Here is a 55,527-nt window from a genome sequence, read left to right on the forward strand (position 1 = left end):
CCAGAACTCAAAAAAATTACAACAGTAAGAGTGGAGCACTATGACTAAGGCTACTAAGCAGATTTCCAAACTGTTTGCCGCTATGGTTCTGGCCGGGGTTGCCAGCCATTCGTTCGCCGCTGACACCATCAAGATCGGTATCGCCGGCCCTAAAACCGGTCCTGTAGCCCAATACGGCGACATGCAGTTCAGTGGCGCGAAAATGGCCATCGAGCAGATCAACGCCAAGGGCGGCGTCGACGGCAAGAAACTCGAAGCCGTTGAATACGATGACGCGTGCGATCCGAAACAAGCGGTAGCGGTCGCGAACAAGGTCGTCAACGACGGCGTCAAGTTCGTGGTCGGTCACCTGTGCTCCAGCTCCACTCAGCCTGCTTCGGACATCTACGAAGACGAAGGCGTCGTGATGATCACCCCGGCTGCCACCAGCCCGGACATCACCGCCCGTGGTTACAAAATGGTCTTCCGCACCATCGGTCTGGACAGCGCCCAGGGCCCTGCCGCCGGTAACTACATCGCCGACCACGTGAAGCCGAAAATTGTCGCCGTACTGCACGACAAGCAGCAATACGGTGAAGGCATCGCCACCGCAGTCAAAGCGACCCTGGAGAAGAAAGGCGTGAAAGTCGCCGTGTTCGAAGGCGTCAACGCCGGCGACAAGGACTTCTCTTCGATGATCGCCAAGCTCAAGCAAGCCAACGTCGACTTCGTCTACTACGGCGGCTACCACCCGGAGCTGGGTCTGATCCTGCGTCAATCCCAGGAAAAAGGCCTGAAAGCCAAGTTCATGGGTCCGGAAGGCGTGGGTAACGACTCCATTTCGCAGATCGCCAAAGAGTCCTCCGAAGGCCTGCTGGTGACCCTGCCGAAATCCTTCGACCAGGATCCGGCCAACGTTGCCCTGGCTGATGCCTTCAAGGCGAAGAAAGAAGACCCGAGCGGCCCGTTCGTGTTCCCTTCCTACTCGGCGGTTGAAGTGATTGCCGGCGGTATCACCGCAGCCAAATCCGAAGACCCTGCCAAAGTGGCCGAAGCCATCCACGCCGGCACCTTCAAGACCCCTACCGGCGACCTGAGCTTCGACGCCAAGGGCGACCTGAAGGACTTCAAATTTGTGGTTTACGAGTGGCACTTCGGCAAACCGAAAACTGAAGTTTCGCCTCAGTAAGGCGCGCCCTGACTGACTGCCAATAAAGCCCACGGCGTGCCGTGGGCTTTGTTTTACGAATGTATGGGCCGCGCTGGCGTGATCCGCCAGTCTCCCCACCTGAAAATCTCAAAACCGTCATCAGCGGTTCGCTGGCAAAACCCGGATTCGAAGTGGATAAAGATCCACGGGGCCGGGCGGGAAAATGACTCCACCAGTGAAATGCGTATCAGGTTTTTAGGAGCGTTGTAATGCCTGACATCTATCACTTCTTCCAACAGCTGGTTAATGGCCTGACCATTGGCAGCACGTATGCCCTGATCGCCATCGGCTATACGATGGTTTACGGCATCATTGGAATGATCAACTTCGCCCACGGCGAGGTGTACATGATCGGTTCCTACGTGGCGTTCATCGCTATCGCCGGGCTGGCCATGATGGGAATCGACAACGTCCCGCTGTTGATGACCGCCGCGTTCATCGCGAGCATCGTCGTCACCAGTTCCTACGGTTACAGCATCGAACGGATCGCCTACCGCCCCCTGCGCGGCAGCAACCGTCTGATTCCGCTGATTTCCGCAATCGGTATGTCGATCTTCCTGCAGAACACAGTTCTGCTCGCGCAAGACTCCAAGGACAAATCCATCCCCAACCTGATCCCCGGCAACTTCTCCATCGGGCCAGGTGGTGCACATGAAGTGCTGATTTCCTACATGCAAATCGTGGTGTTCGTGGTGACCCTGATCGCCATGCTCGGCCTCACGCTGTTCATCTCCCGCTCTCGCCTGGGTCGCGCCTGCCGCGCCTGCGCCGAAGACATCAAGATGGCCAACCTGCTGGGCATCAACACCAACAACATCATCGCCCTGACCTTCGTCATCGGTGCCGCGCTGGCAGCCGTCGCCGCTGTGCTGCTGAGCATGCAGTACGGCGTGATCAACCCCAACGCCGGTTTCCTCGTCGGCCTCAAGGCCTTCACCGCTGCGGTACTCGGCGGGATCGGCAGCATCCCCGGCGCCATGCTCGGCGGGCTGGTGCTTGGGGTGGCGGAAGCCTTTGGCGCCGATATCTTTGGCGACCAGTACAAGGACGTCGTGGCTTTCGGCTTGTTGGTTCTGGTGCTGTTGTTCCGTCCGACCGGCATTCTGGGCCGTCCGGAGGTTGAGAAGGTATGACTAAAAATCTTAAGCAAGCACTCTTCAGTGCGCTCTTGGTTTGGGCGGTTGCGTATCCGGTACTCGGTCTGAAACTGACCATCGTCGGCATCAACCTCGAAGTGCACGGCACCAGCCCGGCCATTCTGGCGACCATCGCCGTGTGCTCGGTGCTGATGTTCCTGCGCGTGCTGTTCAACCAGCAGATCAGCAAGGCGTGGAAATCCTCGCCGGGCCTGCCGTTGATCCCGGCCAAGGCCAGCAACTTCCTGACCCTGCCGACCACGCAACGCTACATCATCATTGCGCTGATCCTCGGTGCACTGGTGTGGCCGTTCTTCGGCTCCCGCGGAGCGGTGGACATCGCCACGCTGATCCTGATCTACGTGATGCTCGGCCTTGGCCTGAACATCGTCGTCGGTCTGGCCGGTCTGCTTGACCTGGGTTACGTCGGCTTCTACGCCGTCGGCGCCTACAGCTACGCGCTGCTGTCGCACTACTACGGCCTGAGCTTCTGGATCTGCCTGCCGATTGCCGGCCTGATGGCGGCGACGTTCGGCTTCCTGCTGGGCTTCCCGGTGTTGCGTCTGCGCGGTGACTATCTGGCGATCGTGACCCTGGGTTTCGGTGAGATCATTCGTCTGTTCCTGCGTAACCTGACCGACATCACTGGTGGCCCGAACGGCATCAGCAACATCGAGAAACCGACGTTCTTCGGCCTGACCTTCGAACGTAAAGCGGCGGAAGGCATGCAAACCTTCCACGAATATTTCGGCCTCGAATACAACTCGATCAACAAGGTGATCTTCCTCTACCTGGTTGCCCTGTTGCTGGCGCTGGCAGCGCTGTTCATCATCAACCGCCTGCTGCGCATGCCGATCGGCCGTGCGTGGGAAGCGCTGCGTGAAGATGAAATCGCCTGCCGTGCACTGGGTCTGAATCCGACGATCATCAAGCTGTCGGCGTTCACCCTGGGTGCGAGCTTCGCCGGTTTCGCCGGTAGCTTCTTCGCTGCCCGTCAGGGTCTGGTGACGCCGGAATCGTTCACCTTCATCGAGTCGGCGATCATCCTCGCCATCGTCGTGCTGGGTGGCATGGGCTCGCAACTGGGCGTGATTCTCGCGGCCGTGGTGATGATCCTGTTGCCGGAAATGATGCGTGAGTTCAGCGAATACCGGATGTTGATGTTCGGTGCGCTGATGGTGTTGATGATGATCTGGCGTCCACAAGGTCTGCTGCCGATGCAACGCCCACACATGGAGTTGCGAAAATGAGCCGCGAGATCCTTAAAGTCGAAAACTTGAGCATGCGCTTCGGCGGCTTGCTGGCGGTCAATGGCGTGGCCCTGACCGTCAAGGAAAAACAAGTGGTGGCGCTGATCGGGCCGAACGGCGCGGGCAAGACCACCGTGTTCAACTGCCTGACCGGTTTCTACCAGCCATCGGGCGGCAGCATCCTGCTGGACGGCGAGCCGATCCAGGGCCTGCCGGGGCACAAGATTGCCCTCAAGGGCGTGGTGCGCACCTTCCAGAACGTGCGGTTGTTCAAAGACATGACGGCGGTCGAGAACCTGTTGATCGCCCAGCACCGTCATCTGAACACCAACTTCCTGTCCGGCCTGTTCAAGACCCCGGCGTTCCGCAAGAGCGAACGCGAGGCCATGGAATACGCCGAATACTGGCTGGAAAAGGTCAACCTGAAAGAGTTCGCCAACCGTACCGCCGGCACCCTGGCCTACGGTCAGCAACGACGTCTGGAAATCGCCCGCTGCATGATGACCCGTCCGCGGATCCTCATGCTCGACGAACCGGCCGCCGGTCTGAACCCGAAGGAAACCGAAGACCTCAAGGCGCTGATCAGCGTACTGCGTGAAGAGCACAACGTCACCGTGCTGCTGATCGAACACGACATGAAACTGGTCATGAGCATTTCCGACCACATCGTCGTGATCAACCAGGGCACACCTCTGGCTGACGGTACGCCGGAACAGATCCGCGACAATCCTGAAGTGATCAAAGCCTACCTGGGGGAAGCGTAAATGCTGCAGTTCGAAAACGTTTCCACCTTCTACGGCAAGATCCAGGCCCTGCACAGCGTCAACGTCGAAGTCCGCCAGGGCGAGATCGTGACCCTGATCGGTGCCAACGGTGCCGGCAAGTCCACGCTGCTGATGACGCTCTGCGGTTCGCCGCAGGCGCACAGCGGCAGCATCCGCTACATGGGTGAGGAGCTGGTCGGCCAGGACTCGTCGCAGATCATGCGCAAGAGCATCGCCGTGGTGCCGGAAGGTCGTCGGGTGTTCGCCCGACTGACCGTCGAAGAGAACCTGTCCATGGGCGGCTTCTTCACCGACAAGGGCGACTATCAGGAGCAGATGGACAAGGTCCTCGGCCTGTTCCCGCGCCTGAAAGAACGCTTCAACCAGCGCGGCGGCACCATGTCCGGCGGCGAACAGCAGATGCTCGCCATCGGCCGGGCGCTGATGAGCAAGCCGAAACTGCTGCTGCTCGACGAGCCGTCGCTGGGCCTGGCACCGATCATCATCCAGCAGATCTTCGACATCATCGAACAGCTGCGCAAGGACGGTGTAACGGTGTTCCTGGTCGAGCAGAACGCCAACCAGGCGCTGAAAATCGCTGACCGTGCGTACGTTCTGGAGAACGGTCGCGTGGTCATGCAAGGCACCGGTGAAGCGCTGCTGACCGACCCGAAAGTGCGCGAGGCGTACCTCGGCGGTTGATCCTTTTCGCTGAACAAAAAACGGCCTTCGGGCCGTTTTTTTTGTGCCTGGCAGATAGATTGAATCCAACACAGATCCCCTGTGGGAGCGGGCTTGCTCGCGAAAGCGGTGCGTCATTCAGCAAATGGGCTGACTGAAACTCCCTCTTCGCGAGCAGGCTCGCTCCCACAGGGAAGATTTGTAGCAACCGCTTAGTACGGGTTGCAGTGTTGGGCTACAGCGGTGGCCTGATCGACATAAGGCCGTGCCGGCTCAAGGTTCCACTCAGGCTTGTTCCTCACAGGCTTGCCGTCGTAGACCGCCGCCAGATGGCAAACCATCTGCCGCCGCAATGACCCGCCATTGACGCTGTACTCACGCCATTGCGCATCGTCCTTGTGCTTGTTGTACAGCTCGGCAAACATCCGGTCGGTCTGGTCGTCCTTGATCGCCCGACCACACGCAGTCGGTACTACCGAGAGCGACCAGGTCTTCGGCCCCAGTTTCGGATCGGGACGTTGTACCCAGGTGCTGGACTCGATGTACTTGTCGCAGAATTTCGGTTCTGTCGGCGTCGAGGTCTGGATGCACGAGAATGTGGCCTTGGCCACCGGCGTTCTCGGGAAGTCGATCTTGATGATGTTGCGATCCTTGCCGGTCTTGGCCTTGTAATCCTTCTGATTGGCCAAGGCATCATTCAAGCCGCGCTGATCGCTGTAGAAAAACGCCAGAATCGGCAGTTCATCGGTTTTCGGATTGCCCAGGCGCAGCTCCGTCTGAGTCTGAAACTCGCGACTGTTGATGACTTTGCGCGCGCCCATGAAGTTACGAAAGGCGTCGACCCGCTCCTTGCTGCTCATCGGATTGCGCATGTTGAAACCGCACTGCAACTGGTCCTGCTGGCGATTGTTGTTGTACTGGGTGAAGTGCGCCACCCAGGCATTCGGACTCGTGATAGGTGGCTTCATGGCCTGGCATACTGCCTCGGTCGGGGCGGTGTTCTTGTTGTCGCCACAGCCACGATCGTTGCGAAAGTCGGTCCAGGCATCGTTGGGAAACGCGCAATAGACATGCACCGGCGTCTCGGGGTCTTTCACCAGATCCCGGGGCGTAATCAGGTAGCCGTTCTGCGTGCTCATGCCAGGGTCTTCATAACTGATGCCGTCGGCGCGCATGAACGAGGCGGCAAATGTGCCCAGCTCCACGGCTTTCGGGCTGGGGTTCCAGACGTCCCACTTTTGCCCCTTGGCCGGATCGGCCCGGTGCGTGCCGCGCACCAGCAGCCCCGAGCAGTCCGATGCGGGGTCCTGCCCGCAACTGTCGACGGTATTGTTATAGAGCTTTTCCACCTTCCTCAGCGTCTCGTCGCATGACTCGGCACTGGCCCATGCCGCATGCACCAACAGCGGCAACACGAGCAACGGGGCGATCCTGTTCAGACGTTTCTTCATGGCTTGCATCTCCTTGATTAGCCAACACACTCAACGCGGGACCGGGTTGCAACCCGCGGCGCGAGTCTCGCTGTCCGACAACGCCGGCCGGAACGGCTCCAGGTTCCATGGCGTCTTGTTGCGGTAATTGACCAGCACGCAGCGCAGTTGCTGACGCATGCTGCCAGCGGACTTTTCGTTGTCGCGCCAGTTGCTGTCCGGCCCCTTGAGGGCGAACAACTGATCGTAAAGAGCGTCGACCTGCTCACCGGGCAAGGCGCGCCCCGCTGCCGTGGGCACAACGCTCAGGCTCCATTCATCCTTGCGGGTGCCGGGGTCATAACGTTTGACCCAGTTGGCGGAGGCGATGTATTGCGGCGCCGGGGCGCCACCCACCACCATCTCGGCGATCGCCTGATCGGCGGCGACATAGCTGAAACGCCGCTCCGCAGGCTGGGTGAAATCCAGGCGCAGGATCGGCACGCTGTAGCCCTGGGCCTGAAGTTTTTTCTGGAAATTGCGCGCGCTGTTCAAGCCGTTCTCCGGTTTCGGTGGCGCCTGATCTCCGCGAGTGGCGAAGTTCTGCGTGCTGTTGACGTTGTAGATAAAGGCATCGATGTACTTCATGTTTTCGCTGCCGTCGTTGCTCGCGGTGGCGTTCTTCAACATGAACTCGTTGACCTGGGCACTGAAGGCAAAGGGGTCCCTGTTGGTGGTGTTCGGGCGCGACTCATGCACGCGGATCATCGCGTGCCAGTCGCTGGGTTTTTCCGCGTTCCACGAACATTGGCTGTACTGGATCGGCCCCTTCATCAGCCCGGTGTATTTCTGCGTCCACTGCTCGGCGGTGGTGACACCCGCCTCGGCACAAGTGCCGTAGGCCAGTGCGGCATTGCGGTTGTTCAGCGTGCCTTGCGCCGCACGCGGCGGTTCGCGGCTGTCGAAGAAGCCGCAGCCATACCACTTGCGCTCCGGCCCGGTACCGCCATCAAACGCATAGATGCAGGTGAAGCCTTGCTCCTTGACCGGCAGCTTCAGCGCCGCTGCATCGGTGGGTGTGCGCAGGATGAAACCGGCCGGGTGAATGAGAATGCGCGTGCTCAGATCCTTGCGAATCCACGAGTAGGACGTCGCGCCGATCTTGATTGCATAAGGGCTGTAATCCCACGGATTGAAGGGCCCGTCATTGACCATGCGCAGGGTCACGCCGCTGCAGTAATACAGCCCGCGCGCGGCGCCGGTATCCGGTTCCTGACAGCTGTCCTTGAGGGTGTTGTAGTTGTGGTTGATGCGCTTGAGCGTGTCCAGCGGATCAATCTGCGTCTGCGCGCAAACCGTGCCAGACAGCAGGGGCAGCGTGCAGGCGAGCGTAAAAGATGAAGCCGTGCGCAATAGCACAGCGCGGGCTGAGCGATCCTTCGTCATGAGATACCGTCCTGGTAAATCGGCCTGTGACAGGGGCCGTTGCTATGACTATAGACGCGCAACCACAGAAATCCCCTGCGGCAGCTCCTACAGGGTTTTGCATTTTTTTCTGAAAAATTTCGGTGGCGCTGTAACGCATCGCCATGGGCGTTCTCTAGTGGGGTAAGCAAGCGCACTTCGCTTGTAAAACCCAAGCTCAAATCTGGAGAAACATCATGACTGCTACCACTCGCACCCTGTCCGCCGCGGCACTGGTTCTGGCTCTTGGTTCCGCCCTGAGCATGACCGCCGTTTCCAGCGCCAATGCCGCCGACAACAGCAACATGGAAAAATGCTTCGGTGTGGCCATGAAGGGTCACAACGATTGCGCCGCGGGCGCGGGCACTACCTGTGCCGGCACAGCGAAGATGGACTACCAGGCCAACTCCTGGAAGTTCGTGCCAAAAGGCACCTGCACCACCACCGAGAGCAAAACCTCGCCGACCGGTTTCGGTCAGATGGAAGCCTTCAAAGCCAAGTCCTGATCCACAGCCTGCCCGAGTGACGCTCATGTTCTCAACCAACGAACCTGTCCCACCGCGCACTCGGGCAGCCCTCTGCGGGCTCCCGCCCCGCGCGGGGCTGGGGCTCAAGACCGGGCACTTTGTTGAAGTGCTCGGCACCCAACCGGACATCGGTTTCTTCGAAGTCCACGCCGAAAACTACATGGTCGACGGCGGTCCGTTTCATCATTTTCTCGGCTTGATCCGCGAGCAGTATCCGCTGTCGCTGCACGGTGTCGGGCTGTCCATCGGGGCCGAAGGGCCATTGGACATTCAGCACCTGCAACGCCTGCAAACACTGATCGAGCGTTATCAACCGCAAGCCTTTTCCGAACATCTGGCCTGGTCGAGCCACGGCCCGGTGTTCCTCAATGACCTGCTGCCGCTGGCGTATGACACGTCGACGCTGAACCGCGTCTGCGAACACATCGATCAAGTGCAGAACAACCTCAAGCGGCCGATGCTGCTGGAGAATCCAGCGACCTATCTCGGCTTCGAGCGCTCGACCATCGACGAGCCGGCGTTCATCACCGAGGTGATCCGTCGCAGCGGCTGCGGTCTGCTGCTCGACGTCAACAACGTCTACGTCTCGTGCATCAATCATCAACGCGATCCACTGGCGTACCTTGACGCACTGCCCTTGCACGCGGTTGGCGAAATTCATCTGGCCGGGTTCGCCGAAGATGCCGACCGCCTCGGCGACCGTTTGCTGATCGACGATCACGGCGCGCCGATTGATGACGCGGTCTGGGCGTTGTACCGACAGGCGCTCGAACGAGTCGGCCCGGTGGCAACCTTGATCGAGCGGGACAATCAGGTTCCGGCGTTCAATGTGCTGCTGGCCGAGGCGCAGCAGGCCGAAGCGTTGTTGCTGCACGCTGGGAGTCGGCCATGAGCACGCAAGCCGACTTCAGCGCCGCCCTGCTCGACACTCGCCTGCCCTGCCCCGCTGGCCTGTGCAGCGCCAACGGTGCTGATCCTGCCAGCCGATTCCTGGTGTATCGCAATAACGTGCAAGGCTCGTTGATCAACGCGCTGGCCGACAGTTATCCGGTGGTGCAGCAATTGGTCGGCGAGGAATTCTTCCGTGGCATGGCCGGCATATTCATCCAGCAGCAGCCGCCGCACAGTCCGTTGATGAGCCGTTACGGCGACGGTCTGGCGGACTTCATTGACGCATTCGAACCGACGGCCGAGGTGCCGTATCTGGCCGATGTCGCACGGCTCGAACGCTTGCGCACCCGCGCTTATCACGCCGCCGATGCCGCGACGGTCAGTGCGCAACAGATCAGCGCTGCACTGGCCGATCCGCAAACACTCGCCGAACTGAACATCACCCTGCATCCCTCGCTGCACCTGCTCGATTCGGCTTACGCGGTGGTTTCGATCTGGGCGACGCATCAAGGAGAAGCGACGCTGGCAGGCATCGACATCCATCAAGGGCAACACGCACTGGTGCTGCGCAACGGTCTGGAGGTCGAGGTCTTTGCTCTCGATCACGGCGCCAGCGTGTTCATCCGCCATCTGCTCAATCATCGAGCGCTGCTGGACGCGGCGCAAGACAGTCCGCCCTTCGATCTGCCGCAGACCCTCGCCCTGCTGATCGGCCACAACGCCATCACCGACCTGAACACCAAGGTATCGCCATGAACAACCTCATCATTCGCGCCATCGGACTCATGGAAAAAATCCCCCACAGCCTGATCGCCTTCATCGCGCGATTCTCGATTGCCGCGGTGTTCTGGAAGTCCGGGCAGACCAAGGTCGAGGGGCTGGCCATCGATTTGATCGACGGCACCTTGCAACTCGGCTGGCCACATTTGGCGGACTCGACGATTCCGTTGTTCCAGAGCGAATACCACGTACCGCTGCTGTCACCGGAAATCGCCGCGCACATGGCGGCGTTTGCCGAACACTTCTTTCCGGTGCTGATATTGATCGGCTTCGCCACGAGGTTTTCGGCGTTGGCGCTGCTGGGCATGACGCTGGTCATCGAGGTGTTCGTCTACCCCGATGCCTACCCGACCCATGGCACCTGGGCGGCGGTGCTGCTGTACCTGATGGCGACCGGGCCGGGGAAATTGTCGATTGATCACCTGATCGCTCACCGCTTCGTTAAATAAAAAATCCATGTGGGAGCGAGCCTGCTCGCGAATGCGGTTTCACAGTCACTCCATGTGCTGACTGAACCAACGCATTCGCGAGCAGGCTCGCTCCCACAGGGAAATTGGAGTTAGCGCTGAAGGCGATCCAGCGCCTCGCCACTGCGTTTGAACCAGCCAATCAGATAATCCGCCAGCACATGCGTGCGTTTGGGCAAGCCGCCCTGGTATGGGTGCACCAGATACATCGGCATCCGCCGCGTCTGAAAATCGCGCAGCAGCCAGCGCAACCGGCCATCAGCCAACTCCGTTTGCAGCAGGTACGACGGCAACCGAGCGATACCGGCGCCGGCCAGTGCGGCTTTCTTCAGCAGGTTGTAATGGTTGCTGGCGAACGGCCCCGACACCCGCACCCGCAGCAATTCGTGCTGTTGGTGATACAGCCATTCCTCGCGGCCACTGTAGTGGCTGTTGAGCAGGCAACGGTGTTCGGCCAGCTCCTGCGGGGTCAGCGGTTCGCCGAACTGTTCTAGATAGGCCGGGCTGGCGCAGGTCATTTCCTGCCAAGCCAGCAGCGGCTTGGCCACCAGCCGCTCGTCATTGGCCACCTCGGAGCGAATCGCCAGATCGAAGCCATCCCGGGACAGGTCGCGATAGTGGTTGTTCAGCTCCAGCTCGATCAGCACCTCGGGGTATTGCTGCGAGAACTCCAGCAGCAAGCCATCGAAAAACGTTTCCCCCAGCGACACTGGCACCGTCATCCGCACCGGCCCGGCCATGTCGTCTTTCAAACGCGCCAGCGCCTGACGTGCCCGCTCCACCTGAACGACCAGCGCTTGCGCCTGCGGCAGCAAAGCGGCGCCGGCGGCAGTCAGGCTCAGACGGCGCGTCGTGCGTTGCAGCAGCACCACGGAAAACTGTGCTTCCAACTGGCTGATGCGCTTGGACAACTGGCCCTTGCTGCAACCCAGTTGCTGCGCCGCCAGGGTAAAGCTGCCGGCCTCGATCAACACCGCAAACGCCGCCAGATCATCCATTTCGCTCATGGATTGTTTCCATTTGAAAACCAAAGGTTGCCTATTAGTGCGCTTATCCGCAGAAAAAACCACTCTAGACTGAAACCTCGTTCAACCCATTGAGGAACAGCCCATGAAGATTCTGTTGATCGGTGCCGCCGGCACCATCGGTTCGGCCGTGGATAAAGAGCTGAGCCAGCGTCACGAAGTGATTCGCATCGGTCGCAGCAGCGGCGACTTCCAGGTCGACATCAGCGACAGCGCCTCGATTCGCAAACTGTTCGAGCAGACCGGCAAGTTCGACGCGCTGATCTGCGCCGCCGGCAACGTGACCTTTGCTCCGCTCGGCGAGATGAACGCTGACAGCTTCGCCCTGGGCCTGAAAGACAAGCTGATGGGCCAGGTCAACCTCCTGCTGATCGGCCGCGAATACGCCAACGACGGTGCCTCGTTCACCTTCACCACCGGCGTGCTCAGCCACGACCCGATCCGTACCGGCGCCTCGGCGGCACTGGTCAACGGCGCTCTGGACAGCTTCGTCAAAGCCGCCGCCATCGAATTGCCGCGTGGCCTGCGCATCAACTCGATCAGCCCGACCGTGCTGCTGGAAGCGATGGGCAGCTACGCCCCGTACTTCCGTGGCTACAAGCCGGTACCGGCAGCCGATGTGGCATTGGCCTACGCGAAAAGTGTCGAAGGCCTGCAAACCGGTCAGACCTTTCACGTGGGCTAAACCCTTGTGATCAACGGTCAGCCTGCGTAACGTGGCGGCACTTGTCTGGAGAGCCGAAGATGCGTGTTGCCCGTTCGTTGATCGTTGTTGCCCTGCTGCCGTTGTTCGCCGCCTGCCAATTGCTCGATGGCCCGCGTGAAAGCGCGTCCCACGTCGGGCAGACCCGGATGCAGGGGCAGTTGACGGCAGCCGAGGGCAAACTGGTGTTCCAGCCGTGTGGAGAACAGCGTCAGTACGTGGTCAACGACATCGGCGGCACCAGCGTGCTGCAAGAGGCTGCGACCCTCGCCGATCAGCAGGGCAAGCTGTTTGCCGATGTGCGCGGGAAGATCGCTGGCGACCGCCTCGACCTCGGCCAGTTGTATCGCGTCGAGCGTTCCGGCACCGCCTGCGATGACCCGAACTTCAAGCTGTTGATCCTGCGTGCCGCCGGGCACGGGCCCGAGTGGAACGTCAAAGTCAGCGGCAAGGGCATGGTCATCGACCGTGAAGGCCAGCCGGCGCTGGCGGTGCCTTATGTCGAAGAGCAATTGGGCGACGGCCGCTTCAACCTCAGCAGCGAAGCCAACAACCAGCGCATCGAGTTGTGGGTCGCGCCGCAGCGCTGCGTCGACAGCAGCACCGGCAGCGTGCAGCACATGAGCGCCGAGCTGCGCATCGACGGCAAGGTCGAGCGTGGTTGCGGGTATTTCGGCGGATCGCGCAACGACTGAGCGTTTTAGCCTCACCGGATCCGGCCTTTGCGGCTTATAATCGCGGCCTTCAAACGCCCTGGCGCAGTTGTGCGCCCCGCGAATCCGGATCCTCGCCATGTTACGAATCACCGAACTCAAGCTGCCAATCGACCATCCCGAAGAAGACCTGCGTGCCGCCATCGTGCAGCGCCTGGGCATCGCCAGCGATGATTTGCTCGATTTCACCTTGTTCAAGCGCAGCTACGACGCGCGCAAAAAGTCCTCCGAACTGTGCTTCATCTACACCATCGACCTCACCGTACGCGACGAGGCCAAGGTGCTGGGCAAGTTCGCCGACGACCGTAACGTCAACGTGGCGCCGGATGTCAGCTACAAATTCGTCGGCCAGGCGCCGAGCGACCTGAGCCAGCGCCCGATCGTGGTCGGTTTCGGCCCGTGCGGGATTTTCGCCGGCCTGCTGCTGGCGCAGATGGGCTTCAAGCCGATCATCCTAGAGCGCGGCACCGAAGTGCGTCAGCGCACCAAGGATACCTGGGGCCTGTGGCGTAAAAGCGTGCTCAACCCCGAGTCCAACGTGCAGTTCGGCGAAGGCGGCGCGGGCACGTTCTCCGACGGCAAGCTGTACAGCCAGATCAAGGATCCGAAGTTCCTCGGCCGCAAAGTCCTGCACGAATTCGTCAAGGCCGGCGCGCCGGAAGAGATTCTCTACGTCAGCAAACCGCACATCGGTACGTTCCGTCTGACCGGCATGGTCGAGACCATGCGTGAAGAGATCCGCGCCCTGGGCGGTGAAGTACGCTTCCAGGAGCGCGTCACTGACGTGCTGATCGAAGACGGCCAACTGGTCGGCGTCGAGCTGGCGAGCGGCGAAACCCTGCATTCGAAACACGTGGTTCTGGCCCTCGGCCACAGTGCCCGCGACACCTTCCGCATGCTCCACAGCCGTGGCGTGTTCATGGAAGCCAAGCCGTTCTCGGTGGGTTTCCGCATCGAGCACCCGCAATCGCTGATCGACCGTGCGCGGTTGGGCAAGTACGCCGGCCACCCCAAATTGGGCGCTGCCGACTACAAACTGGTGCACCACGCCAAGAACGGCCGTTCGGTCTACAGCTTCTGCATGTGCCCGGGCGGCACCGTGGTTGCAGCGACATCCGAGCCGAACCGCGTAGTCACCAACGGCATGAGCCAGTACTCGCGTAACGAGCGTAACGCCAACTCTGGGATCGTCGTCGGCATCACCCCGGAAGTCGATTACCCGGGCGGCCCGCTGGCCGGTATCGAGTTGCAGGAGCGTCTGGAATCCCACGCGTTCATCCTCGGCGGCAGCGACTACAAGGCCCCGGCGCAACTGGTCGGCGACTTCATCAACGGCACCCCGTCCACCGAACTGGGCGAAGTCGAGCCGTCGTACAAACCGGGCGTGGCCCTGGGCGATCTGGCCCTGGCGCTGCCGGACTTTGCCATCGAAGCGATTCGTGAAGCGTTGCCGGCGTTCGAGAAGCAGATTCGCGGTTACTCGCTGCACGATGCGGTGTTGACCGGCATCGAAACCCGCACCTCGTCGCCGCTGCGCATCACGCGTAACGAATCGCTGCAGAGCATGAACGTCAAAGGTCTGTTCCCGGCGGGTGAAGGTGCGGGTTATGCCGGTGGCATTCTGTCGGCGGGTGTGGACGGGATTCGGATTGCGGAAGCTGTGGCGCGGGACATTCTTGGTCTGGAAGCCTGATCAGCATGAGCTGACTCAACATAAAACCCTGTGGGAGCGAGCCTGCTCGCGAAAGCGGTATTTCAGACAACAATGATGTTGAATGAGATGACGCCTTCGCGAGCAGGCTCGCTCCCACATTGGTCTCTGTATTCGGCTTTAGATATTCGCGCGCTGGACTGAGTCAGGCAGCGGCTCACCCCGTTCGGCACTCGCCGCCACCGCCGCAATCAATCCCTCCAGCTCATAGCCCTGCGCCTTGAGCCACGTCTGATCGTAATAGGTGTCGGCATAACGCTCGCCGCCATCGCACAGAATCGCCACGATCGACCCCGACTCCCCCGCCGCTTTCATTTGCTGCGCCGCCATCAGCGCGCCGATCAGATTGGTGCCGCTCGACCCGCCGACATGCCGTCCCAGACGCTGCGCCAGATAATGCATGGCCGCCAGCGACAAGGCGTCCGGCACCTTGACCATCGCATCGATCACCTTGGGCAGGAACGACGCCTCGACCCGGGGCCGGCCAATGCCTTCGATCCGTGAACCGCAGTCCAGACGCAGACTGGCGTCACCGGTCTGGTAGTAATCGAAGAACACCGAACGCTCGGCGTCGGCGCACAACACTCGGGTGCAATGCTGGCGATAACGCACATAGCGGCCGAGGGTCGCGGTGGTGCCGCCGGTGCCGGGGCTGGAAATCAGCCAGCTCGGTTCCGGGTGCTTCTCGAAACGCATCTGCTGGAAGATCGACTCGGCGATGTTGTTGTTCGCCCGCCAGTCGGTGGCCCGCTCGGCGTAGGTGAACTGGTCGATGAAGTGGCCGCCATGCTCGCAAGCCAGACGTTCGGATTCGGCGTAAATCTGCGTCGGATCCTTCACCAGATGGCTCTGGCCACCGTAGAAAGCGATCTGCGCGATCTTCTCTTTCGAGGTGGTCGCCGGCATCACCGCAATGAACGGCAAACCGAGCATGCGCGCGAAATACGCCTCGGAAATCGCCGTCGAACCGCTGGACGCCTCGATCACCGGCGCGCCGGGTTTGAGCCAGCCGTTACACAACGCATACAGGAACAACGACCGCGCCAGGCGATGCTTGAGGCTGCCGGTGGGATGGCTCGACTCGTCCTTGAAATACAACTCGATGCCTGCAAACCCCGGCAGCGGCAAGGGGATCAGATGGGTGTCGGCGCTGCGCTGGAAGTCCGCTTCGATGATGCGAATGGCTTCGCGGGCCCACTGGCGGTTGTCGCTCATGGTCATGCTCTCGTTGAGTCGGGCAGGAGTAGCCTTGTCACAGGCTCAGTCCCCCAGCATAGGAAAAAACCGGCAAGGCTCACAGATACAGCTGAGGCTCAATTCACCCACCAACTGCCAGGTTCCGGGCAAATGGGTATCAGACTTTTGCAGTAATTGCGCAGAACCTTCCCCTCCGTTCTTGAGCTGAAGCGGCCTGCTCGCCCCCCTGCCAGACAAATAGCGAACAATCCGCACTTAATCAAAGATCCGTCCTACAGCCAGCAATTGTCCGCTTCGTTAACGTCGTGCAGCCCTTTCGAAGGGTTGTCGATGGATGAACGAAAGGACGCTCAGTGGCTCGCAACAAGGACATTCCCCGGGTTCCCAACCCGCCGGCGGGCGACGGTCATCACGTCACCTGGCGCTACATGACGGCCACTGAACTGGCCGAGCGCGACGCCCGACAAAATGCATACGACGCCATGCTGGCGCGGCAGGAGGCTTTCGAGCGCAGTCGAGAGGTTGCGGCGAAAAAGCCTGATCCCGTACGCGCCGGGTGCGTGTTCGCCAAGTCCTGCAAGTTGCCGGACGCGATCATCGATTACTCGAATCCTTCGGGGATGGTACCCACCGACAGCCTGAAAGATTACGGAGATCTGGTCCTGCTCGGCGGCCGTGAAGCCGATGACAGCGGCGGCGTTCCACTCAAGAAAATCAGCGGCACTGCCATTCCCGCAGGCCTGGGCACCTTCGCCCTTGCGGGTGAAGCGTTCAAGGCATTGCCCGCCATCGCTTCCGCCGCCGTTGTGACCCCTTTGGTCGGGCTGGTGGCGTTGCTCATGCCATCGAACCTGGGCGACAGCGCCCTCTATACCGAAGACCAGTTGCTCGCCCTCAGACAGGCCCGCACCCGCGTGCGCCTACATGTCGAACAACAGGCCGACGGCAGCCTCAAGGGTTATGGTTTCTACACCGGCAAGAATCGCGACTGGGAAATGGTCGATGTCGCGCAGTTCACCGCACGTGATAACCGCTTTGTCGCAGACCTCGGCGAAGGCATCGAACTGATCTGGACGCCCGCCGCGGACGGCTCCGACATCCTCGGCATCCCCGCGCTGGAGGCCGCTCCGCAGGCACCGCATATCTGGGTGTACCCACCGACAAAAGCGGCGGACGGGATTCTGGTGAATCCGGTTTATCCGCCGGAGTATCGGGATTTCATTCTGGTGTTTCCGGCGGATTCGGGGGTTAAGCCGGTTTACATTGTGCTCAGTCGAGCTCGCGACCATGCCTACTACGACCACCCGAAGACGCTACCTGCGTTTCCTGATGCAGTCAGAGTGAAGTCCAAGTCATCGGTTCAGGGTGGAGGAAAGCGGCGAGCACGCTGGGTAGACCGCAAAGGTCGGATCTATGAATGGGATTACAAAAGCAATGCTGTAGAAAAATACGACAAACTGGGAACCACTCATTTGGGTGAGTTCAATCATATTACTGGTGAACAAACCGGGCCTGCCGAGCCGGATAGAAGAACCTCTAGAAATTAAGGGACTAAAACATGCGTTACCTTTCAATAACCGGATTTTACCCTGACGAATTCCAAGACAGCTCGCTACAGTTTGAAATGGATATCAACGGTAGCGAAATGAATGAAAAGGTTGCACAGCTCATTGAATCCAAGCCACTTAACGAACTGGAGCCTGGAGAGTTGTTATTGAGCCGGGATCAAGTAAGCGCATTGGAGGTCCTTCTGAAAGTCAGCTTCCCAAAGGGTCTGGAGTATTTTATGGGTACCTGCGCCCAGCACTAAGCAGTCGAATTGAAACAAACAAAAAACCCCGACCAGTCACCTGATCGGGGTTTTTCTTTACCGCTCGCTGCCGCTTAGTGCGAAACGCGGCTGGTGCCACCGACGGTGGAGATGCGCACGCGCTCACCGACACGGAACACTTCGTTTTCCTGAACCTGTTGCACGTAGGCGCGCATGCTGCCGTCGTCTTCGCGCACGGTGATTTCCACGCCCTGGGTGCGGGTCAGGCCTTCTTCGGTGGCCGAACCGATCAGACCACCGGCCACAGCACCGATGACCGCCGCGACGATGCTGCCTTTGCCGCCACCGATGGCGCTGCCGCCTACACCGCCGACCACTGCGCCTGCAGCGCCGCCGATCGGGGTCTTGGTGCCTTCGATTTTCACCGGACGCAGGGATTCGATGGTGCCCATGCGAATCGTCTGCACACGACGCGCTTCGTCACGGGAGTAGGAGTCACCGGTCAGGCTCGACTGGCAGCCGGTCAGCAACATCGCCATCGTGGAAAAGGAAGCAACCAGCAGAACAGACTTACGCATAGCATCAACTCCAAAAGAACATGTGTTCATTAAACCCCGCTGCTTGACGCCTGTCACGACGCAGCCCGGATAAACTTGATTTTATTCAGGCCCGGTACAGGCACCTGCAAACTCACCCAACAGTAGCGCCAAATCGCCCAATCCGCCCTGCCGACCCAAGGATTTTCATGGATTACCTGATCATTTTCGTCACCACCGTCGCCGGTCTGTACTTCCATTGGTGGCTGTACGTGCGGATCAAACGCTGGATGGATCGTGATCTGGCCCTGTCGCTGGCGGGCAAGGATGAAGACAAACGCGCCTTCATGCTGGAACGACTGGCCGATGCCCGCGTGCAGAGGATCAAGCGTCGGGACCGGCCGAAGTGGCTTGAGGCCGCTGCGGCAGGCTATCCCGCTCGGTAGACTGCTCAGGGCGCCAGACGTTCAAGAATCCAGTTGGCGCCCTGCTGACGGTAGTTCAGGCGATCGTGCAGACGACTTGGACGGCCCTGCCAGAACTCGATGCGCTCAGGCAGCAGGCGGTAACCGCCCCAATGTTCCGGGCAGTCGGGCTGAGTATCGCTGAAGCGCTGTTCGGTGGCCTTGAGCAGATCCTCCAGCTCGCCGCGCCCGTTGATCACCCTACTCTGCGGTGAGGCCCAGGCGCCGAGCCGGCTGCCCAGCGGTCGCACCTGATAATACGCGTCGGACTCTTGCGGCGTGACCTTCACCACTCGCCCTTCGACGCGCACCTGGCGCTCCAGGGTTGGCCAGAAAAATGTCATGGCCGCGAAAGGATTCGCTGCCAGATGCTGGCCCTTGGCGCTGTCGTAGTTGGTGAAAAAGGTGAAGCCCTGCGCGTCCAGGCCCTTGAGCAGCAGAATGCGGCAATGCGGTCGACCGTCCGCATCCACCGTGGCCAGGGTCATGGCGTTGGCCTCCACCGGTGCCTGTTCGGTTTTTACCGCGTCGGCAAACCACTGGTGGAACAACGCAAAGGGTTCAGCCGGGGCTTGCGCCTCGGTCAGTCCGTCCCGGGTGTAATCACGACGCATATCTGCCAGAGCCTGGGTCATGGCGCATTCCTTTTCGTTAGCGGATCACTGCTTGGAAGTATCGCTTGCAGCAACTTTCTTGTCAGTCGCTGCGGCTTTGGCCGGGGCGGTTTTCTTGGCAGGGGTTTTTGCCGGTGCCTTGGTCGCCGCTTTTTTCGCAGGCGCCTTGGCGGCGGCTTTCTTCGCTGGAGCCTTTTTGGTTGCAGGTACGGCGGCCTTCGAAGCAGCCGGCGCCGGAGTTACCGGTTTGGCTGCAGGCTTGACGTCCTGTGCCGCGATCATCGTGGTCGGTGCCGGCGCCGGCATGTTGTACTTGCTCAGCAGCGCAACCATGGTGTTCTGCGGGGTCACCAGCAGTTCGACGCGACGGTTGAGGGCACGGCCTTCGGCGCTGTCGTTGGCCGCACGCGGGGCATCGCCACCCATGCCACGCAGCATCAGGCGATCACGCTGCAAGCCGCTCAAGCGGAAGATCGCCGCCACGGACTGGGCGCGCTCCTGGCTGAGTTTGACGTTGGCCGGCGCGGCACCGGTGTTGTCGCTGTGACCAAGCACCAGGACTGCGGTTTTCGGGTCAGCTTCGAGGATTTTCGCGACATTGGTGAACGGGCTGAGGGTCACCGGCAGCAGCATCGCTGGACGCTTCGGGTTGAACGAGCCTTCAACCGGCGCGATCACCACCAGCACGTTGTCACGGCGCTCAAGTTGCAGATTGCTGTCCTTGATCGCTGCACGCAGACGTGGCTCGTAGTCATCCAGCCAGGCTTGGGTGACTTTCGGGTCAGGCATCGGCACCACTTTGGCAGTCGATTGATCCTTGCCGCCGAACGGCCACCACCACTTCGTGCCGGTGTCGGCATCGGCCTTGGCCACTGCCGCCGGTTTGGCTTCTGGTTTTACTTCGGCTTTCACCTCGGCTTTGGCCGCCCCATCATCGGAACCGCCGAACGGCCAGTACCAGTGGCTGCTGCTTTCAGTCTTGGCAACTGGTGCGGTAGCGGCAGGTTTGAGCGGCGCCGGGGCTGCGACAGGAGCCGGGGCTGGGGCCGGCTCTTTGGCCGCCACTTTGTCGGAGGAACCGAACGGCCACCAGTTGCCGCCATCCGCATCGTTTTTAGGAGTCTGTGCGCAACCGGTGATCGCAACACACAGGGCCAGGGCGAGAGTTTTTTTGGATGACATTGAAAATCCACAAAGTGAAGTAATGAAAAATCAGAGCTCTTTTGCCCGGATAAACTGACGCTTTGAATCGAAAAACCGGATCTGGTTCCAACCCTGGAACCTCATGTAAAGCTTTACAGACAAGTGGCAAGTACCCGCGCCAGTTGCTGCGCGCGCGGATCCATCAAGACGTACGGCCCAAGGGTATTTGTCACAAAACCGAACGCGACATCGTGCTCAGGATCAGCAAAACCCACTGAACCGCCCGCCCCCGGATGACCAAACGCCCGCGGGCCGAGGCCGTAGGTGGCGTTCGCCATGTCCGGTTGATCGAGCATGCAGCCCAGACCGAAGCGGGTGCGGGTCAGCAGGGTCTTGTCCTCGCCGTAGCTGTGTTCGCGGGTCAGCTCTTCGAGCATTTCGCTTTCAAGCAGGCTGCCGTCGAGCAAACCGGCGTAGAAACCGGCCAGGCTGCGCGCGTTGCCATGACCATTGGCGGCCGGCTGCTGCATGCGGCGCCATTCCGGTTTGTTGGTGCTGGTGAGCACCGACGGCGGATTGGTGAAGGCGCGAGTGGTCATGGCGGTCGGTTCGCGCATGGTCACTTGCAACAGGCGCTGGGCCGCGGCATCGCCGACGTTGCCCTTGCCCCGAGCGATGTGCGCCACGCGGTAGAACTCTTCGTCAGCCAGACCGACGTGGAAATCCAGCCCCAGCGGCTTGGCGACACGAGCAACGATCGACTCGCCCGGCCCACGACCGTCAGCGCGACGCAGCAACTCCCCGACCAGCCAGCCATAGGTGATGGCGGCATAGCCGTGGCCGGTGCCCGGCGTCCACCACGGCGCTTCGGCCGCAAGGGCGTCGACCATGGTCTGCCATTCGTAGAGGGCGGCAGGCGCCAGCAACTCGCGCAGGGCCGGCAGACCGGCCTGATGGCAGAGCAGTTGGCGCAGGGTGACGGATTCTTTACCGGCGGCAGCGAATTCCGGCCAGTAGCGGGCAACCGGTGCATCCAGTTGCAGTTTGCCTTCGGCCACCAGTTGCAGCGCCGTGACCGCGGTGAAGGTCTTGGTGCAGGAAAACAGGTTGGCGATGGTGTCGCTGTGCCAGGCTTCGGTACCATCCTTGTCGGCCGTACCGGACCAGAGGTCGAGGACGGTTTCTCCGCCGACCTTGATGCACAGGGCTGCGCCGCGTTCCTGGGGATCGTCGAACAGTGCCGCGAAAGCCTCGCGCACCGCTTCGAATTGAAGCTCGTAATGTCCCTGAATCTGCACCCGCAACTCCCCCGCGAAAACGCTCTACAAAGTGGCCCGCATTGTTCCAGCCCTTGACGGATTTGGGAACAGCTGCGGGCCGGACGGTTGAATGCTGTAGTGAGGCGGCTGACGCCTTCGCGAGCAGGCTCGCTCCCACACTGGATCGATGGTGTTCACAAATCCGATGTGGGAGCGAGCTTGCTCGCGAAAAACGATAACGCGGTCTGAACCTTAATGACCATTGCCCGAATGCCCACCGGCATGCCCGGCCCCCGGGCCTTTGCCAGCTTCAGCCTTGCGCCCGCCTTCGGCTTCATGACCGGCGGCGGCCGCTTTCTCAGCCTCCTTGCCCAACTGATCGATCGCCTGCAAATTGCTCTTGCGCACCGCCTCGACAAAGCCCTGATACGGCAGATCGGTAATCCCCACCAGGCCGAAGTGCCCGTTCTCGCCATCGAGCAGACGCCCGGTCACCGGTTGATCCAGATACTGGAACCAGTGCACCCCGACAATCGACGGTTCACTCAATGCCTGTTTGAGGAAGTTGGCATACGCCGGGCCGCGATCTTCTTCCCGCGCCAGTTGCGTCACGCCACCCCAGAACGGGCCACGATCACTGGAGCCGAAGTTGAATTCGGTGATCAGTACCGGTTTGTCGAGGGCGCGCAGAGCGGCGAAGTCATAGCCGTCCTGCGGTTTCAGCGTGTACATGTTGAAACTCAACACGTCGCAATACTGCGCGCAGGACGCCACCGCTTCCGGAGTGCTGGTGGCGAAACGGCCACCGAGCAGCAACTGATTCGGCGCGTGCCACTTCAGCGAATCGGAGATGGTCTTGAAGTAGGTGTCGGCGAACACCTTCTGGAAGTATTTGAAGTCGTTTTCGATTTCCGGGTGCTCCGGATTCGGCATTGGTGGCACGAAACCCGGGTCTTCCATCAATTCCCACGCCGGCAGATCAATGCCCCACGCTTTCGACAGCCCCGCCTGATTGCGGTACTTGTCGCGCAGTTGCTTGAGGAATGCGCGCTTGGCCGGCACGTCGGTGGTCATTTTCAATGTGCCGTAGGCCAGGGCGTAGCGCGACTGCGGATCGTCGCCGGGGCCGGCCCAGGCCAGCTCGTTGTCGGCGTAGTAACCGATCAGCCACGGATCATCACGATGATCGCGGGCAGCAATGGCCACGGCACGCTCGGTGGCCATGGCGAAACGCGGGTCGAACGGGTCAGGCATGCCGCCCCACCAGTCGCTGCCGGTGCTGATGCTGGTGTAGTCGCCAACGATCGACAGCGGCAAGGTGTACGGCACCCGCTCGGCGTCGGCAAGCGAGTCGGCACTCCAGTTGCCGACGGTGTTGAAACCCCAGGCCTGCAGACGATCGAGGGTGTGCGTGGCCCACTTCTGCTGATCGACCGTGGCCTTGCACGGCGCAGCGACGGGTTGATCGGCAGCCTTTTCAGCAGTCGTCGCTACGGCGTCTGTTTTCGCCGCTGCGGCGACACCGGCCTTCGCCTCGTTTGACTTTGGCACAGGCTCGGCAGCTTTTACTGCGGTTTCTTCAACCGCACCAGCCTTGGCCGCTTCAGCAATTCCGGCCTTGGTATCGCTGTCCGGTTTGCAGGGCTCGCCGTAAACCCGCTGCAGGTTGGCGCCGTAGAAATCGTACCAGCGCCCGTTGCCATAACCACGGCCCTGATCGGCACCGTTGCCGCCACGGTTGTCGCCCTCGCCGAAATGGCTGGCGAGCGGCTCGTCGGCCTTGGGCAGGGATTCGAACATCCACTCACGCCCGACCACGTAAGTCTGGTTGACCTGCGGGCTGACGGTGTTGACCCCCAGCGAATAGAACGGATGCCCTTCCGGCGTTACCAGATACCAGCGACCGTCACGCTTTTCGGTGCGGAAAAAACCGCTGGCCTTGAACGCCGGGCCTTTATTCCAGCCACCGAACTTGTCCAGCGAGGACTTTTCGCGCTCGGCCAGCCAGGTTTTCAGCTGTTGCTGTTCCTTGGCGGCGGCGGATTTCAGTTGTTCGTCGTTGCTGATTTTTTCCGGCCATTTGCTGCGGGTCGATTGACCGTAGGCGTCCACCAGATTGCCGTAGACGGCCTGGGTCACAGCATCGCCGTCCTGCACGCCGAATCGCTCGAGCAGCAGGCTCTGCGCGGCTTTCGGCTGATCCATCCACAGACTCACCGACACCACCTGACTGCGGTCCAGTTCACCGCTGCTGCTGGCCAGCAGAATCCGCTGGCTATCGACAGTCATCGGCATCGGCGGCCCGGCCTTCATGCCCTGGCTCAGCGGCGAGGTCGCCACCAGCGGCACCAAAAGGGTTTGCGCCGGGCCGGCCGGCAGGTCGACGCGGCTGGTCAGGGTCTGGCCGTTATTGCTCTGGATTTGCACATAGACCGTCACGGCCCAGTTCATTGCACTCTGCAGACGCAGGCTCATCATGCCCGACTGCGACCAGTCCCAGGCGCCGGTTTGCGGGGTCAGGCGCAGGGTCGGACGGGCTACCGGGTTGAAGGTCACCCGGCGCAGCACTTCACCTTCCGGGGTTTGCTCGGCGTTGGCTTGTGGCAGGTCAGTGTTTTCGGTGACGACTTTCACCACGTCGGCAGGACGGACGAAGTTGAACAGGGTCTGCTGACCCGCAGGCGCCGCCAGTAACGGGGCAGCGAAAATCAAGGCGAATACGGCAGGCAACGAACGGCGAATCATAAGAACGGAGTTCTCCCTAACGACCAACTAAGGCCAATGGAAAAGCATGGCAGAGAGATAGACAGCGCGGCGGGCAAAACTGCCCACCGTTGTCTCAGGATATTTCACGACGGAAAGGAGGCAACGCATTGAGGATCGCCTTGCCGTAGCGCTGGGTGACCAGGCGCCGATCAAGCAAGGTGATGGTGCCGCGGTCTTCTTCGGTACGCAGCAGACGCCCGCAGGCCTGGACCAGCTTCAACGAGGCGTCGGGCACCGAGATTTCCATGAACGGATTGCCGCCACGGGCCTCGATCCACTCCGACAGCGCCGCCTCGACCGGATCGTCCGGCACCGAGAACGGGATCTTGGCGATCACCACGTGCTCGCAATAGGCACCCGGCAAATCCACGCCTTCGGCGAAACTGGCGAGGCCGAACAGCACGCTGGAATCGCCGCCATCGACCCGCGCCTTGTGCTTGTTCAGGGTTTCCTGTTTCGACAGGTTGCCTTGAATGAACACTTGCTTGCGCCAGTCGCGGTCGAGGCCATCGAACACGTCCTGCATCTGTTTGCGCGAGGAGAACAGCACCAGCGTGCCGCGCGAGCCTTCGACCAGATCCGGCAACTCGCGGATGATCGCCGCGGTGTGAGCCGCGGCGTCGCGTGGGTCGGCCTTCAGATCCGGCACCCGCAGCACACCGGCATCGGCGTGATGGAACGGGCTCGGCACAACGGCGGTGACGGCTTTTTTCGGCAGACCGGCGCGCATGCGGAAACGGTCGAAGGTGCCCAGTGCCGTCAAGGTTGCCGAGGTCACCAGGCAGCCGTAAGCCACGTTCCACAGGCTGCGGCGCAGGGTTTCTGCGGCGAGAATCGGGCTGGCGTTGACCTCGATGTCGAACAGCGAACCGCTTTCGGCCAGCGTCAGCCAGCGCGCCATCGGCGGGCTGTCTTCCGGGTCTTCGGCGGTAAATGCAGTCCACAATTCCCAGTTGCCCGACGCCCGCGACAACAGGCTGCCGAACAGCGGATACCACTCCTCGGCCTGATTGCTGGCGATGCCGATGTTGACCTCGCCGTCCATGCCTTCCTTGAGCAGGTCGGTCAGGCGGGTGAACAGATCGTTGAGCCGCGAATAACCCTTTTTCAGCTCAATGCCCATTTCGCGCATGTGCTCGGGAATCACCCCGCCGACGAAACGATGGCGTGGCCGCTCGCGACCTTCGACGTCTTCGCCGGGCTTGAAATCGGCAATCTGCTCGCACGCGGTGAACATGAACTGCTGCTGGGTCTTGATCTCGCGCGCCAGCTCGGGCACTTGCTCGATCAGCTTGCCGAGATCGCCCGGCAGCGGATGCTGGGCCAACAGTTTGGTGAGGTTCTTCGCGGTGGTTTCCAGCCAGTCGGCAGTGGAACGCAGACGCGTGTAGTGGGCGAAGTGGCCGATGGCCTTGTCCGGGAGGTGATGGCCTTCGTCGAACACGTAAATGGTGTCACGCGGATCCGGTAGTACCGCGCCGCCGCCCAAAGCGAGGTCAGCCAGCACCATGTCGTGGTTGGTGACGATCACGTCGACCTTGCCCATGCCTTCGCGCGCCTTGTAGAAAGCGCACTGGCCGAAGTTCGGGCAGTGACGGTTGGTGCACTGGCTGTGATCGGTGGTCAGGCGCGCCCAGTCGGCGTCTTCCAGCGCGTTGGGCCAGCTGTCGCGGTCGCCGTCCCATTTATTGCCGGCGAGTTTCTCGATCATGCTGGTGAACAGCTTCTGACTGGCCTCGTCGACCTCGATCTTGAAACCTTCCTCTTCGAACAGCTGGGCGGTGGCGGTTTGCGCGTGGCCTTCCTGCAGCAGCATGTCGAGCTTGGACAGGCACATGTAACGACCACGGCCCTTGGCCAGCGCGAAGCTGAAGTTCAGCCCGCTGTTGCGCATCAGGTCGGGCAAGTCCTTGTAGACGATCTGCTCTTGCAGGGCCACGGTCGCGGTGGCGATCACCAAGCGCTTGCCGGCCAGCTTCGCCGTCGGGATCGCCGCCAGGCTGTAGGCCACGGTCTTGCCGGTACCGGTGCCGGCTTCCACCGCGACAATCGCGGGGTCGCCACTGCGCCGGCCTTCGTCGTCGGTGTCGATATCCCCGAGGACTTTGGCGATTTCAGCGATCATCAGGCGCTGGCCGTAACGCGGTTTGAGGCTCTTGGCTTCAAGAAAACGCGAATAGGCGCCCTGGATCGTGGTTTTGAGTTCAGTGCTGATCATTGATTGTCGGGCGCTAAAAACGCTGGATAAATTTTCAGTGGTTTCGGATGGCGGCTATCATACCCCGCTAATTAATCCTGCGCAGAACGGAGTGCCCCAATGACACCTTTTAGCCTCGTTTATCCGCTGCATGTCCTGTCCGCCCTGGTCTGGGTCGGCGGCATGTTTTTCGCCTGGATGGTCCTGCGCCCGGCGGCGGTAAAGGCTCTCGACGGCCCTGGCCGCCTGACCTTGTGGGTGGAAGTGTTTCAAGGTTTTTTCCGCTGGGTCTGGGTCGCGGTGATTCTGCTGCCGATCAGCGGCGTCGGCATGTTGCACTTGCAGCAGGTCGGATTCGAGACCGCGCCGAAGTACGTACAGGTGATGATCGGGCTGTATGTGGTAATGACGGCGCTGTTTATCCGGATTCAGGGTTTGATGCTGCCAGAGTTGCGCAAAGCCGTTGAAGCCAAGGAATGGCCAATGGGTGCGGCGGTGCTGGGGCGGATTCGCCGGGTAGTGGGGATCAATTTGATTGTGGGGTTGGTGCTGGTGGCGATTGCGGCGGCGCGGCCGATGTTCTGACCCGCTGACGGCAAGCACTACAAGCACTATTTGAGGTGAGGGGATTTTTCCCCTCACCTCAATTGTGAACAGTGCTGTTATTCAGAGGCGCTGCACAGTCACAGCCCCCGCCGCACCCACCGGCCCAGGCTGACCATCCGCCCCGGCCTTGCCGTTCTTGCCGCCATCGGCGCGATACACCAGGCAGCCCTTGGACTGGCCGCCCTTGCCCGCCTTGCCGCCAACACCCGCTGGACCACCGGCGCCGCCCGCAACGTTGACCTTGATCAGCTCGGCCGGGAACTCACGCGGCACTTCCAGACGCACCAACGCACCCGGTGCACCCGGCTGGCCGTCACTACCATTGCTGCCGTCAAAACCATGACCGGCCGCGCCCCAGGTGCAGCCCGGATCTTCGCCGTTGCCGCCATCCAGGCCGACGAAACCCGGTGCGCCGGTGCCGCCACGGGCATCGACAAACAGTTTTGGCGCGTTCAGTGCCTTGAACTGCAAATTCAGATTACGCCCGGCACGGGCAGCTTTTTCATAGGTGCCCGGCGCGCCGCGTGCGGTGATCAGGCTGCCTTCGGACAGTTCGGCACGAATGACTTTCATGTCCAGCGCCTGTTCACTCGGGACGATCGCGATGCGCGCTTCATGGCCCAGACGCAATTCACCGACGGTCAGCTCGGTCACATTGGCAGGAATCAGCAAGGTGCCGTAGTCCGCCACTTCCAGGCGTTCCAGCTGCAAGGTGCTGGCGGTGTTGGGCAAACGCATCAGGGAGTTGGTTTCGACGCTGACCACCTGGGCGCTGGCCAGAGGACTGATGAATGCAGCGAGCAGGCAAAGTTTACGCATGGGAAGAAGCCTCCGGAGCGGCCGGGGCCGGGATGGTTTGCAGGTGAAAAACGCCGAACAGCAGGATGCGCAGACGATCGCGCCACGTGTTGGTACGCCCCTTGAGGCGCGAGAAAAGCAACTCCAGCACATGCAGCGCCAGCAGCGAGGCACCGGCCAGATTGACCAGCGCATGCAGCGGATGCACAAACGGCAGCAGCAAATTGACCACCACCACGCACCAGAACAGCAGGGTCAGCAAACGCCCCAGCCCCCAGAAAACCTTCATACGCTCCCCCGTGTCGGAATTATTCTTTGGGCGCACAGTAACGGCTTACGCGGGGGATAAGCCAGAGGGGCAAAAGAAAAAACATTTGTCAGTCGTCGGATCGCCGCCGGTTCGACGACGATCGTCGACCGGCAGCTCTAGCCTGCGGACTACAGACAAGTCCTAGCGATTGATATGCAACTCCACCCGACGGTTTTTTGCCCGTCCCTCGTCCATTGCGTTGTCAGCCACCGGCTCGCTCTCGCCGCGCCCTTCACTGGTCAGTTTGTCCGGCGCCAGGCCCTGACTCAGCAGGTACGCCGCCACGCTGCTGGCGCGTCGTTCCGACAGTGCCTGGTTGTAGGCGTCCGAACCTTTGCTGTCGGTATGGCCAATAACCTTGATGCTGACCACGTCGGCATTGCGCAATTTGTCCATCAGCGTATCGAGCTGGGCCTTGGCGGCCGGGGTCAGATCCGACTTGTCGAAATCGAACAACACATTACCGGCATCGCTGAGGGTGATGACTTCCGATTGCGGCGCAGGTTCGGGAGCTTTTGCAGTGACCGGATATTGCGGCAGCGGACAGCCGCGATGATCGACCGGGGTATTGGCCGGGGTGTCAGGGCAACGGTCGCGGCGGTCGAACACGCCATCGCCGTCTTCATCGCCATCCTGGGCATAACAGATCAGCCCGCCAGTCAGAATCCCCAGCGCCGCACCGCCACCGGCCCAGCCGCCACTTTCAATGGCGCCAAGACCGCCACCGACCAGCCCGCCGATCAGGCTGCAGATCGGCCACGTACGTTGATTGAGGGGGGCATCGCCATCGCTATGAGTGGCGCAACCGGTGAGCAGGCTGCCCAGCAGCAGCACCGGCAAGACGGACCTTGAGAAAACAGTCATTGTGAAAGCTCCTGTGTCACCGGCCCATACCGGTTACACAGGAGTAAAGACCCGCATCCGCGACTGCACAAGCCGCAGATGCGAGAGGGGCTAGCGGACGATTTTGATTTCGGTACGACGGTTCTGTGCGCGACCGTCAGCGGTTTTGTTATCCGCCACTGGCTGGCTTTCACCCATGCCCGAGACCGAAACGAAGCTGGCACGCGGCACACCCTGCTGGATCAGGTATTCCACCACCGAGTGCGCACGACGATCCGACAGTTTCTTGTTGTAGGCATCGCTGCCGACGCTGTCGGTGTGGCCGGTCACGGTCAGTTGCGCCGTGGACGACTCTTGTTTCAGGCGCGTGGCGACTTTATCCAGCACCTGTTTGTCGGAGCCGGTCAGGGTGGCTTTGTCGAACTGGAAGTGCACATCGCGAATGACGATAGTTTCTTCCTTGACCACAACCGCCTCTTCTACCACTGGCGCAGGGGCAGGTGGTGGGCAGCCGTCAGCATCGACCTGCACGCCTTTAGGCGTGTGCGGGCACTTGTCGCGACTGTCCGGCACACCATCGCCGTCTTCGTCGCCATCACCGTGCACCCAGCAATAGGCGGCTGCCGTACCACCGACCACCAGCGCGCCATAACCGGCCCACGCCGAACTTTCCGTCGCGCCGAGACCGGCACCGACTACACCACCGACCGCCGCACAGGTCGGCCAGTCGGTTTTCTGCAAACCTGCGCAACCAGTCAACACACTGGTTAGCAGAATCAAAGGTAATGCTGTCCGAACTATGCTCATCTGGTTTTCTCCTGAGGGATCGGCTTAGAACCGATTCACGGAGTAAAGACCGGAGTTTTAATCTCCGCCAGCAATAGGCCACTGGCATTTGGGAGCGTGTTCACAGGGATTTGGCACTTTTGCCACGCGCGACAAATCGGGGTCTAGGCCGGATCCGTCTGGCGCGCTAGTCTTGGCGATCTGATTGAGGAGCTTCGATGAACGTCGCCATTTCTCCGCGCACGCCGCAACAGGCGCTGGCTGCTTTACTGGATCGCTATGCCCCGGCGCGTCTGCTGTTGATCGGCGCCAGCGAATTTCCGGCGCTCGCCGCTTTCAAGCAGGCACATCCGGACACCTGCGTGGCCCACGCCGCACCCGGTGCATTGCCCGCCGAACTGGCGGCGCGGCGCTTCGACCTGGCGCTGGTGGTCGATTGCCTGGAGCACCTGCCCAAGCGTGACGGCTTGAATCTGCTGGGCGGGATTCGCAACCTCAACGCCAGTCGCATTGCAGTGCTGGCGGATCTGCCGGCCAGCGGCTGGCAGGAAACCGATTTCTACTCGCTGGCGCTGCAGGCCAGTGAACGCTTCCAGCGTGACGATCAGGTACTGACCCTGTTCACCTATGATCTGCTTGACTACAAACAAGTCCCCGACTGGCTCAACTCGCGATTCTGGGCCAATCCGGAAAACTTCGGCAAATACTGGTGGTAATGCAATGAGTACAGCCATTTGCCCGTGCGGCAGCGGCAACCTGCTGGAGGCCTGCTGCGGCCACTATCACGAAGGCCACCCGGCGCCTTGCGCCGAAGCGCTGATGCGTTCGCGCTATAGCGCCTACGTGCTTGGACTGATCGATTATCTGGTGGCCACCACCCTGCCCGCCCAGCAGGCCGGTCTGGATCGCCAGTCGATCAGCGCCTGGAGCGCGCAGAGCACCTGGCTCGGCCTTGACGTCGAAAGCTCGGAAGTGTTCGGCGGCCAGCCCGAGCATGCCTTCGTCACCTTTACCGCGCGCTGGCACGACAGCCAGGGCGAACACAGCCACCGCGAGCGCTCCTCGTTCGTGCAAAACGCCGGGCGCTGGTACTTCATCGACCCGACCGTGCAGTTGAAGCTGGGGCGCAATGACGCGTGCCCGTGTGCCAGCGGGCAGAAGTTCAAGAAGTGCTGTGCGGGGTATTTCGGCGCATAAAGGGAAGTGCCGACTAGACTGGGGCACAAAGGGAGTTTTTTCGATGCTCGGTCACTGTCGCACACTGCATGGCTTGTTATTGATGCTGATCCTGAACCTCGGCGGTTGCGCCTCATGGTTCAGCGACGACAGCGTCGACCCCGCCGTGCACCTGGTAAAAGTCGAGGTGGTGCGGGCCAAGCTGCTCGAACAGAAATTCATCCTGCACTTTCGCATCGACAACCCCAACGACAGCGACCTGACCGTGCGCGGCATGGAATATCGCATTCATCTGGCAGACCTGTTGCTGGCCGAAGGCGAGCATGAACACTGGATCACGGTAGGGCCGAAAAGCAGCGCGTTCTATCGGATACCGATTCGCACCAACCTGTGGCCGCGGGTCAAGGACGTGGTGAAAATGCTGAAAAGTCAGCACCAGCAGGTGCCCTATCGATTGCAGGGCGAGATGGAAACCGGTTTATTCATCGCCCACTACGTGCACCTGGAGCGCAATGGCGTGATAATCCCCGCCGATTTAATTCCGGAGCACAACCGATGACTCAGCAACCTCATGTCCATGGCCCTGACTGCAACCACGATCATGACCATCATCACGATCACGACCATGGCCATGTCCACGGCCCGAACTGCGGCCACGCCCACCAGGAACCGGTGCGCAACGCCCTGAAAGACGTCGGCCGCAACGACCCTTGCCCATGCGGCAACGGCAAGAAATTCAAGAAGTGCCACGGCGCTTGATGTTTCAGGTGAAGATATTCTTCGCCTGACACATTGCCTTCGCGAGCAAGCCCGCTCCCACAGTTGACCGCGTTCCCGCTGACTGAACGCAGTCGACTGTGGGAGCTGGCTTGCCAGCGATGAGGCCGGCACATCCAGCATTGATGCAGCCTGACACTCCGCTATCGCTGGCAAGCCAGCTCCCACAGGTTTTTCAGGCGACTGCCAGAATCTGCGCAGCACTGACCACCGTCGCATACTCCCCCTGCAAATTCCCCAGCGACATCCCGTGCACTTCTTCGGCTGAACGCGGTGTGCCGAAATAATCGGCCTTGTCGAAGGTGAAACACGCATCCTCCGCCACCCACGCCTCAAACCCCAGATTGCCCGCCGTGCGCGCTGTGGATTCCACCGAATTGTTGGTCGCTACACCAACAATGATCAATTGCCCGATCCCCGCCTCATGCAGCTGCGCTTCCAGCCCCGTGGCACAAAACGCATCCGGTACCTGTTTCTGGATCAGCCATTCACCGTCCTGCGGCATGAATCGCTGCTGAAATTCCACCCCTGACTGCCCGGGCCAGAACACCGAATCCGGTTCACGCGACAGATGCTGCACATGAATCACCGGCCGCCCGCTACTGCGCCACGCCCTCAGTAAATCGAGCATGCGCTCTTCAGCCTGTGGGTTATTCCGCCGCCCCAGGCGCGGCTGCAGAATGCCTTGTTGCTGGTCGATGATGATCAGTGCAGCGTTGGCCTTGAGCTCCATGGCGTCTTCTCACGAGAGTCATTTGATTCCCGCACTTCATCACCCACCCCTGCAAATAAGCAAGCCATCAGACAATCATCGATCAATGGCAAGAAATAACCACTCGCCCCGCTTGCGCGGCCATCTCCTGCTCACTAACGTAGCGGCTTTATTGCGCCCCCAGCCTCTACACCCCCGCAGGAGCTTTGCCATGGCCTCGCCAGCCCTTACACATTTTCTTCCCCGGTTCGGCGTTGCCGCAGCAGTGACCGGTGTCTTGAGCCTGTCCGGTTGCCAGACCTGGAACGCGCAGGACACCCTCCCGCCTACCTCCGGCGTGCAACCGCTCAAGGGCCTGGCGCAGAACGTTTCGGTGCGACGCAATGCCATGGGCATGCCGTTGATCGAAAGCAACAGCTTCCACGACGCACTGTTCACCCTCGGTTACGTGCACGCCAGCGACCGCATCAACCAGATGGTCACCCTGCGCCTGCTGGCCCAGGGCCGTCTGGCGGAAATGTCCGGCGCCTCGATGCTCGACGCCGACCGCTACATGCGCGCGGTCAACCTGAAGAAAAGCGCCGACGAGCTGTACAAGGCCTCGTCGCCACGCCTCAAGCGTTTCTTCGAAGTCTATGCGCGGGGCGTCAACGCCTACCTGTTCCGCTACGCCGACAAACTGCCGGGCGATCTCGCCGCCAGTGGCTACAAGCCGGAATACTGGAAACCGGAAGATTCGGCACTGATGTTCGCGTTGCTGAACTTCAGCCAGTCGGCCAACCTGCCGGAAGAGATTGCCTCGCTGGTGCTGGCGCAAACCGTGAGCAGCGACAAACTCGCCTGGCTGACCCCGTCCGCACCGGATGAAAACCTGCCACTGGCCGAGGCTGACAAGCTGCAAGGCCTCAAGCTCAGCGGGCAGATTCCGGGCCTGACCGAGCTGAGCAACGCCAGCCAACAATTGGCGGCGGTGAATCTGCTGGGCGCCAGCACCTCGAACAACTGGGCCATCGCCCCGCAACGCAGCCGCAGCGGCAAGAGCATTCTCGCCAGTGACAGCCACGGCCCACTGGCGGCACCGTCGCTGTGGACCTTCGTGCAGATCCGCGCGCCGAAATATCAGGCCGCCGGTGTCACCGTTGCCGGTTTGCCGATGATCCTCGGAGGCTTCAACGGCAAAGTCGCGTGGAGCGCCACCAGCGTGCTCGGCGACAACCAGGACCTGTTCCTGGAAAAAATCCGCCGTCAAGGCAACAGCCTGACCTATGAGGTCAATGGCAAATGGCAGCCGCTGGGCGTGCGCAACGAAACCTATTTCGTCAAAGGCCAGCGGCCGATTCGCGAAGCGGTGTACGAAACCCGACACGGCGCACTGCTCAACAGTGCTCAGGCCGTACAGGGCAACGGTTTTGGCCTGGCCCTGCAAACCCCGAGCTTCACCGACGACAAATCGCTGGACGCATTTTTTGACCTGACCCGTGCGCAGAACGTTGAACGCGCGTCAGACGCCAGCCGCGAGATCCGCGCCATCGCCCTGAACATGGTATTCGCCGACGCCAGCAACATCGGCTGGCAGGTCACCGGGCGTTTCCCCAACCGGCGCGAAGGCGAAGGCCTGCTGCCATCGCCGGGCTGGGAAGGTCGCTACGACTGGGACGGTTACGCCGACCCGATGCTCCACCCGTACGATCAGGACCCGACCCAAGGCTGGCTCGGCACCGCCAACCAGCGGGTCATTCCTCACGGCTACGGCATGCAGCTGTCCAACTCATGGGCAGCGCCAGAGCGCGGCGAACGTCTGACGGAACTGGCCGGCAGCGGCAAACAGGACGGTCGCAGCGTAATCGCCATGCAGTACGACCAGACCACCACCTTCGCCGCCAAACTGAAGAAAATGTTTGAAGCGCCGGGCATGAAGCAGCCGCTGAAACAGGCGATCGACGCCCTGCCGGAAGCCGATCGCAGCAAGGCGCGCGAAGCGTTTACCCGCTTGATGGCGTTTGACGGCAAGCTCAGCCCGACCTCGGCGGATGCGGCGATCTATGAACTGTTCCTGCAAGAAAGCATGAAGCAGATCTTCCTCGATGAGCTCGGCCCGGAGTCGAGCCCGGCGTGGAAAGCCTTTGTTGCCAATGGCGACTTGTCCTACGCGGCGCAGGCCGATCACCTGCTCGGGCGCGAAGACAGCCCGTTCTGGGATGACTTGCGTACCCCGCAGAAAGAAGACAAAGCCGTGATTCTGGCGCGCAGTCTGGCCGCCGCGATCAACGCTGGCGACAGTCAGTTGGGCGGCGACCGCAAGGCCTGGCAGTGGGGCAAACTGCACAGCTACACGTGGAAAAACGCCAATGGCCAGACCGTTCGCGGCCCGCTGGCAGCCGGCGGCGATCACACCACGCTCAATACCGCGGCGTTTGCCTGGGGTCAGGACTTCAGCACCACGCGTGCGCCGTCGATGCGTTTCATCGTCGACTTCAGCCAGAGCGAACCGCTGATGGGGCAGAACGGCACCGGCCAGTCCGGTAACCCGGCCAGCCCGAATTACCTCAATGGCATCGATGCGTGGCTCAAGGGTCAGTACATCGGCTTGCCGATGCAGCCGCAGAACTTTGACCGGGTGTATGGCAAGACGCGTTTGACCCTGACCCCCGGCAAATAAACGCAGTTCCCTTGTGGGAGCGAGCCTGCTCGCGAAGACGGAGACACAGTCAGAATAGATGTGTCAGTTAAACCGCCTTCGCGAGCAAGCCCGCTCCCACATTGGTTTTGTAGCGACTCGAAAATAATCGATAGAACTTCCGGACTCGCGCCAACCTCATAGCTAACAAGCCCCCCATTCTGGTAACGACATGGACCTTGTTATCGCCCGCCCCGAAGGTTTGTATTGCCCTGCCGGGGATTTCTACATTGATCCGTGGCGCCCGGTCGAGCGCTCGGTGATCACCCATGCCCACGGCGATCACGCCCGTAACGGCAATCAGCACTACCTTGCCAGCAGCGCCAGCGAAGGGATTTTGCGTGCGCGTCTGGGTCAGGACATCAACCTGCAAACCCTCGCCTACGGCCAGCGGCTGACCCATCACGGCGTGACCTTGAGTTTCCATCCCGCCGGGCATGTGCTCGGTTCGGCACAGGTGCGTCTGGAATACGGCGGCGAAGTCTGGGTCGCGTCGGGGGATTACAAAATCGAACCCGACGGCACCTGTGCGCCGTTCGAACCGGTGCGCTGCCACACTTTCATCACCGAATCGACTTTCGGCCTGCCGATCTACCGCTGGCAACCACAGGCGCAGGTGTTCAGCGAGATCAACCAGTGGTGGCAGGCGAACATCGCGGCGGGCAAGGCCAGCGTGTTGTTCTGTTATTCATTCGGCAAGGCTCAGCGGATTCTGCACGGCATCGACGCCAGCCTCGGCCCGATCCTCAGTCACGGTGCCGTCGAACCGCTGAACCGGGTCTACCGCGAGGCCGGCGTGTACCTGCCGCCGACGATCTACGCCGGCGACATCAAAAAATCCGACCCGATCATGCGTCAGGCGCTGGTGATCGCCCCGCCCTCGGCCGGTGGCAGCACCTGGATGCGCCGGTTCGGTGACTACAGCGACGCCTTCGCCAGCGGCTGGATGCGCCTGCGCGGCACCCGTCGGCGGCGCGGCGTGGATCGCGGTTTCGTGCTTTCGGATCACGCCGACTGGCCCGGCCTGCTCTGGGCCATCGAACAGACCGGCGCCGAACGGGTGATGGTCACCCACGGCTCGATCGGCGTGCTGGTCCGGCATCTGCGCGAACAAGGCCTGGACGCGCAGGGTTTCAACACCGAATACGGCGACGACGAAGAGGAGAACATTGGCGCCGAGCCGGTTATCGCCGAGGTGCAAGCATGAAAGCCTTCGCCGAGCTGTACGCCGAACTCGACGCCACCACGTCGAGCAACGCCAAACTGGCAGCGATGCAAACCTACTTCGCTCAAGCAGCACCGCAGGACGCGGCATGGGCGGTGTACTTTCTGTCCGGTGGACGCCCGCGGCAACTGGTGCCGGTGCGCATCCTGCGCGAACTGGCAGTGGAAGTCTCGGGATTGCAACCGTGGCTGTTCGAGGAAAGTTATCAATCCGTTGGCGATCTGGCGGAAACCATTTCCCTGGTGCTCCCGGAAAATTCGCACAGCTCCGAGGCCGGTCTTGCCGAATGGATTGAAGACAAGCTGCTGCCACTGCGCGGTGAAACCCCGGAGTACCTCGCCCGCCACCTGCCCGCGCTGTGGGCGCAACTGGATCGACCGAGCCTGATGCTGTGCATCAAGCTGATCACCGGCAGTTTCCGCGTCGGCGTGTCGAAATTGCTGGTCACCCGCGCATTGGCGTCGATGGCCGGCCTCGACAGCAAACGCGTGGCGCAGCGGTTGGTGGGGTACACCGACCTGTCAAACCGGCCGAACGCGGCCAGCTACCTGAAACTGATCGCGCCGGAGTCCGCCGACGAACATGCGCAACGTGGCGGCCAGCCCTACCCGTTTTTCCTCGCGCATGCCTTGTCGCAACCGGTCGAGGAATTTGAAGCGCTGCTGGGGCCGGCGAGCAACTGGCAAGTGGAATGGAAGTGGGATGGCATCCGCGCGCAGGTGGTCAAGCGCGAGGGTCGGCTGTGGGTCTGGTCGCGGGGTGAAGAACTGGTCACCGAGCGTTTCCCCGAATTCGACACACTGGTCCACGCGTTACCCGACGGCACGGTAATCGACGGCGAAATCGTGGTCTGGAAAAGCACCCATCCGAGCACCGCAGACGCCTTCGACCCGCAATCGAGCGCACCGCCGGCGGTGCAACCGTTCGCGCTGCTGCAGCAACGCATCGGGCGTAAAACCCTCGACAAGAAAATCCTCGAAGAAGTGCCGGTGGTGGTGCTTGCCTACGATTTGCTGGAGTGGCAAGGCGAAGACTGGCGCAACCGTCCGCAGGCCGAACGACGCGCGCAACTGGAGCAGGTCATCGCTCACGGTAACAACCCGGTGTTACTGGCCTCGCCGATTCTGACCGGCAGCGACTGGTTCGATCTCGCCCGCCAGCGTGAAGCCTCACGGCGCCTCGGTGTCGAGGGCATGATGCTCAAGGCCCGCGACGCCCTGTATGGCGTAGGCCGGACCAAGGACATGGGCGTGTGGTGGAAGTGGAAGGTCGATCCGTTCAGCGTCGATGCGGTGTTGATTTATGCCCAGCGCGGACATGGCCGGCGCGCCAGCCTGTACAGCGATTACACCTTCGCCGTGTGGGACGGCCCGCCCGAGTCCAGCCAACGGGCGCTGGTGCCGTTCGCCAAGGCCTATTCGGGGCTGACCGACGAGGAAATGCGCCAGGTCGACAGCATCGTGCGCAAGACCACCGTGGAAAAATTCGGCCCGGTCAGCAGCGTCAAGCCGAGTCTGGTGTTCGAACTGGGTTTCGAAGGCATCGCCCTGTCGCGGCGACACAAGAGCGGGATCGCCGTGCGTTTTCCAAGGATGCTGCGCTGGCGGCAGGACAAGACGGTGGATGAGGCCGACAGCCTGGCGACGCTGCAGGATTTGCTGGCCTGACCCGGTTTCCGGGGACACCGATCACATTTAACTGGATGAACGCCCTGTGGCGAGGGAGCTTGCTCCCGCTCGACTGCGCAGCAGTCGCAAAACGATGGTCTATTTGAAAAATCCAGGGGAGTGCTTCGCCCTCCAGCGGGAGCAAGCTCCCTCGCCACAACGGCTCATCCCAGCACCTAAAAATGCGTGCATCGACCCAAGTTGGTGCAGCCTTCAACAGCCGCCCATTCCCGTGCACCAATCCCTCTCCCTCCTCCCTCCCCCAACCTTTTAAAACACTTGTTCGGGACTCTGGTTCGGAAATTGCTACTTTCTATAGGTCGTACGCGTTCCAGTAACAATAATTCTGCGCCACAAGCGCTCATATTGGTTCTTAGAGATTGAATAATGAAAAAAGCATTGCTGACCCTTTCTGCACTGGCGTTGTGCATGGCTGCCGGCTCCGCGCTGGCGAAGGAATACAAAGAGCTGCGTTTTGGCGTTGATCCTTCCTACGCACCGTTCGAGTCGAAAGCGGCCGACGGCAGCCTGGTGGGCTTCGACATCGACCTGGGCAACGCGATCTGCGCCGAGCTGAAGGTCAAGTGCAAATGGGTTGAAAGTGACTTCGACGGCATGATTCCGGGCCTCAACGCCAACAAATTCGACGGTGTGATCTCGTCGATGACCGTGACCCCGGCCCGTGAAAAGGCGATCGACTTCTCCAGCGAGCTGTTCTCCGGCCCGACTTCCTACGTGTTCAAGAAGGGCTCCGGCCTGAGCGATGACGTCGCTTCCCTCAAGGGCAAGTCTGTGGGTTACGAGCAAGGCACCATCCAGGAAGCCTACGCCAAGGCCGTATTGGAGAAGGCCGGGGTGAAAATCCAGGCTTACGCCAACCAGGATCAGGTCTACGCCGACCTGAAAAACGGCCGTCTCGACGCCTCGATCCAGGACATGCTGCAAGCCGAACTGGGCTTTTTGAAGTCGCCGGATGGCGCCAACTACGAAGTCAGCAAGCCGGTCGACAGCGAATTGCTGCCAGCCAAAACCGCTGTCGGTATTAAGAAAGGTAACAAAGAGCTGAAGGCGCTTTTAGATAAAGGTATCAAAGCGTTACACGATGACGGCAAATACGCCGAGATTCAAAAGAAACACTTTGGCGATCTGAATCTGTACAGCGGTAAATAATGCCCTGGCGCCCATCAGTCGATGGGCGCCTTTTCCATCCGCTCAGGTTGCTGATTTATGTTCGAAAACCTCTTACAAAATCTGGGGCTCTCCGCCTTCAGCCTCAAGGGCTTCGGCCCGTTGCTGTTGGAAGGCACCTGGATGACCATCAAATTGTCGGCGTTATCGCTGCTGGTGGCCGTGTTGCTCGGTCTCTTGGGCGCCAGTGCCAAACTGTCGAAATCCAAACTGCTGCGCCTGCCTGCCCAGCTTTACACCACGCTGATTCGCGGGGTGCCGGATCTGGTGCTGATGCTGCTGATTTTCTACAGCCTGCAAACCTGGCTGACCGCCCTGACCGACGTCATGGAGTGGGACTACATCGAGATCGACTCCTTTACCGCCGGGGTGATCACCCTGGGCTTCATCTATGGCGCGTATTTCACCGAAACCTTCCGTGGGGCGATCCTCGCCGTACCACGCGGTCAGGTCGAAGCGGCCACCGCCTACGGTCTCAAACGTGGCCAGCGTTTTCGCTTTGTGGTGTTCCCGCAAATGATGCGCTTCGCCTTGCCGGGCATCGGCAACAACTGGATGGTGATGCTCAAGGCCACCGCACTGGTGTCGATCATCGGTCTGGCGGATCTGGTCAAAGCCGCGCAGGACGCCGGTAAAAGCACCTATCAACTGTTCTACTTCCTGGTACTCGCCGCCTTGATCTATCTGCTGATCACCAGTGCATCCAACGTCATCCTGCGCTGGCTTGAGCGTCGCTACGCCGCCGGTGCCCGGGAGGCCGTACGATGATCGAACTCCTGCAGGAATACTGGAAACCCTTCCTTTATACCGACGGTACCAACATCACCGGTCTGGCGATGACCCTGTGGCTGCTCAGCGCCTCGATTTTCATCGGTTTTCTGGTATCGATCCCGTTGTCGATTGCCCGGGTATCCCCGCATTTCTATGTGCGCTGGCCGGTGCAGTTCTACACCTACCTGTTCCGTGGCACGCCGCTCTACATCCAGTTGCTGATCTGCTACACCGGGATCTACAGCCTGGCCGCCGTGCGCGCGCAGCCGTTGCTCGACAGTTTCTTTCGCGATGCGATGAACTGCACGATCCTCGCGTTCGCCCTCAACACCTGCGCCTACACCACGGAGATTTTCGCCGGGGCGATCCGCAGCATGAACCATGGCGAAGTCGAAGCGGCCAAGGCCTACGGCCTGACCGGCTGGAAGCTGTACGCCTACGTGATCATGCCGTCGGCGCTGCGCCGGTCGTTGCCGTATTACAGCAACGAAGTGATCCTGATGCTGCACTCGACCACCGTGGCCTTCACCGCGACCATCCCCGACATCCTGAAAGTTGCGCGGGACGCCAACTCGGCGACCTACCTGACCTTTCAATCGTTCGGCATCGCCGCGCTGATCTACCTGACCATCACCTTCGCGCTGGTCGGCCTGTTCCGCCTCGCCGAACGCCGATGGCTGGCATTCCTCGGGCCGACCCACTAGGAAAACCTGTAATGCGACACCAGATCCATGACCTGTTGGCCCCGGTGCCGGGGACCGCACGACAGATCCACAGCTTCCACTTCGGCCCGGAGCAGGCCCAAGGCAAGATCTACATCCAGTCCTCGCTGCATGCCGACGAAATGCCCGGCATGCTCGTGGCCTGGCACCTCAAGCAGCGACTGGCGGAGCTGGAAGCCGCCGGGCGCCTGCGCAGCCAGATTGTGCTGGTGCCGGTGGCCAACCCGGTCGGCCTCGAACAAGTGCTGATGGACGTGCCGCTGGGCCGGTACGAGATGGAGAGCGGGCAGAATTTCAATCGCTGGTTCGTCGACCTCAGCGAAGAAATCGGCAACGACATCGAGGGCAAACTGGGCGACGACCCGCAGCGCAACCTTGAGCTGATCCGCGCCAGCCTGCGCAACGCCCTCGCCCGTCAAACGCCCGGCACACAACTGCAATCCCAGCGCCTGACCTTGCAACGGCTAGCGTGCGATGCCGACATGGTGCTGGATCTGCACTGCGATTTCGAATCCGTGGTTCATCTCTACACCACGCCCGAAGCGTGGCCGCAGGTCGAGCCGCTGGCGCGTTACATCGAAGCTCAGGCCAGTCTGCTGGCCACCGACTCCGGCGGCCAGTCGTTCGACGAATGCTTCACCCTGTTGTGGTGGCAACTGCAGGAACGCTTTGGCGAGCACTTCGAGATTCCGCTGGGCAGTTTTTCGGTGACCGTGGAGTTGCGCGGCCAGGGTGACGTCAATCACCCGCTGGCCAGCCGTGACTGCCAGGCCTTGATCGATTACCTGATCCAGTTCGACGCGATCGTCGGCGAGACCAAGCCGCAGCCGCCCCTGCCCTTCCCGGCCACGCCGCTGGCCGGCGTCGAACCGGTGACCACGCCGGTGGGCGGCTTGCTGGTGTACACCGCCACGGCCGGGCAATACCTGCAAGCCGGGCAACAGATTGCCGAAATCATCGACCCGATCCACGACCGGGTCACCCCCATTCATTGCACTGCCGCCGGCCTGCTGTACGCCCGCTCGCTGCGGCGCATGGCCACTGCCGGCATGGTGATCGCCCACGTGGCGGGCGCCGAAGCCTATCGCAGCGGCTACCTACTTTCGCCTTGAGGATGTCTGTCCCATGTACAAATTGACTGTTGAAGGTCTGCACAAAAGCTATGGCGACCATCAGGTACTCAAAGGCGTTTCGCTCAAGGCCAAAACCGGCGACGTGATCAGCCTGATCGGCGCCAGCGGCTCGGGTAAAAGCACCTTTTTGCGCTGCATCAACTTCCTCGAACAACCCAACGACGGCGCCATGAGCCTCGATGGCCAGGCGATCCGCATGGTCACCGATCGCCACGGCATGCACGTCGCCGACCCGAATGAACTGCAACGCCTGCGCACGCGACTGGCCATGGTGTTCCAGCACTTCAACCTGTGGAGCCACATGACCGTGCTGGAAAACATCACCATGGCCCCGCGCCGGGTGCTGGGTTGCAGCAAGCAGGAAGCTGAAGACCGCGCCCGCCGTTATCTGGATAAAGTGGGCCTGCCGGCGCGGGTTGCCGATCAGTACCCGGCGTTTCTCTCTGGCGGCCAGCAACAGCGGGTGGCGATTGCCCGGGCGCTGGCGATGGAGCCGGAAGTGATGCTGTTCGACGAACCGACCTCGGCACTCGACCCGGAGCTGGTGGGTGAGGTGTTGCGGGTGATTCAGGGTCTGGCTGAAGAAGGTCGGACGATGATCATGGTGACCCATGAAATGAGCTTCGCCCGCAAGGTCTCCAGCCAGGTGTTGTTTCTGCATCAAGGGCTGGTGGAAGAAGAAGGCGCGCCGGAAGACGTGCTGGGCAACCCGAAGAGCGAACGGCTGAAGCAGTTCCTCAGCGGGAACCTCAAGTAACAGACGCAGATAAAAACCTGTGGGAGCGGGCTTGCTCGCGAAAGCGGTGTGTTAGTCAAAACTGTTCTAACTGGCACACCGCTTTCGCGAGCAAGCCCGCTCCCACAATGGTGTAGGTAATCGCACAAAATTAAACTTGTCCCGCAACGGCGCGGTCACTGAAGGAACACTTTCAGAGCGCACGCCGCCGGTATGCCGACCTCCACCGACTTCGCAAAACTCTGGTTCAGCGCACGCAACTGGAAGCCGTTCGCCTTTCAAAAGCAAGTGTGGGCCGCCGTCAAACAAGGTCAGTCGGGGTTGCTCCATGCCAGCACCGGCGCCGGTAAAACCTATGCGGTGTGGTTCGCCGCGCTCAACCGCTTCGCCCGCATCAAACCCAGCGTTGCAGACAGCAAAAAACGCAAAACGCCAGCTGAACCACTGACCGTGCTGTGGATCACGCCGATGCGCGCCCTCGCCGCCGACACCGCGCGCGCCTTGCAAGCGCCGGTCAGCGATTTGCAGATTCCGTGGAGCATCGGTCTGCGCACCGGCGACACCAGCAGCGCCGAACGCGCGCGACAGGGCCGACGCCTGCCGACCACGCTGATCACCACCCCGGAAAGCCTGACCCTGCTGCTCGCCCGTGCCGATGCTAGGACTGCGTTGTCGAGCCTGCGGATGATCGTCGTCGATGAATGGCACGAACTGCTCGGCAACAAACGCGGCGTGCAGCTGCAACTGGCCCTCGCCCGTCTGCGCCATTGGCAACCCGAACTGATCGTCTGGGGCGTGTCCGCCACCCTCGGTAATCAAGCCCACGCCGAACAGGTGCTGATCCCACAGGGTGGCGGCATCAGCGTGCAGGGCCAGAGTGAAAAATCACTCAAGGTCGACACCTTGATCCCACCGGCCATCGAGCGTTTTCCGTGGGCCGGGCACATCGGTCTGAAGATGCTGCCGCAGGTGGTCGCCGAACTGGACGCCTGCGCCAGCAGCCTGGTGTTCACCAATACCCGCGCACAATCGGAAATCTGGTATCAGGCGCTGCTCGAGGCGCGGCCGGACTGGGCCGGGCTGATCGCGTTGCACCACAGCTCACTGTCCCGCGAGACCCGCGACTGGGTCGAGCAAGCGTTGAAGGACGGGCAGTTGAAAGCCGTGGTCTGCACCTCGAGCCTGGATCTGGGCGTGGACTTTCTGCCGGTGGAACGGGTGCTGCAAATCGGCTCGGCCAAAGGCGTGGCGCGGCTGATGCAACGCGCCGGGCGCTCCGGTCACGCGCCTGGGCGCACCTCGCGAGTGACGCTGGTGCCGACCCACAGCCTGGAACTGATCGAAGCCGCTGCCGCAGGCGACGCCGTGGCGCAACGACTCATCGAACCGCGTCTGTCGCCGCACAAACCGCTCGATGTGCTGGTGCAGCATCTGGTCAGCATGGCGCTGGGCGGTGGCTTTATTCCCGAGGAGCTGTACGAAGAAGTGCGTGGTGCCTGGGCTTATCGTGACCTGACACTGGCAGATTGGGCCTGGGCGCTGGCTTTCGTACGTCATGGCGGGATGTCGCTGACGGCCTATCCGGATTACCGCCGGGTCGAACCGGATGAACACGGTGTCTGGCGCGTCCCCGATGCGCGATTGGCACGCCGGCATCGCATGAGCATCGGCACCATCGTCAGCGACGCCAGTATCAACCTGAAATTCTGGAGCAAGGGTGGCGGCGGCAAGCAGTTGGGCAGTGTCGAGGAAGGCTTTATCGCGCGGCTGAAACCGGGTGACGGCTTTCTGTTTGCCGGGCGTTTGCTGGAATTGGTGCGAGTGGAGAACATGACCGCGTACGTCAAACGCAGCACCGCGAAAAAAGCCGCCGTGCCGCGCTGGAATGGTGGGCGGATGCCGCTTTCCAACGAACTGGCCGCCGCCGTGGTCAGCCGCTTCACGGCGGCGGCGCGCGGTGAGTTCGTCGGCCCGGAAATGCACGCGCTGCAGCCGTTGCTGCAAACCCAGGCGCGCTGGTCGGGTCTGCCCACCTCCGACAGTCTGTTGGCCGAAGCGCTGAAATCCCGTGAAGGCTGGCACCTTTTCCTTTATCCGTTTGCCGGGCGCCAGGTGCATCTGGGGCTCGCCAGCCTGTTGGCGTGGCGCGTGAGTCAGCGCCAGCCACTGACGTTCTCGATTGCGGTGAATGATTACGGGCTGGAGTTGCTCAGCGCCACGCCGGTCGATTGGTTCGAGCAATTCGATGCGGCGCTGCTCAGCCCCGAGCATCTGCTGCGCGACGTGCTGGCCAGCCTCAATGCCGGGGAGTTGGCGTTGCGGCGTTTTCGCGAGATCGCGCGGATCGCCGGGCTGGTGTTCGCCGGTTATCCCGGCGCGCCGAAAAGTACCCGACAGGTACAGGCCTCCAGCGGATTGTTCTTCGAGGTGTTCAAGCAGTACGACGCCGACAACCTGCTGCTGGCCCAGGCCGGGGAAGAAGTCTTACGGGAAGAACTGGATATTCGTCGTCTGGAACAGACATTGGAGCGGATCAACCGGATGAAACTGGACATGCACCTGATCAAACGTCCTACACCGCTAGGCTTTCCGTTGCTGGTGGAGCGCATGCGCGAAAGCATGAGTTCGGAAAAACTCGCTGACCGCATCCGGCGCATGGTCGGCGATCTGGAGAAATCCGCCGACAAGGGTCAAGCCTCATGAGTGCAGCGTATCCAGTGCGCCTGGCTGGTGAGGAGCTCTGGCTGCTGCCGGAAAAGGCCCTGTATTGGCCGGCGCAGCAAGCACTGCTGATCGCCGATGTGCATTTCGGCAAGGCCGCGGCCTATCGCAGCCTCGGCCAGCCGGTACCACAAGGCACCACGACGGCGAATATCGAAGTGCTCGACCGCTTGCTGGCCAGACTGCCCTGTCGGCAATTGATTTTCCTCGGTGACTTTCTGCACGGCCCCGGTTCGCATGCGACGGGTACGCTGAATGCCTTGGCCGAATGGCGTGCACGGCACGCGGATCTGCCGATGACGCTGATTCGCGGCAACCACGACAAACGTGCCGGGGATCCACCGACGGCGCTGAATATCCGGGTGGTTCCGGAACCGATGCTGCTCGGGCCGTTTGCCCTGCAACACGAACCCGCCCCGCATCCCGAACGACACGTGCTGGCCGGGCATGTGCATCCGGTCTATCGGCTCAACGGCAAGGGGCGGCAGCGTTTGCGCCTGGCATGTTTTCGACTGGGTGAGCGATTGAGCCTGCTGCCGGCCTTTGGTGCCTTTACCGGTGGTTATCAGGTCGAGAAAGACGCTCAGTGCAGGATTTTCGTCATCGGCGACAACGAAATATGGCCCGTCAGTTGAGGTCTTGGGCAAACCCCAACTGACTGGCCATTCATGGAGTAGCGACTCAGGCCACTGGTGCGGGTGGCGGCTCGTCCGGCAGCGTCGGCTCGCCGGGTTCGGTCGGTTGTTCGTTAGGGGTGTCGGGATCAGGCTGACCGGGAATGCCGCCTGCCATATGGAAAGCCGGGTGTGCCAACAATGACCAGGCCAAAACGCCAACCTGATTGGGCTCAAGCCTTGCCAGTTGGGCGGTGATATGCGGATCGATCTTCATGCAACCTCCTCGGCGAAGGCCCGCTTTGCCAGAAGCAAAAACGGGCAGTACACCCCATAGAGTGTCTGCCCGCCAAAGAATTCCCGCGAACTGCCGGATGGATCAGGTACGCGGCAGGGTCACGCCACGCTGGCCCTGATATTTGCCGCCGCGATCCTTGTACGAAACTTCGCATTGCTCGTCGGATTCGAGGAACAGCATCTGCGCCACGCCCTCGTTAGCGTAGATTTTCGCCGGCAGGTTGGTGGTGTTGGAGAATTCCAGGGTCACGTGGCCTTCCCACTCAGGCTCGAGCGGGGTGACGTTAACGATGATACCGCAGCGCGCGTAGGTGCTTTTACCCAGGCAGATGGTCAATACGTTGCGCGGAATGCGGAAGTATTCGACGGTGCTGGCCAGGGCGAAGGAGTTCGGCGGGATGATGCAGACGTCGCTGTGGATGTCGACAAAGCTGCCGGCGTCGAAGTTTTTCGGATCGACGATCGCCGAATTGATGTTGGTGAACACCTTGAAATGGTTGGTGCAGCGCACATCGTAGCCGTAGCTCGACACACCGTAGGAAATCACACGGCTGTCGTCGCTGCCGCGCACCTGGCGCTCGACGAAGGGCTCGATCATGCCGTGTTCCTGCGCCATGCGGCGAATCCACTTGTCCGATTTGATGCTCATGGCGGGTGTCCTGAATAGCGAGGTGGAAAAAATCTGTCCGGCATCTTACCGGGCGCGCCGCCGGGTTCAAAGTCCGCGCTGAAATTCTCGCCGAACACCCTGGAAATACAGGCCCTGGCGACGAACCGTCACACCGTCGATCCCTAAAACAGAGAAACCTTCGCAAGAAACATTGGCACGTTCCGGAAAAAGGGTTAAGGTGGCGCCACTGTGTTGCTTGTGTCACTGAGAATCTCTACACGATATGTTGAATTTCGATCCAACCATCTACAAGAATTTTTCCTGCTCTTTGCACTCAGTCTCGGCCAGGGTTCTTCCTGAGTCGCAGTTATCTTTGTTCAAGGAGTTACACCATGTCTAATCGCCAAACCGGTACCGTTAAGTGGTTCAACGATGAAAAAGGCTTCGGCTTCATCACTCCACAATCCGGTGACGACCTGTTCGTTCACTTCAAAGCTATCCAATCCGACGGCTTCAAAAGCCTGAAAGAAGGCCAACAGGTTTCTTTCATCGCTACCCGCGGTCAGAAAGGCATGCAAGCTGAAGAAGTACAAGTTATCTAACTTGTAGCTTCTTTAGAAAAGAGCCCCGCCCTCAAAAGCGGGGCTTTTTTGTGGGCGTGTGTTTTTAACGACCACAAAAAAGATCGCAGTCCGTGACAGCCCTCCTATAGGAGCTGCCGCAGGCTGCGATCTTTCGTTTGTGCCTTACCAGGCCACGCCAAACCCTGCGGTGTAGCGGGTCTTGTTCAAATCCGCATCCTTGGTTCCACTGATGATGTCGCGTTCGGCCTTGAGGTTGAGCGACGCCCAGTCGGTGACCTTGTAGCGCAAGCCCATCTCGGCATCGAGCGCATAGTTGGCTACGTCAGACAGCGGCTTGCCCAGTTCGCCATTGGTGAAGAACTCGACTTTTTTGCCGATCAGGTAACGGTTGTAATCCCACTTCATGGCGACCGAATAGAAGTTGTCCTTGCCGCCATCGCTGTACTCGTAATCGGTGCGGTTGAGCAGCGAACCGAGCGAGAACGCGCCCAGCTCGTCGTCCCAGAACTGGTAACCCGGACCGGTACCGACCACACGCTGACGCGACAGCTCTTCAACGTAGTCGCGCTTGTAGTTCAGGCGCCCCTGCCAGAACCATTTGTCGGTGAGGAAGCGGTCAAGTGCGTATTCGGCGCGCCAGTTATTGGTGGTGACCTGCTCGTCCTGCACTTCGCGGTTGTATTCGCCCTCGGCGGTGTGCCGCCAGCGGCCATGACGCGCGGTGGTCTTGAAGTCGATGTCGTAGTCGTCGGTGTCCTTTTCCGCCCGTTGATAATCCATCGCCAGGCCAATATTGCCTTTCCATACCAGATCCTCGACCACCGGTTTGGGTTTGAGAATCTGCTGAATGCTCGCCAGCTCGACGGTCTTCGGCGCCTCGCCGTTGGCCAGGGTGACCTTGCCGTCATCGGCAGCGGTCAGCGACTTGGCTTTTTCACCGTTGTAGGCATCCTGTTTGACCAGCAGTTCCTGATCGCTTTGCAGGGTCTTGACCTCTTTCCAGTCGATGCTGACCGCACCCGCATACTGGGTCTGAATCAGCAATTTGCCGCCATCGAAAACGGAGATCTTACCGCTCAGCTTGTCACCGTTCTTTAACCAGACGGTATCGGCAAGCAGCGGCGTGGAGGCACTGAAAACAGCAAGGCACAGCAAGGTTCTGGACAACATAAGCGGATCGAGGGCTCAAGTTTGCGAAAAAGGTCGGCATTATCCGTAGGAATAAGACCCTGACAAGGACTGACCGAGCGATTTCCATTGAGTTCATTTCTCATCTGGTCAACGAGCGATTACGCTTGAGCCCATCGATACGACTATTGTTCAGGAACCGCGCAGGTGAAAGAGCCGAATCATCCCGAGGAAAGCGAAGCGCAAATCCGACGCACGGCGCTTTATTCCACCCTTGCCCAAGTGCCTGAGGGCAAGGTGGTCAGCTATGGTCAGTTAGCTGAACTCGCAGGGTTGGGGCGCGCCGCCCGCTGGGTCGGCCGGACCCTGAGCCAATTACCCGGCGATACCAGACTGCCGTGGCACCGGGTATTGGGTGCCGGCGGTCGGATCAGCCTGCCGCCGGGCAGCCCTTCGGGGGACGAACAACGGGCACGATTGCGTTCTGAAGGCGTCACCGTCCTGAACAATCGTGTGGATATTCAGCGCCATGGCTGGCGTCCGGTAGAGCACAGCGGTTAGAGTGCGCGCTTTGTTTTCGCAATCTTGAGGCAGACTTCAGCCCATGCCCCGTAAAACCTGGCGCGCCGCGCTCGCCGCCTATGCCAGTCCCTCGACGCTCGTGCTGTTGTTGCTCGGTTTCGCTGCCGGCCTGCCGTACATGCTGGTGTTTTCGACGCTTTCCGTCTGGCTGCGTGAGGCCGGCGTTGCCCGTGAAACCATCGGCTACGCCAGCCTGATCGGTCTGGCGTACGCCTTCAAATGGGTCTGGTCACCGCTGCTCGACCAATGGCGCCTGCCTTTATTGGGCAAGCTGGGCCGCCGCCGTTCGTGGCTGGTGCTCTCGCAGACGCTGGTGATTCTGGGCCTGATCGGCATGGGCTTCTGTGATCCACAGAAACACCTGTCCTGGCTGATCGCCATTGCCGTTATCGTCGCTTTCGCTTCCGCCACCCAGGACATTGCGGTAGACGCCTATCGCCTGGAAATCGCCGACGACAGCCGCCAGGCCGCGCTGGCCGCCAGTTACATGTCCGGCTATCGCGTCGCCGCCCTGCTGGCCACCGCGGGCGCCCTGTTCTTCGCCGAAGGCTTCGGCTCCACCGGCTTCAACTATCAACATTCGGCCTGGACCGGCACCTACGCGCTGTTCGGCGTGTTGATGGTGCCTGCCCTGCTGACTTCGCTGCTGATGCGCGAGCCGCCAGTGCCACTGCGCACGCAGCTGCAGGCCGGCCGCTACAGCTTCGCGCATCAACTGGCCTCGGTATTCGTACTGATCGTGTTGCTGGTGTCGGTTCCGGCGATGTTCACCCAGCTCTACAACACCGATTTCGCCAGCGTATTGTTCGGCCAGATGAGTCCGCTCGACCTGCTGCTCGAAGACCGCGCTTTCCTGCGCGCGATCCTCTATACCCTGCTCACCGGCCTGTGCCTGTCGACCATGGGCCGTCGCGGCCTGGCGCCGGTGCTGACCCCGGTCAACGACTTCATCCTGCGCTACCGCTGGCAGGCGTTGCTGCTGCTCGGACTGATCGCCACCTACCGGATGTCCGACACGGTGATGGGCGTAATGGCCAACGTGTTCTATATCGATCAGGGCTTCACCAAAGACCAGATCGCCAGCGTCAGCAAGATCTTTGGCCTGATCATGACCCTGGTCGGCGCCGGGATGGGCGGCCTGCTGATCGTGCGCTTCGGCATCCTGCCGATCCTGTTCATCGGTGGCGCGGCGTCGGCGGCGACCAACTTGCTGTTCGTGATGCTCGCCGATATGGGGCCGAACCTGAAGATGCTGGTGGTCACCATTTCGCTCGACAACTTCAGTTCCGGGCTTGCGACCTCGGCGTTCGTCGCCTATCTGTCGAGCCTGACCAACCTCAAGTTTTCGGCCACCCAGTACGCCCTGCTCAGTTCGATCATGCTGTTGCTGCCGCGGCTGATGGGCGGCTATTCCGGGGTAATGGTCGAGAAGTTCGGTTACCACAGCTTCTTCATGATCACCGCACTGCTCGGCGTGCCGACCCTCCTGTTGATCGCCCTGCACTGGTTCCAGGAAAATCGCCGTGCGGGCCCGACGCCGACACCCGAGCCTGCACCAACCTCCGTCGTCGAGGAGTCGTAGGACATTTCAGCAACGGCGGGAGGATTCCCGCCGTTGAGCCTCACCGCCGAGCGCAATCCTGTACGTCGGCAAATCTCGCCGGTACACTGCTCCGTCATTTCCAGTCATAGCAACCGACAACGGCCAACCATGCGCACCAGTCAATTTTTGCTCGCCACACAGAAAGAAACGCCTTCCGATGCGGTCGTCGTCAGCCACCAGCTGATGCTGCGCGCCGGCATGATCCGCAAACTCGCTTCGGGCCTGTACACCTGGCTGCCGATGGGCTTGCGGGTAATGCGCAAGGTTGAAGCCATCGTTCGCGAAGAAATGAACGCTGCCGGTTCTCTTGAAGTGTTGATGCCGAGCACCCAACCGGCCGAGCTGTGGCAGGAATCGGGGCGCTGGGAAGAATACGGCCCTGAGCTGCTGCGCATCAAAGACCGCCACGGTCGCGACTTCTGCGCGGGCCCGACCCACGAAGAAGTGATCACCGATCTGATGCGCAACGAGTTGAGTAGCTACAAACAGCTGCCAATCAACCTGTACCAGATCCAGACCAAATTCCGTGACGAAATCCGCCCACGCTTCGGTTTGATGCGCGGCCGCGAATTCATCATGAAGGACGCCTACTCGTTCCACGCCGATCAGGCGTCGCTGCAGGTCACCTACGACCGCATGCATCAGGCGTACTGCAACGTGTTCACCCGTCTGGGCCTGAAATTCCGTCCGGTTGAAGCCGACAACGGCTCGATCGGTGGCGCTGGCTCCCACGAGTTCCACGTACTGGCCGAGTCCGGCGAAGACGACATCGTCTTCAGCAATGGTTCCGACTACGCGGCGAACATCGAGAAAGCCGAAGCCGTGCCACGCGAAACCTCGCGTCCAGCGCCGGCCGAAGAGCTGCGCCTGGTCGACACTCCAGACACCAAGACCATTGCCGCGCTGGTGGAAAAATTCAATCTGCCGATTGAAAAGACCATCAAGACCCTAATCGTCCATGCCGAAGAGCCAGGCAAGCTGATTGCCCTGATCATCCGTGGCGACCACGAGTTGAACGAAATCAAGGCTGCCAACCAGCCAGGCGTGGCCAGCCCGCTGGTCATGGCTTCCGATGCCGAGCTGCGTGACGCCATTGGCGCCGGCGCCGGTTCCCTCGGCCCGCTGAACCTGCCGCTGCCGATCATCATCGACCGCTCGGTCGAACTGATGAGCGACTTCGGCATCGGTGCGAACATCGACGACAAGCACTACTTCGGCGTGAACTGGGAGCGCGATCTGCCGGTTCCAACCGTTGCCGACCTGCGTAACGTCGTGGCCGGTGACCCAAGCCCGGACGGCAAAGGCACCCTGGAAATCAAGCGCGGTATCGAAGTCGGGCACATCTTCCAGCTGGGCAACAAGTACAGCAAGGCGATGAAGTGCGAAGTGCTGGGCGAGAACGGCAAACCGGTCACCCTGGAAATGGGTTGCTACGGTATCGGCGTATCCCGCGTGGTCGCTGCCGCCATCGAGCAGAACAACGACGACAAAGGCATCATCTGGAGCGACACCCTGGCGCCGTTCCAGATCGCCCTGGTACCGCTGCGTTATGAAACCGAGCAGGTGCGCGAAGCCACTGACAAGCTGTACGCAGAACTGACGGCGGCCGGTTTCGAAGTGTTGCTGGACGATCGCGACAAGAAAACCAGCCCGGGCATCAAGTTTGCGGACATGGAGCTGATCGGCATTCCTCACCGGATCGTGGTCAGTGACCGCGGCCTCGCCGAAGGCAACCTGGAATACAAGAGCCGCACCGAAGCCGAAGCGCAAGCGCTGCCGGTTGCCGATGTGCTGTCCTTCCTTCAGGCCCGTATCCGCCGCTGAATCCAGATAGAGACCTCATGTTCAAGCGAAACACCTTGGGCCTCGGTGGTGCCGCCTTGTGCGGCGCCCTGCTGGTCAGCGGCTGTGCCAATCAGATGTCACAGCGCAGCGAGCACGAAGAGCGGGTCGAGCGCAAATTGCTCGATCACAGCCTGCAGATCGATGTCGGTGAGCCTAAGGTGCTCGAGCTGCCGCAACGACGCGTGAAGATCAACGAACAGAAGACCTTCGAAGTCACCGAGTTTGAGGTCACCCGTCGTTACGATCGCTACACGCCTTATCAGCCCTGGCGCGAAATCTACGAGATTCCGCTGGGTGCAGTGGCCGTGGTCGCCGGTATTGGCGCCAATGTGGTCAACGTATTCGCTCTGGGCAACCTGCCGGACAGCGTGACCAAGGACTGGTTGAACTACGGCATTGCCGGGGTCAACCCGTTCATGAACGTGCAGTCCCACGGTCGTGCGCAACAGAACCTGGCCGGTATCGATGAAGTCCAGCGCGACAAGCGCACGGAGTATTCGAGCCTGCCGTGGAGCGAGCGTCCGGTGCAGGTCAAGGCCGGCAAGCAGACCTTCGACATGACCACTGACCGCAACGGCGTGCTGCGCCTGAACCTGCTGGACAGTCCGTTCGCCGAAAATGACCTGAACCATATCGGCAAGCTGCAGATCAGCGTCGAAGACGGCAAGGATGACGTGCACAGCGACTCATCCCTGGCGATCAGCAGCCATTTGCGCAGCAAGTTGCTCGAAGCGCACGGGTTGATTTACGACGATCTGGAAGACGACGAAGTGAGCCAGTGGGTTCACCGGGTCAAACGTCTGTCGGAACTGGGTCTGGAAGAAGAAGCCAGCGAGCTGGAGCAAAGCCTGATCGAACTGACGCGTAACGATCCTGAGTTGCAGGCCGAGTTTCTCAAGTCGCTGACCAAGGATGCGGGGCGTCTGGTCGCTGATCCAGGACCGAATTAACAGCAAAAGCTTCGCGAGCAGGCTCGCTCCCACAGTGAAATGCAATCTAATGTGGGAGCGAGCCTGCTCGCGAAGAGGTCCTGACAGACACCGCACATCTACCGCTCAAACAGCTCCATCTGCTCAAACCCACCGCGCAAATCCTCCAGCCTCACCCCCACCCCCAACAACCGCACCGGTTTCCCGCCCCGGTTGAACGCCTGCGTCAGCATCAACTGATAACTGCCCAGATCGCGCCCTGCCCCGGCTTGCTCCAGTGTGGTCTGAGTAAAGTCATGGAACTTCACTTTGACGAACGGCTTGCCTGGGCGATAACTGCTGTCGATCCGCTCCATTCGGGTTTTCAGGGTTTCCAGCAGCTCCGGCAGTTTGTCGAGGCAACTGCGCAGATCCGGCAGATCGACGTCGTAGGTGTTTTCCACGCTGATTGACTGTCGGCGGCTGTCGTTATGCACCAACCGGTCATCGATCCCACGGGCCAGACTCCAGAGTCGCTCACCGAAACTGCCGAATTCGCGCACCAGCGCCAACTTGTCCCACTCGCGCAGTTGCAGGCAATCGACGATGCCGAGCTTGCCCAGTTTGTCGGCAGTGACTTTGCCGACGCCGTGCAACTTGCTCACCGGCAAGCCACTGACGAAATCCTCGACCTGATCCGGGGTAATCACGAACAACCCGTTGGGCTTCTTCCAGTCACTGGCGATCTTGGCCAGAAACTTGTTCGGGGCCACGCCCGCAGACACGGTGATGTGCAACTGATTGGAGATCCGCCGGCGGATATCTTGCGCGATGCGCGTGGCACTGCCGCCAAAATGCGCGCTGTCGGAGACGTCGAGATAGGCCTCATCCAGCGACAGCGGCTCGATCAGGTCGGTGTAATCGCGAAAGATCGTATGGATTTCCTTCGAGGCTTCGCGATAGGCCTCCATGCGCGGCTTGACGATGGTCAGGTCGGGACACAGCTTCAAGGCATGCCCGGACGACATTGCCGAACGTACGCCATACGCCCGCGCTTCATAGTTGCAGGTGGCAATCACCCCACGCCGATCTGCCGACCCGCCCACCGCCAGCGGTTTGCCGGCCAGGTTCGGGTCGTCGCGCATCTCGATGGCGGCGTAGAAACAGTCACAGTCGACGTGGATGATTTTTCGCTGGGTCATGACAGAAAAGGAAACATGGCGAGCCGGAAACGCAGTATCTCACTGACACCTGTATATAGCACCAGTGGTCTGAATGTTCTTTTCAGCCTGTGGGAAAACCACGATGAATTTATTTTCTCAATCGAGAATCACCGACCGATAGAGCTGAAAGCCTTGCCCCGCCTGCCCTGCGCGCCCGTCTCCTGCACTGGAAAAAGCGCTAACCGATTGAACAGGAACAGATTTATCCAGATTCAAGGTTGACACCCCGGCGATCCTCTGTAGAATGCCGACACACAGACGCGGGATGGAGCAGTCTGGTAGCTCGTCGGGCTCATAACCCGAAGGTCGTCGGTTCAAATCCGGCTCCCGCAACCAAACATCAAAAAAGGCTACTCGAAAGAGTGGCCTTTTTTGTGTCTGTCTGTTTTTCAGACCAGCCTCTGCATCACGCACATCGGGGCGAACAGGAATTCGTTGCATTTCCGAAACTTACCGCACCGCTGCGACCGTTTGACGCAAATTCACACTTATTTGACCCTTTACGGGATTAGCGGTTGACACCTCGCCGTTCGCCTGTAGAATGCCGCCACACAGACGCGGGATGGAGCAGTCTGGTAGCTCGTCGGGCTCATAACCCGAAGGTCGTCGGTTCAAATCCGGCTCCCGC

Annotated in this window: 54 protein-coding genes and 2 tRNA genes (1 of these 56 cut by a window edge); 37 read left to right on the forward strand and 19 right to left on the reverse strand. The window is 60.9% G+C overall.

Annotated elements, in window-relative coordinates; genetic code table 11:
* Positions 1-40: 40 nt before the first annotated feature.
* From QRN61_RS03685 to QRN61_RS03705, 5 genes are all read left to right on the forward strand, one after another.
* Positions 41-1,168 carry a branched-chain amino acid ABC transporter substrate-binding protein gene (locus tag QRN61_RS03685; protein WP_007969483.1) on the forward strand — a complete coding sequence of 376 codons (1,128 nt, stop codon included), beginning with the start codon at positions 41-43 and terminating at the stop codon, positions 1,166-1,168.
* 230 nt (positions 1,169-1,398) lie between these two features.
* Entirely contained in the window at positions 1,399-2,322 is a 924-nt protein-coding gene (livH, locus tag QRN61_RS03690; RefSeq protein WP_047601144.1) for a high-affinity branched-chain amino acid ABC transporter permease LivH, read from the forward strand.
* Positions 2,319-3,575, forward strand: coding sequence for a high-affinity branched-chain amino acid ABC transporter permease LivM (locus QRN61_RS03695; RefSeq protein WP_096797533.1), 1,257 nt, complete (start codon positions 2,319-2,321; stop codon positions 3,573-3,575). Before livH ends, QRN61_RS03695 begins: the two co-directional genes overlap by 4 nt.
* On the forward strand, positions 3,572-4,339 hold the full coding sequence (gene livG / locus QRN61_RS03700; protein WP_007969480.1) for a high-affinity branched-chain amino acid ABC transporter ATP-binding protein LivG: 768 nt from the start codon (positions 3,572-3,574) through the stop codon (positions 4,337-4,339). The genes QRN61_RS03695 and livG overlap by 4 nt, the downstream gene beginning before the upstream one ends.
* A complete protein-coding gene (locus QRN61_RS03705) occupies positions 4,340-5,041 on the forward strand; it encodes an ABC transporter ATP-binding protein (protein ID WP_003222380.1) in 702 nt (233 codons plus the stop codon).
* Positions 5,042-5,232: 191 nt separating this feature from the next.
* On the opposite strand, the gene QRN61_RS03710 is transcribed toward QRN61_RS03705, so the two are convergent.
* Together QRN61_RS03710 and QRN61_RS03715 are read right to left on the reverse strand one after the other, a co-directional pair.
* On the reverse strand, positions 5,233-6,471 hold the full coding sequence (locus tag QRN61_RS03710) for a DUF2599 domain-containing protein (RefSeq protein ID WP_285373249.1): 1,239 nt from the start codon (positions 6,469-6,471) through the stop codon (positions 5,233-5,235).
* 30 nt (positions 6,472-6,501) lie between these two features.
* Positions 6,502-7,875 carry a DUF2599 domain-containing protein gene (locus QRN61_RS03715; RefSeq protein WP_222016113.1) on the reverse strand — a complete coding sequence of 458 codons (1,374 nt, stop codon included), beginning with the start codon at positions 7,873-7,875 and terminating at the stop codon, positions 6,502-6,504.
* A gap of 215 nt (positions 7,876-8,090) precedes the next feature.
* Here QRN61_RS03715 and QRN61_RS03720 point away from each other — a divergent pair, with 215 nt between their 5' ends.
* The 4 genes from QRN61_RS03720 to QRN61_RS03735 are packed head-to-tail and all read left to right on the forward strand — an operon-like array spanning position 8,091 to position 10,540.
* Positions 8,091-8,399 (forward strand): BufA1 family periplasmic bufferin-type metallophore, encoded by a 309-nt coding sequence (locus QRN61_RS03720; protein ID WP_007969475.1) that lies wholly within the window; start codon positions 8,091-8,093, stop codon positions 8,397-8,399.
* 25 nt (positions 8,400-8,424) lie between these two features.
* Positions 8,425-9,312 (forward strand): MNIO family bufferin maturase, encoded by an 888-nt coding sequence (gene bufB / locus QRN61_RS03725; RefSeq protein WP_285373250.1) that lies wholly within the window; start codon positions 8,425-8,427, stop codon positions 9,310-9,312.
* Positions 9,309-10,067: an HvfC/BufC N-terminal domain-containing protein gene (locus QRN61_RS03730; RefSeq protein ID WP_285373251.1), complete on the forward strand. Its 759-nt coding sequence runs from the start codon at positions 9,309-9,311 to the stop codon at positions 10,065-10,067. The genes bufB and QRN61_RS03730 overlap by 4 nt, the downstream gene beginning before the upstream one ends.
* On the forward strand, positions 10,064-10,540 hold the full coding sequence (locus QRN61_RS03735; protein ID WP_285373252.1) for a DoxX family protein: 477 nt from the start codon (positions 10,064-10,066) through the stop codon (positions 10,538-10,540). Before QRN61_RS03730 ends, QRN61_RS03735 begins: the two co-directional genes overlap by 4 nt.
* A 110-nt stretch (positions 10,541-10,650) precedes the next feature.
* On the opposite strand, the gene QRN61_RS03740 is transcribed toward QRN61_RS03735, so the two are convergent.
* Positions 10,651-11,565 carry a LysR family transcriptional regulator gene (locus QRN61_RS03740; protein ID WP_285373253.1) on the reverse strand — a complete coding sequence of 305 codons (915 nt, stop codon included), beginning with the start codon at positions 11,563-11,565 and terminating at the stop codon, positions 10,651-10,653.
* Positions 11,566-11,668: 103 nt separating this feature from the next.
* Here QRN61_RS03740 and QRN61_RS03745 point away from each other — a divergent pair, with 103 nt between their 5' ends.
* From QRN61_RS03745 to QRN61_RS03755, 3 genes are all read left to right on the forward strand, one after another.
* Entirely contained in the window at positions 11,669-12,268 is a 600-nt protein-coding gene (locus tag QRN61_RS03745; protein WP_210557975.1) for a short chain dehydrogenase, read from the forward strand.
* 59 nt (positions 12,269-12,327) lie between these two features.
* Positions 12,328-12,981, forward strand: coding sequence for a COG3650 family protein (locus QRN61_RS03750; protein ID WP_285373254.1), 654 nt, complete (start codon positions 12,328-12,330; stop codon positions 12,979-12,981).
* Positions 12,982-13,078: 97 nt separating this feature from the next.
* Positions 13,079-14,692 carry an NAD(P)/FAD-dependent oxidoreductase gene (locus QRN61_RS03755; RefSeq protein WP_003222357.1) on the forward strand — a complete coding sequence of 538 codons (1,614 nt, stop codon included), beginning with the start codon at positions 13,079-13,081 and terminating at the stop codon, positions 14,690-14,692.
* Between the two features lie 138 nt (positions 14,693-14,830).
* Here the strand turns inward: QRN61_RS03755 and QRN61_RS03760 are convergent, their stop codons facing one another.
* Positions 14,831-15,925 carry a PLP-dependent cysteine synthase family protein gene (locus tag QRN61_RS03760; protein WP_502942565.1) on the reverse strand — a complete coding sequence of 365 codons (1,095 nt, stop codon included), beginning with the start codon at positions 15,923-15,925 and terminating at the stop codon, positions 14,831-14,833.
* Between the two features lie 335 nt (positions 15,926-16,260).
* Here QRN61_RS03760 and QRN61_RS03765 point away from each other — a divergent pair, with 335 nt between their 5' ends.
* Entirely contained in the window at positions 16,261-17,454 is a 1,194-nt protein-coding gene (locus tag QRN61_RS03765) for an S-type pyocin domain-containing protein (protein ID WP_285373257.1), read from the forward strand.
* An 11-nt stretch (positions 17,455-17,465) separates the two neighbouring features.
* Positions 17,466-17,717: a pyocin S6 family toxin immunity protein gene (locus QRN61_RS03770; RefSeq protein WP_027614368.1), complete on the forward strand. Its 252-nt coding sequence runs from the start codon at positions 17,466-17,468 to the stop codon at positions 17,715-17,717.
* Positions 17,718-17,791: 74 nt separating this feature from the next.
* On the opposite strand, the gene QRN61_RS03775 is transcribed toward QRN61_RS03770, so the two are convergent.
* Complete coding sequence (locus QRN61_RS03775; protein ID WP_007969461.1) at positions 17,792-18,256, reverse strand: outer membrane lipoprotein; 465 nt, start codon at positions 18,254-18,256, stop codon at positions 17,792-17,794.
* A 167-nt stretch (positions 18,257-18,423) separates the two neighbouring features.
* On the opposite strand from QRN61_RS03775, the gene QRN61_RS03780 reads away from it, so the two are divergent.
* The gene (locus QRN61_RS03780) at positions 18,424-18,660 is read left to right on the forward strand and encodes a hypothetical protein (protein WP_285373258.1); all 237 of its coding nucleotides are present in this window, start codon (positions 18,424-18,426) and stop codon (positions 18,658-18,660) included.
* 5 nt (positions 18,661-18,665) lie between these two features.
* On the opposite strand, the gene pdxH is transcribed toward QRN61_RS03780, so the two are convergent.
* From pdxH to dinG, 5 genes are all read right to left on the reverse strand, one after another.
* Positions 18,666-19,313: a pyridoxamine 5'-phosphate oxidase gene (pdxH, locus tag QRN61_RS03785; RefSeq protein ID WP_285373259.1), complete on the reverse strand. Its 648-nt coding sequence runs from the start codon at positions 19,311-19,313 to the stop codon at positions 18,666-18,668.
* Between the two features lie 24 nt (positions 19,314-19,337).
* A complete protein-coding gene (locus tag QRN61_RS03790; RefSeq protein WP_285373260.1) occupies positions 19,338-20,474 on the reverse strand; it encodes an OmpA family protein in 1,137 nt (378 codons plus the stop codon).
* A 113-nt stretch (positions 20,475-20,587) separates the two neighbouring features.
* Positions 20,588-21,733 (reverse strand): serine hydrolase domain-containing protein, encoded by a 1,146-nt coding sequence (locus tag QRN61_RS03795; RefSeq protein ID WP_134785587.1) that lies wholly within the window; start codon positions 21,731-21,733, stop codon positions 20,588-20,590.
* A 213-nt stretch (positions 21,734-21,946) separates the two neighbouring features.
* Positions 21,947-24,439 carry a beta-galactosidase gene (locus QRN61_RS03800; protein WP_285373261.1) on the reverse strand — a complete coding sequence of 831 codons (2,493 nt, stop codon included), beginning with the start codon at positions 24,437-24,439 and terminating at the stop codon, positions 21,947-21,949.
* 94 nt (positions 24,440-24,533) lie between these two features.
* The gene (dinG, locus tag QRN61_RS03805; RefSeq protein ID WP_003222341.1) at positions 24,534-26,678 is read right to left on the reverse strand and encodes an ATP-dependent DNA helicase DinG; all 2,145 of its coding nucleotides are present in this window, start codon (positions 26,676-26,678) and stop codon (positions 24,534-24,536) included.
* Between the two features lie 99 nt (positions 26,679-26,777).
* Here dinG and QRN61_RS03810 point away from each other — a divergent pair, with 99 nt between their 5' ends.
* Complete coding sequence (locus QRN61_RS03810) at positions 26,778-27,242, forward strand: CopD family protein (RefSeq protein ID WP_285373263.1); 465 nt, start codon at positions 26,778-26,780, stop codon at positions 27,240-27,242.
* A gap of 81 nt (positions 27,243-27,323) precedes the next feature.
* Here QRN61_RS03810 and QRN61_RS03815 read toward each other — a convergent pair whose 3' ends face one another.
* The 4 genes from QRN61_RS03815 to QRN61_RS03830 form a co-directional block, all read right to left on the reverse strand.
* Positions 27,324-28,082 carry a collagen-like protein gene (locus QRN61_RS03815; protein WP_285373264.1) on the reverse strand — a complete coding sequence of 253 codons (759 nt, stop codon included), beginning with the start codon at positions 28,080-28,082 and terminating at the stop codon, positions 27,324-27,326.
* Positions 28,075-28,350, reverse strand: coding sequence for a DUF1145 domain-containing protein (locus QRN61_RS03820; RefSeq protein WP_285373265.1), 276 nt, complete (start codon positions 28,348-28,350; stop codon positions 28,075-28,077). Before QRN61_RS03820 ends, QRN61_RS03815 begins: the two co-directional genes overlap by 8 nt.
* Positions 28,351-28,512: 162 nt before the next feature.
* Positions 28,513-29,235, reverse strand: coding sequence for a PA1041 family peptidoglycan-binding anchor lipoprotein (locus QRN61_RS03825; RefSeq protein WP_183781498.1), 723 nt, complete (start codon positions 29,233-29,235; stop codon positions 28,513-28,515).
* A gap of 90 nt (positions 29,236-29,325) precedes the next feature.
* Complete coding sequence (locus QRN61_RS03830) at positions 29,326-30,021, reverse strand: PA1041 family peptidoglycan-binding anchor lipoprotein (RefSeq protein ID WP_098967546.1); 696 nt, start codon at positions 30,019-30,021, stop codon at positions 29,326-29,328.
* Between the two features lie 197 nt (positions 30,022-30,218).
* On the opposite strand from QRN61_RS03830, the gene QRN61_RS03835 reads away from it, so the two are divergent.
* The 4 genes from QRN61_RS03835 to QRN61_RS03850 are packed head-to-tail and all read left to right on the forward strand — an operon-like array spanning position 30,219 to position 31,935.
* Positions 30,219-30,716: a DUF6231 family protein gene (locus QRN61_RS03835; protein ID WP_183781495.1), complete on the forward strand. Its 498-nt coding sequence runs from the start codon at positions 30,219-30,221 to the stop codon at positions 30,714-30,716.
* A gap of 4 nt (positions 30,717-30,720) precedes the next feature.
* The gene (locus QRN61_RS03840; RefSeq protein WP_103369633.1) at positions 30,721-31,197 is read left to right on the forward strand and encodes a YchJ family protein; all 477 of its coding nucleotides are present in this window, start codon (positions 30,721-30,723) and stop codon (positions 31,195-31,197) included.
* A 43-nt stretch (positions 31,198-31,240) separates the two neighbouring features.
* Positions 31,241-31,735, forward strand: a complete 495-nt coding sequence (locus QRN61_RS03845; protein WP_027614355.1) for an LEA/WHy family protein — start codon at positions 31,241-31,243, stop codon at positions 31,733-31,735.
* Positions 31,732-31,935, forward strand: coding sequence for an SEC-C metal-binding domain-containing protein (locus QRN61_RS03850; RefSeq protein ID WP_003198420.1), 204 nt, complete (start codon positions 31,732-31,734; stop codon positions 31,933-31,935). Before QRN61_RS03845 ends, QRN61_RS03850 begins: the two co-directional genes overlap by 4 nt.
* Before the next feature lie 193 nt (positions 31,936-32,128).
* Here the strand turns inward: QRN61_RS03850 and QRN61_RS03855 are convergent, their stop codons facing one another.
* On the reverse strand, positions 32,129-32,686 hold the full coding sequence (locus tag QRN61_RS03855) for a cysteine hydrolase family protein (protein WP_285373266.1): 558 nt from the start codon (positions 32,684-32,686) through the stop codon (positions 32,129-32,131).
* Positions 32,687-32,876: 190 nt separating this feature from the next.
* On the opposite strand from QRN61_RS03855, the gene QRN61_RS03860 reads away from it, so the two are divergent.
* The 10 genes from QRN61_RS03860 to pdeM all read left to right on the forward strand — a co-directional run bounded on the left by QRN61_RS03860 (position 32,877) and on the right by pdeM (position 46,140).
* Complete coding sequence (locus QRN61_RS03860) at positions 32,877-35,324, forward strand: penicillin acylase family protein (protein WP_096797512.1); 2,448 nt, start codon at positions 32,877-32,879, stop codon at positions 35,322-35,324.
* A 190-nt stretch (positions 35,325-35,514) separates the two neighbouring features.
* Positions 35,515-36,549, forward strand: coding sequence for a ligase-associated DNA damage response exonuclease (locus tag QRN61_RS03865; protein ID WP_097086545.1), 1,035 nt, complete (start codon positions 35,515-35,517; stop codon positions 36,547-36,549).
* On the forward strand, positions 36,546-38,234 hold the full coding sequence (locus QRN61_RS03870) for an ATP-dependent DNA ligase (protein ID WP_285373267.1): 1,689 nt from the start codon (positions 36,546-36,548) through the stop codon (positions 38,232-38,234). The genes QRN61_RS03865 and QRN61_RS03870 overlap by 4 nt, the downstream gene beginning before the upstream one ends.
* Positions 38,235-38,621: 387 nt before the next feature.
* Entirely contained in the window at positions 38,622-39,404 is a 783-nt protein-coding gene (locus QRN61_RS03875; RefSeq protein ID WP_003222321.1) for a transporter substrate-binding domain-containing protein, read from the forward strand.
* Positions 39,405-39,461: 57 nt separating this feature from the next.
* A complete protein-coding gene (locus QRN61_RS03880) occupies positions 39,462-40,190 on the forward strand; it encodes an ABC transporter permease (RefSeq protein ID WP_003222319.1) in 729 nt (242 codons plus the stop codon).
* Complete coding sequence (locus QRN61_RS03885; protein ID WP_027614350.1) at positions 40,187-40,897, forward strand: ABC transporter permease; 711 nt, start codon at positions 40,187-40,189, stop codon at positions 40,895-40,897. Before QRN61_RS03880 ends, QRN61_RS03885 begins: the two co-directional genes overlap by 4 nt.
* Before the next feature lie 11 nt (positions 40,898-40,908).
* Positions 40,909-42,027 carry a succinylglutamate desuccinylase/aspartoacylase family protein gene (locus tag QRN61_RS03890; RefSeq protein WP_285373269.1) on the forward strand — a complete coding sequence of 373 codons (1,119 nt, stop codon included), beginning with the start codon at positions 40,909-40,911 and terminating at the stop codon, positions 42,025-42,027.
* 13 nt (positions 42,028-42,040) lie between these two features.
* Positions 42,041-42,805: an ABC transporter ATP-binding protein gene (locus QRN61_RS03895; RefSeq protein WP_003222314.1), complete on the forward strand. Its 765-nt coding sequence runs from the start codon at positions 42,041-42,043 to the stop codon at positions 42,803-42,805.
* Positions 42,806-42,997: 192 nt separating this feature from the next.
* Positions 42,998-45,487 (forward strand): ligase-associated DNA damage response DEXH box helicase, encoded by a 2,490-nt coding sequence (locus tag QRN61_RS03900; RefSeq protein ID WP_096795880.1) that lies wholly within the window; start codon positions 42,998-43,000, stop codon positions 45,485-45,487.
* A complete protein-coding gene (pdeM, locus tag QRN61_RS03905; protein ID WP_027614347.1) occupies positions 45,484-46,140 on the forward strand; it encodes a ligase-associated DNA damage response endonuclease PdeM in 657 nt (218 codons plus the stop codon). The genes QRN61_RS03900 and pdeM overlap by 4 nt, the downstream gene beginning before the upstream one ends.
* A 46-nt stretch (positions 46,141-46,186) precedes the next feature.
* On the opposite strand, the gene QRN61_RS03910 is transcribed toward pdeM, so the two are convergent.
* Both QRN61_RS03910 and dcd read right to left on the reverse strand, forming a co-directional pair.
* Positions 46,187-46,396 carry a hypothetical protein gene (locus QRN61_RS03910; RefSeq protein WP_027614346.1) on the reverse strand — a complete coding sequence of 70 codons (210 nt, stop codon included), beginning with the start codon at positions 46,394-46,396 and terminating at the stop codon, positions 46,187-46,189.
* 102 nt (positions 46,397-46,498) lie between these two features.
* Positions 46,499-47,065 (reverse strand): dCTP deaminase, encoded by a 567-nt coding sequence (gene dcd, locus QRN61_RS03915; RefSeq protein WP_003222308.1) that lies wholly within the window; start codon positions 47,063-47,065, stop codon positions 46,499-46,501.
* A gap of 353 nt (positions 47,066-47,418) precedes the next feature.
* On the opposite strand from dcd, the gene QRN61_RS03920 reads away from it, so the two are divergent.
* Positions 47,419-47,628, forward strand: a complete 210-nt coding sequence (locus tag QRN61_RS03920) for a cold-shock protein (RefSeq protein WP_002554837.1) — start codon at positions 47,419-47,421, stop codon at positions 47,626-47,628.
* Positions 47,629-47,772: 144 nt separating this feature from the next.
* Here QRN61_RS03920 and QRN61_RS03925 read toward each other — a convergent pair whose 3' ends face one another.
* The gene (locus tag QRN61_RS03925) at positions 47,773-48,780 is read right to left on the reverse strand and encodes a DUF481 domain-containing protein (RefSeq protein WP_027614345.1); all 1,008 of its coding nucleotides are present in this window, start codon (positions 48,778-48,780) and stop codon (positions 47,773-47,775) included.
* 165 nt (positions 48,781-48,945) lie between these two features.
* Here QRN61_RS03925 and QRN61_RS03930 point away from each other — a divergent pair, with 165 nt between their 5' ends.
* The 4 genes from QRN61_RS03930 to QRN61_RS03945 all read left to right on the forward strand — a co-directional run bounded on the left by QRN61_RS03930 (position 48,946) and on the right by QRN61_RS03945 (position 53,718).
* Complete coding sequence (locus tag QRN61_RS03930) at positions 48,946-49,299, forward strand: MGMT family protein (protein ID WP_247269459.1); 354 nt, start codon at positions 48,946-48,948, stop codon at positions 49,297-49,299.
* 43 nt (positions 49,300-49,342) lie between these two features.
* Positions 49,343-50,902 (forward strand): AmpG family muropeptide MFS transporter, encoded by a 1,560-nt coding sequence (locus QRN61_RS03935; RefSeq protein ID WP_027614343.1) that lies wholly within the window; start codon positions 49,343-49,345, stop codon positions 50,900-50,902.
* A 129-nt stretch (positions 50,903-51,031) separates the two neighbouring features.
* Entirely contained in the window at positions 51,032-52,747 is a 1,716-nt protein-coding gene (locus QRN61_RS03940; RefSeq protein WP_041070725.1) for a proline--tRNA ligase, read from the forward strand.
* Between the two features lie 17 nt (positions 52,748-52,764).
* On the forward strand, positions 52,765-53,718 hold the full coding sequence (locus tag QRN61_RS03945; protein WP_027614341.1) for a hypothetical protein: 954 nt from the start codon (positions 52,765-52,767) through the stop codon (positions 53,716-53,718).
* Between the two features lie 98 nt (positions 53,719-53,816).
* Here QRN61_RS03945 and dinB read toward each other — a convergent pair whose 3' ends face one another.
* A complete protein-coding gene (dinB, locus tag QRN61_RS03950; protein WP_097086527.1) occupies positions 53,817-54,878 on the reverse strand; it encodes a DNA polymerase IV in 1,062 nt (353 codons plus the stop codon).
* Between the two features lie 280 nt (positions 54,879-55,158).
* On the opposite strand from dinB, the gene QRN61_RS03955 reads away from it, so the two are divergent.
* Positions 55,159-55,235: transfer RNA gene (locus tag QRN61_RS03955), tRNA-Met, on the forward strand.
* A gap of 220 nt (positions 55,236-55,455) precedes the next feature.
* Positions 55,456-55,527, forward strand: a tRNA-Met gene (locus QRN61_RS03960); it runs 5 nt beyond the window's last position.

This window comes from Pseudomonas sp. lyk4-TYG-107 (assembly GCF_030209055.1).
In the GTDB taxonomy this organism is placed as follows: domain Bacteria; phylum Pseudomonadota; class Gammaproteobacteria; order Pseudomonadales; family Pseudomonadaceae; genus Aquipseudomonas; species Aquipseudomonas putida_A.

Excerpts from the sequence above, each read along its gene's own strand:
- QRN61_RS03860 (WP_096797512.1), top strand. The coding sequence starts at position 32,877 with ATGGCCTCGCCAGCCCTTACACATTTTCTTCCCCGGTTCGGCGTTGCC.
- QRN61_RS03730 (WP_285373251.1), top strand. The coding sequence starts at position 9,309 with ATGAGCACGCAAGCCGACTTCAGCGCCGCCCTGCTCGACACTCGCCTG.
- livG (WP_007969480.1), top strand. The coding sequence starts at position 3,572 with ATGAGCCGCGAGATCCTTAAAGTCGAAAACTTGAGCATGCGCTTCGGC.
- QRN61_RS03710 (WP_285373249.1), bottom strand. The coding sequence starts at position 6,471 with ATGAAGAAACGTCTGAACAGGATCGCCCCGTTGCTCGTGTTGCCGCTG.
- QRN61_RS03945 (WP_027614341.1), top strand. The coding sequence starts at position 52,765 with ATGTTCAAGCGAAACACCTTGGGCCTCGGTGGTGCCGCCTTGTGCGGC.
- QRN61_RS03895 (WP_003222314.1), top strand. The coding sequence starts at position 42,041 with ATGTACAAATTGACTGTTGAAGGTCTGCACAAAAGCTATGGCGACCAT.
- QRN61_RS03925 (WP_027614345.1), bottom strand. The coding sequence starts at position 48,780 with ATGTTGTCCAGAACCTTGCTGTGCCTTGCTGTTTTCAGTGCCTCCACG.
- QRN61_RS03940 (WP_041070725.1), top strand. The coding sequence starts at position 51,032 with ATGCGCACCAGTCAATTTTTGCTCGCCACACAGAAAGAAACGCCTTCC.
- QRN61_RS03810 (WP_285373263.1), top strand. The coding sequence starts at position 26,778 with ATGACACCTTTTAGCCTCGTTTATCCGCTGCATGTCCTGTCCGCCCTG.
- QRN61_RS03865 (WP_097086545.1), top strand. The coding sequence starts at position 35,515 with ATGGACCTTGTTATCGCCCGCCCCGAAGGTTTGTATTGCCCTGCCGGG.
- dinG (WP_003222341.1), bottom strand. The coding sequence starts at position 26,678 with ATGATCAGCACTGAACTCAAAACCACGATCCAGGGCGCCTATTCGCGT.
- QRN61_RS03695 (WP_096797533.1), top strand. The coding sequence starts at position 2,319 with ATGACTAAAAATCTTAAGCAAGCACTCTTCAGTGCGCTCTTGGTTTGG.
- QRN61_RS03775 (WP_007969461.1), bottom strand. The coding sequence starts at position 18,256 with ATGCGTAAGTCTGTTCTGCTGGTTGCTTCCTTTTCCACGATGGCGATG.
- QRN61_RS03840 (WP_103369633.1), top strand. The coding sequence starts at position 30,721 with ATGAGTACAGCCATTTGCCCGTGCGGCAGCGGCAACCTGCTGGAGGCC.
- QRN61_RS03735 (WP_285373252.1), top strand. The coding sequence starts at position 10,064 with ATGAACAACCTCATCATTCGCGCCATCGGACTCATGGAAAAAATCCCC.
- QRN61_RS03685 (WP_007969483.1), top strand. The coding sequence starts at position 41 with ATGACTAAGGCTACTAAGCAGATTTCCAAACTGTTTGCCGCTATGGTT.
- QRN61_RS03755 (WP_003222357.1), top strand. The coding sequence starts at position 13,079 with ATGTTACGAATCACCGAACTCAAGCTGCCAATCGACCATCCCGAAGAA.
- QRN61_RS03870 (WP_285373267.1), top strand. The coding sequence starts at position 36,546 with ATGAAAGCCTTCGCCGAGCTGTACGCCGAACTCGACGCCACCACGTCG.
- dinB (WP_097086527.1), bottom strand. The coding sequence starts at position 54,878 with ATGACCCAGCGAAAAATCATCCACGTCGACTGTGACTGTTTCTACGCC.
- QRN61_RS03830 (WP_098967546.1), bottom strand. The coding sequence starts at position 30,021 with ATGAGCATAGTTCGGACAGCATTACCTTTGATTCTGCTAACCAGTGTG.
- QRN61_RS03845 (WP_027614355.1), top strand. The coding sequence starts at position 31,241 with ATGCTCGGTCACTGTCGCACACTGCATGGCTTGTTATTGATGCTGATC.
- QRN61_RS03720 (WP_007969475.1), top strand. The coding sequence starts at position 8,091 with ATGACTGCTACCACTCGCACCCTGTCCGCCGCGGCACTGGTTCTGGCT.
- QRN61_RS03790 (WP_285373260.1), bottom strand. The coding sequence starts at position 20,474 with ATGTCATCCAAAAAAACTCTCGCCCTGGCCCTGTGTGTTGCGATCACC.
- QRN61_RS03745 (WP_210557975.1), top strand. The coding sequence starts at position 11,669 with ATGAAGATTCTGTTGATCGGTGCCGCCGGCACCATCGGTTCGGCCGTG.
- QRN61_RS03935 (WP_027614343.1), top strand. The coding sequence starts at position 49,343 with ATGCCCCGTAAAACCTGGCGCGCCGCGCTCGCCGCCTATGCCAGTCCC.
- QRN61_RS03780 (WP_285373258.1), top strand. The coding sequence starts at position 18,424 with ATGGATTACCTGATCATTTTCGTCACCACCGTCGCCGGTCTGTACTTC.
- QRN61_RS03740 (WP_285373253.1), bottom strand. The coding sequence starts at position 11,565 with ATGAGCGAAATGGATGATCTGGCGGCGTTTGCGGTGTTGATCGAGGCC.
- QRN61_RS03900 (WP_096795880.1), top strand. The coding sequence starts at position 42,998 with ATGCCGACCTCCACCGACTTCGCAAAACTCTGGTTCAGCGCACGCAAC.
- QRN61_RS03910 (WP_027614346.1), bottom strand. The coding sequence starts at position 46,396 with ATGAAGATCGATCCGCATATCACCGCCCAACTGGCAAGGCTTGAGCCC.
- QRN61_RS03850 (WP_003198420.1), top strand. The coding sequence starts at position 31,732 with ATGACTCAGCAACCTCATGTCCATGGCCCTGACTGCAACCACGATCAT.
- pdxH (WP_285373259.1), bottom strand. The coding sequence starts at position 19,313 with ATGACCCAGGCTCTGGCAGATATGCGTCGTGATTACACCCGGGACGGA.
- QRN61_RS03800 (WP_285373261.1), bottom strand. The coding sequence starts at position 24,439 with ATGATTCGCCGTTCGTTGCCTGCCGTATTCGCCTTGATTTTCGCTGCC.
- QRN61_RS03855 (WP_285373266.1), bottom strand. The coding sequence starts at position 32,686 with ATGGAGCTCAAGGCCAACGCTGCACTGATCATCATCGACCAGCAACAA.
- QRN61_RS03770 (WP_027614368.1), top strand. The coding sequence starts at position 17,466 with ATGCGTTACCTTTCAATAACCGGATTTTACCCTGACGAATTCCAAGAC.
- dcd (WP_003222308.1), bottom strand. The coding sequence starts at position 47,065 with ATGAGCATCAAATCGGACAAGTGGATTCGCCGCATGGCGCAGGAACAC.
- QRN61_RS03705 (WP_003222380.1), top strand. The coding sequence starts at position 4,340 with ATGCTGCAGTTCGAAAACGTTTCCACCTTCTACGGCAAGATCCAGGCC.
- QRN61_RS03880 (WP_003222319.1), top strand. The coding sequence starts at position 39,462 with ATGTTCGAAAACCTCTTACAAAATCTGGGGCTCTCCGCCTTCAGCCTC.
- QRN61_RS03715 (WP_222016113.1), bottom strand. The coding sequence starts at position 7,875 with ATGACGAAGGATCGCTCAGCCCGCGCTGTGCTATTGCGCACGGCTTCA.
- QRN61_RS03820 (WP_285373265.1), bottom strand. The coding sequence starts at position 28,350 with ATGAAGGTTTTCTGGGGGCTGGGGCGTTTGCTGACCCTGCTGTTCTGG.
- QRN61_RS03825 (WP_183781498.1), bottom strand. The coding sequence starts at position 29,235 with ATGACTGTTTTCTCAAGGTCCGTCTTGCCGGTGCTGCTGCTGGGCAGC.
- QRN61_RS03760 (WP_502942565.1), bottom strand. The coding sequence starts at position 15,925 with ATGAGCGACAACCGCCAGTGGGCCCGCGAAGCCATTCGCATCATCGAA.
- bufB (WP_285373250.1), top strand. The coding sequence starts at position 8,425 with ATGTTCTCAACCAACGAACCTGTCCCACCGCGCACTCGGGCAGCCCTC.
- livH (WP_047601144.1), top strand. The coding sequence starts at position 1,399 with ATGCCTGACATCTATCACTTCTTCCAACAGCTGGTTAATGGCCTGACC.
- QRN61_RS03815 (WP_285373264.1), bottom strand. The coding sequence starts at position 28,082 with ATGCGTAAACTTTGCCTGCTCGCTGCATTCATCAGTCCTCTGGCCAGC.
- QRN61_RS03890 (WP_285373269.1), top strand. The coding sequence starts at position 40,909 with ATGCGACACCAGATCCATGACCTGTTGGCCCCGGTGCCGGGGACCGCA.
- QRN61_RS03835 (WP_183781495.1), top strand. The coding sequence starts at position 30,219 with ATGAACGTCGCCATTTCTCCGCGCACGCCGCAACAGGCGCTGGCTGCT.
- QRN61_RS03875 (WP_003222321.1), top strand. The coding sequence starts at position 38,622 with ATGAAAAAAGCATTGCTGACCCTTTCTGCACTGGCGTTGTGCATGGCT.
- QRN61_RS03920 (WP_002554837.1), top strand. The coding sequence starts at position 47,419 with ATGTCTAATCGCCAAACCGGTACCGTTAAGTGGTTCAACGATGAAAAA.
- QRN61_RS03885 (WP_027614350.1), top strand. The coding sequence starts at position 40,187 with ATGATCGAACTCCTGCAGGAATACTGGAAACCCTTCCTTTATACCGAC.
- QRN61_RS03750 (WP_285373254.1), top strand. The coding sequence starts at position 12,328 with ATGCGTGTTGCCCGTTCGTTGATCGTTGTTGCCCTGCTGCCGTTGTTC.
- pdeM (WP_027614347.1), top strand. The coding sequence starts at position 45,484 with ATGAGTGCAGCGTATCCAGTGCGCCTGGCTGGTGAGGAGCTCTGGCTG.